This is a genomic window from Martelella sp. NC20 (assembly GCF_013459645.1).
GTDB lineage: Bacteria > Pseudomonadota > Alphaproteobacteria > Rhizobiales > Rhizobiaceae > Martelella.
In genome coordinates this window covers 1,037,672-1,094,909 of record NZ_CP054861.1, presented here as the reverse complement: position 1 = coordinate 1,094,909, position 57,238 = coordinate 1,037,672, and the positions used below count along the sequence as shown (strand labels likewise).

54 protein-coding genes (2 of these 54 cut by a window edge) are annotated in these 57,238 nt (G+C 63.2%); 38 read left to right on the top strand and 16 right to left on the bottom strand.

From position 1 onward, the window contains the following. The 4 genes from HQ843_RS05335 to nanR all read left to right on the top strand — a co-directional run. On the top strand, positions 1-129 hold the 3' portion of the coding sequence (locus HQ843_RS05335; RefSeq protein ID WP_180899495.1) for an ABC transporter permease. 930 nt of this gene lie to the left of the window's left edge; the window shows 129 of its 1,059 coding nt (coding positions 931-1,059); its start codon lies off the left edge, out of view; it ends in the stop codon at positions 127-129. A gap of 12 nt (positions 130-141) precedes the next feature. Then, positions 142-1,161: a Gfo/Idh/MocA family protein gene (locus HQ843_RS05330; protein ID WP_180899496.1), complete on the top strand. Its 1,020-nt coding sequence runs from the start codon at positions 142-144 to the stop codon at positions 1,159-1,161. Then, entirely contained in the window at positions 1,158-2,891 is a 1,734-nt protein-coding gene (locus tag HQ843_RS05325) for a hypothetical protein (RefSeq protein WP_180899497.1), read from the top strand. The genes HQ843_RS05330 and HQ843_RS05325 overlap by 4 nt, the downstream gene beginning before the upstream one ends. 131 nt (positions 2,892-3,022) lie before the next feature. Continuing rightward, a complete protein-coding gene (gene nanR, locus HQ843_RS05320) occupies positions 3,023-3,739 on the top strand; it encodes a transcriptional regulator NanR (protein WP_180899498.1) in 717 nt (238 codons plus the stop codon). A 30-nt stretch (positions 3,740-3,769) separates the two neighbouring features. On the opposite strand, the gene HQ843_RS05315 is transcribed toward nanR, so the two are convergent. Beyond that, positions 3,770-5,134, bottom strand: a complete 1,365-nt coding sequence (locus HQ843_RS05315; protein WP_180899499.1) for a four-carbon acid sugar kinase family protein — start codon at positions 5,132-5,134, stop codon at positions 3,770-3,772. A gap of 116 nt (positions 5,135-5,250) precedes the next feature. On the opposite strand from HQ843_RS05315, the gene HQ843_RS05310 reads away from it, so the two are divergent. From HQ843_RS05310 to derI, 4 genes are all read left to right on the top strand, one after another. Beyond that, complete coding sequence (locus tag HQ843_RS05310; protein ID WP_180899500.1) at positions 5,251-6,081, top strand: phosphogluconate dehydrogenase C-terminal domain-containing protein; 831 nt, start codon at positions 5,251-5,253, stop codon at positions 6,079-6,081. A 381-nt stretch (positions 6,082-6,462) separates the two neighbouring features. Beyond that, a complete protein-coding gene (locus HQ843_RS05305; RefSeq protein WP_180899501.1) occupies positions 6,463-7,230 on the top strand; it encodes a DeoR/GlpR family DNA-binding transcription regulator in 768 nt (255 codons plus the stop codon). A gap of 3 nt (positions 7,231-7,233) precedes the next feature. Next, positions 7,234-7,998 (top strand): triose-phosphate isomerase, encoded by a 765-nt coding sequence (locus tag HQ843_RS05300; RefSeq protein WP_180899502.1) that lies wholly within the window; start codon positions 7,234-7,236, stop codon positions 7,996-7,998. A 32-nt stretch (positions 7,999-8,030) separates the two neighbouring features. Continuing rightward, positions 8,031-8,495 (top strand): D-erythrulose-4-phosphate isomerase, encoded by a 465-nt coding sequence (derI, locus tag HQ843_RS05295; RefSeq protein WP_180899503.1) that lies wholly within the window; start codon positions 8,031-8,033, stop codon positions 8,493-8,495. A 78-nt stretch (positions 8,496-8,573) separates the two neighbouring features. Here the strand turns inward: derI and HQ843_RS05290 are convergent, their stop codons facing one another. From HQ843_RS05290 to HQ843_RS05255, 8 genes are all read right to left on the bottom strand, one after another. Further along, the gene (locus HQ843_RS05290; RefSeq protein ID WP_180899504.1) at positions 8,574-10,235 is read right to left on the bottom strand and encodes a glycerol-3-phosphate dehydrogenase/oxidase; all 1,662 of its coding nucleotides are present in this window, start codon (positions 10,233-10,235) and stop codon (positions 8,574-8,576) included. Further along, positions 10,232-11,008: a DeoR/GlpR family DNA-binding transcription regulator gene (locus HQ843_RS05285; RefSeq protein ID WP_180899505.1), complete on the bottom strand. Its 777-nt coding sequence runs from the start codon at positions 11,006-11,008 to the stop codon at positions 10,232-10,234. Before HQ843_RS05285 ends, HQ843_RS05290 begins: the two co-directional genes overlap by 4 nt. After that, positions 11,005-12,534, bottom strand: a complete 1,530-nt coding sequence (locus tag HQ843_RS05280; RefSeq protein WP_180899506.1) for an FGGY-family carbohydrate kinase — start codon at positions 12,532-12,534, stop codon at positions 11,005-11,007. The genes HQ843_RS05285 and HQ843_RS05280 overlap by 4 nt, the downstream gene beginning before the upstream one ends. Before the next feature lie 91 nt (positions 12,535-12,625). Then, positions 12,626-13,474, bottom strand: a complete 849-nt coding sequence (locus HQ843_RS05275) for a DeoR/GlpR family DNA-binding transcription regulator (RefSeq protein WP_180899507.1) — start codon at positions 13,472-13,474, stop codon at positions 12,626-12,628. Between the two features lie 220 nt (positions 13,475-13,694). After that, positions 13,695-14,624, bottom strand: a complete 930-nt coding sequence (locus HQ843_RS05270) for a D-ribose ABC transporter substrate-binding protein (RefSeq protein WP_180902310.1) — start codon at positions 14,622-14,624, stop codon at positions 13,695-13,697. Between the two features lie 99 nt (positions 14,625-14,723). After that, positions 14,724-15,842: an ABC transporter permease gene (locus tag HQ843_RS05265; protein ID WP_246710286.1), complete on the bottom strand. Its 1,119-nt coding sequence runs from the start codon at positions 15,840-15,842 to the stop codon at positions 14,724-14,726. A gap of 22 nt (positions 15,843-15,864) precedes the next feature. Beyond that, positions 15,865-17,418, bottom strand: a complete 1,554-nt coding sequence (locus HQ843_RS05260) for a sugar ABC transporter ATP-binding protein (protein ID WP_180899509.1) — start codon at positions 17,416-17,418, stop codon at positions 15,865-15,867. Continuing rightward, entirely contained in the window at positions 17,415-18,083 is a 669-nt protein-coding gene (locus tag HQ843_RS05255; protein ID WP_180899510.1) for a DUF2291 family protein, read from the bottom strand. Before HQ843_RS05255 ends, HQ843_RS05260 begins: the two co-directional genes overlap by 4 nt. Positions 18,084-18,555: 472 nt before the next feature. Between HQ843_RS05255 and HQ843_RS05250 the strand changes: the two genes are divergently transcribed. The 7 genes from HQ843_RS05250 to HQ843_RS05220 all read left to right on the top strand — a co-directional run bounded on the left by HQ843_RS05250 (position 18,556) and on the right by HQ843_RS05220 (position 26,153). Continuing rightward, positions 18,556-19,521 carry a sugar-binding transcriptional regulator gene (locus tag HQ843_RS05250; protein WP_180899511.1) on the top strand — a complete coding sequence of 322 codons (966 nt, stop codon included), beginning with the start codon at positions 18,556-18,558 and terminating at the stop codon, positions 19,519-19,521. Positions 19,522-19,535: 14 nt separating this feature from the next. Continuing rightward, positions 19,536-21,161 (top strand): FGGY-family carbohydrate kinase, encoded by a 1,626-nt coding sequence (locus HQ843_RS05245; RefSeq protein ID WP_180899512.1) that lies wholly within the window; start codon positions 19,536-19,538, stop codon positions 21,159-21,161. Next, positions 21,158-22,660, top strand: a complete 1,503-nt coding sequence (locus tag HQ843_RS05240; protein WP_180899513.1) for a glycerol-3-phosphate dehydrogenase — start codon at positions 21,158-21,160, stop codon at positions 22,658-22,660. The genes HQ843_RS05245 and HQ843_RS05240 overlap by 4 nt, the downstream gene beginning before the upstream one ends. Positions 22,661-22,683: 23 nt before the next feature. Continuing rightward, complete coding sequence (locus tag HQ843_RS05235; protein WP_180902311.1) at positions 22,684-23,616, top strand: TIM barrel protein; 933 nt, start codon at positions 22,684-22,686, stop codon at positions 23,614-23,616. A 348-nt stretch (positions 23,617-23,964) separates the two neighbouring features. Continuing rightward, positions 23,965-24,390 carry a cupin domain-containing protein gene (locus HQ843_RS05230; RefSeq protein ID WP_180899514.1) on the top strand — a complete coding sequence of 142 codons (426 nt, stop codon included), beginning with the start codon at positions 23,965-23,967 and terminating at the stop codon, positions 24,388-24,390. Positions 24,391-24,510: 120 nt separating this feature from the next. Then, entirely contained in the window at positions 24,511-25,353 is an 843-nt protein-coding gene (locus HQ843_RS05225) for a fumarylacetoacetate hydrolase family protein (RefSeq protein ID WP_180899515.1), read from the top strand. Continuing rightward, a complete protein-coding gene (locus tag HQ843_RS05220; protein WP_180899516.1) occupies positions 25,350-26,153 on the top strand; it encodes an SDR family NAD(P)-dependent oxidoreductase in 804 nt (267 codons plus the stop codon). The genes HQ843_RS05225 and HQ843_RS05220 overlap by 4 nt, the downstream gene beginning before the upstream one ends. Before the next feature lie 231 nt (positions 26,154-26,384). Here the strand turns inward: HQ843_RS05220 and HQ843_RS05215 are convergent, their stop codons facing one another. From HQ843_RS05215 to HQ843_RS05200, 4 genes are all read right to left on the bottom strand, one after another. Beyond that, the gene (locus tag HQ843_RS05215; protein WP_180899517.1) at positions 26,385-26,846 is read right to left on the bottom strand and encodes a MarR family winged helix-turn-helix transcriptional regulator; all 462 of its coding nucleotides are present in this window, start codon (positions 26,844-26,846) and stop codon (positions 26,385-26,387) included. Positions 26,847-26,918: 72 nt separating this feature from the next. Beyond that, positions 26,919-27,338, bottom strand: coding sequence for a RidA family protein (locus HQ843_RS05210; RefSeq protein ID WP_180899518.1), 420 nt, complete (start codon positions 27,336-27,338; stop codon positions 26,919-26,921). Positions 27,339-27,508: 170 nt separating this feature from the next. Continuing rightward, on the bottom strand, positions 27,509-28,252 hold the full coding sequence (locus HQ843_RS05205) for an SDR family NAD(P)-dependent oxidoreductase (RefSeq protein WP_180899519.1): 744 nt from the start codon (positions 28,250-28,252) through the stop codon (positions 27,509-27,511). Next, the gene (locus tag HQ843_RS05200) at positions 28,249-30,528 is read right to left on the bottom strand and encodes a bifunctional salicylyl-CoA 5-hydroxylase/oxidoreductase (RefSeq protein WP_180899520.1); all 2,280 of its coding nucleotides are present in this window, start codon (positions 30,526-30,528) and stop codon (positions 28,249-28,251) included. The genes HQ843_RS05205 and HQ843_RS05200 overlap by 4 nt, the downstream gene beginning before the upstream one ends. Before the next feature lie 460 nt (positions 30,529-30,988). Between HQ843_RS05200 and HQ843_RS05195 the strand changes: the two genes are divergently transcribed. The 10 genes from HQ843_RS05195 to pgi all read left to right on the top strand — a co-directional run bounded on the left by HQ843_RS05195 (position 30,989) and on the right by pgi (position 41,502). Beyond that, complete coding sequence (locus tag HQ843_RS05195; protein ID WP_180899521.1) at positions 30,989-31,402, top strand: acyl-CoA thioesterase; 414 nt, start codon at positions 30,989-30,991, stop codon at positions 31,400-31,402. Between the two features lie 48 nt (positions 31,403-31,450). After that, positions 31,451-33,073: an AMP-binding protein gene (locus HQ843_RS05190; protein WP_180899522.1), complete on the top strand. Its 1,623-nt coding sequence runs from the start codon at positions 31,451-31,453 to the stop codon at positions 33,071-33,073. A gap of 11 nt (positions 33,074-33,084) precedes the next feature. Continuing rightward, entirely contained in the window at positions 33,085-33,492 is a 408-nt protein-coding gene (locus tag HQ843_RS05185) for an acyl-CoA thioesterase (protein WP_180899523.1), read from the top strand. Next, complete coding sequence (locus HQ843_RS05180; RefSeq protein ID WP_180899524.1) at positions 33,489-34,367, top strand: alpha/beta hydrolase; 879 nt, start codon at positions 33,489-33,491, stop codon at positions 34,365-34,367. Before HQ843_RS05185 ends, HQ843_RS05180 begins: the two co-directional genes overlap by 4 nt. 518 nt (positions 34,368-34,885) lie before the next feature. After that, positions 34,886-36,037, top strand: a complete 1,152-nt coding sequence (locus HQ843_RS05175; RefSeq protein WP_180899525.1) for an ABC transporter substrate-binding protein — start codon at positions 34,886-34,888, stop codon at positions 36,035-36,037. Between the two features lie 76 nt (positions 36,038-36,113). Next, on the top strand, positions 36,114-37,028 hold the full coding sequence (locus tag HQ843_RS05170; protein ID WP_180899526.1) for a branched-chain amino acid ABC transporter permease: 915 nt from the start codon (positions 36,114-36,116) through the stop codon (positions 37,026-37,028). Continuing rightward, positions 37,025-38,020, top strand: a complete 996-nt coding sequence (locus tag HQ843_RS05165) for a branched-chain amino acid ABC transporter permease (protein WP_180899527.1) — start codon at positions 37,025-37,027, stop codon at positions 38,018-38,020. The genes HQ843_RS05170 and HQ843_RS05165 overlap by 4 nt, the downstream gene beginning before the upstream one ends. Further along, the gene (locus tag HQ843_RS05160; protein WP_180899528.1) at positions 38,013-38,762 is read left to right on the top strand and encodes an ABC transporter ATP-binding protein; all 750 of its coding nucleotides are present in this window, start codon (positions 38,013-38,015) and stop codon (positions 38,760-38,762) included. The genes HQ843_RS05165 and HQ843_RS05160 overlap by 8 nt, the downstream gene beginning before the upstream one ends. Continuing rightward, positions 38,759-39,448 (top strand): ABC transporter ATP-binding protein, encoded by a 690-nt coding sequence (locus HQ843_RS05155; RefSeq protein WP_180899529.1) that lies wholly within the window; start codon positions 38,759-38,761, stop codon positions 39,446-39,448. The genes HQ843_RS05160 and HQ843_RS05155 overlap by 4 nt, the downstream gene beginning before the upstream one ends. A 371-nt stretch (positions 39,449-39,819) precedes the next feature. After that, positions 39,820-41,502: a glucose-6-phosphate isomerase gene (gene pgi / locus HQ843_RS05150; RefSeq protein WP_371822200.1), complete on the top strand. Its 1,683-nt coding sequence runs from the start codon at positions 39,820-39,822 to the stop codon at positions 41,500-41,502. 281 nt (positions 41,503-41,783) lie between these two features. On the opposite strand, the gene HQ843_RS05145 is transcribed toward pgi, so the two are convergent. Further along, positions 41,784-42,188, bottom strand: coding sequence for a hypothetical protein (locus HQ843_RS05145; protein ID WP_180899531.1), 405 nt, complete (start codon positions 42,186-42,188; stop codon positions 41,784-41,786). A gap of 24 nt (positions 42,189-42,212) precedes the next feature. Between HQ843_RS05145 and HQ843_RS05140 the strand changes: the two genes are divergently transcribed. From HQ843_RS05140 to HQ843_RS05090, 11 genes are all read left to right on the top strand, one after another. Then, positions 42,213-42,536: a hypothetical protein gene (locus tag HQ843_RS05140; protein ID WP_180899532.1), complete on the top strand. Its 324-nt coding sequence runs from the start codon at positions 42,213-42,215 to the stop codon at positions 42,534-42,536. 161 nt (positions 42,537-42,697) lie between these two features. After that, positions 42,698-43,816, top strand: coding sequence for a ubiquinol oxidase subunit II (cyoA, locus tag HQ843_RS05135; protein WP_246710285.1), 1,119 nt, complete (start codon positions 42,698-42,700; stop codon positions 43,814-43,816). Next, on the top strand, positions 43,816-45,798 hold the full coding sequence (gene cyoB / locus HQ843_RS05130; RefSeq protein WP_180899533.1) for a cytochrome o ubiquinol oxidase subunit I: 1,983 nt from the start codon (positions 43,816-43,818) through the stop codon (positions 45,796-45,798). The genes cyoA and cyoB overlap by 1 nt, the downstream gene beginning before the upstream one ends. Next, entirely contained in the window at positions 45,795-46,397 is a 603-nt protein-coding gene (cyoC, locus tag HQ843_RS05125; protein ID WP_180899534.1) for a cytochrome o ubiquinol oxidase subunit III, read from the top strand. The genes cyoB and cyoC overlap by 4 nt, the downstream gene beginning before the upstream one ends. After that, a complete protein-coding gene (gene cyoD / locus HQ843_RS05120) occupies positions 46,394-46,840 on the top strand; it encodes a cytochrome o ubiquinol oxidase subunit IV (protein ID WP_180899535.1) in 447 nt (148 codons plus the stop codon). Before cyoC ends, cyoD begins: the two co-directional genes overlap by 4 nt. 215 nt (positions 46,841-47,055) lie before the next feature. Further along, entirely contained in the window at positions 47,056-47,787 is a 732-nt protein-coding gene (locus HQ843_RS05115; RefSeq protein ID WP_180899536.1) for an SURF1 family protein, read from the top strand. Positions 47,788-48,480: 693 nt separating this feature from the next. Continuing rightward, positions 48,481-48,702, top strand: a complete 222-nt coding sequence (nrdH, locus tag HQ843_RS05110) for a glutaredoxin-like protein NrdH (protein ID WP_180899537.1) — start codon at positions 48,481-48,483, stop codon at positions 48,700-48,702. A 125-nt stretch (positions 48,703-48,827) separates the two neighbouring features. Next, positions 48,828-49,229: a class Ib ribonucleoside-diphosphate reductase assembly flavoprotein NrdI gene (gene nrdI, locus HQ843_RS05105; protein WP_180899538.1), complete on the top strand. Its 402-nt coding sequence runs from the start codon at positions 48,828-48,830 to the stop codon at positions 49,227-49,229. A 2-nt stretch (positions 49,230-49,231) separates the two neighbouring features. Continuing rightward, positions 49,232-51,403 carry a class 1b ribonucleoside-diphosphate reductase subunit alpha gene (gene nrdE / locus HQ843_RS05100; RefSeq protein WP_246710284.1) on the top strand — a complete coding sequence of 724 codons (2,172 nt, stop codon included), beginning with the start codon at positions 49,232-49,234 and terminating at the stop codon, positions 51,401-51,403. A gap of 17 nt (positions 51,404-51,420) precedes the next feature. After that, a complete protein-coding gene (gene nrdF, locus HQ843_RS05095) occupies positions 51,421-52,398 on the top strand; it encodes a class 1b ribonucleoside-diphosphate reductase subunit beta (protein WP_180899539.1) in 978 nt (325 codons plus the stop codon). A 189-nt stretch (positions 52,399-52,587) separates the two neighbouring features. Beyond that, positions 52,588-53,334 carry an SDR family oxidoreductase gene (locus HQ843_RS05090; RefSeq protein ID WP_180899540.1) on the top strand — a complete coding sequence of 249 codons (747 nt, stop codon included), beginning with the start codon at positions 52,588-52,590 and terminating at the stop codon, positions 53,332-53,334. Positions 53,335-53,509: 175 nt separating this feature from the next. On the opposite strand, the gene HQ843_RS05085 is transcribed toward HQ843_RS05090, so the two are convergent. Continuing rightward, a complete protein-coding gene (locus tag HQ843_RS05085; RefSeq protein WP_246710283.1) occupies positions 53,510-54,619 on the bottom strand; it encodes a DUF2778 domain-containing protein in 1,110 nt (369 codons plus the stop codon). Between HQ843_RS05085 and HQ843_RS05080 the strand changes: the two genes are divergently transcribed. Together HQ843_RS05080 and HQ843_RS05075 are read left to right on the top strand one after the other, a co-directional pair. Next, entirely contained in the window at positions 54,606-54,866 is a 261-nt protein-coding gene (locus tag HQ843_RS05080; protein WP_180899541.1) for a hypothetical protein, read from the top strand. The genes HQ843_RS05085 and HQ843_RS05080 overlap by 14 nt on opposite strands. A gap of 339 nt (positions 54,867-55,205) precedes the next feature. Then, positions 55,206-57,032, top strand: coding sequence for an SLC13 family permease (locus tag HQ843_RS05075; protein WP_180899542.1), 1,827 nt, complete (start codon positions 55,206-55,208; stop codon positions 57,030-57,032). On the opposite strand, the gene HQ843_RS05070 is transcribed toward HQ843_RS05075, so the two are convergent. Continuing rightward, positions 57,020-57,238, bottom strand: the end of a protein-coding gene (locus HQ843_RS05070; protein WP_180899543.1) for a TetR/AcrR family transcriptional regulator. The gene runs 336 nt beyond the window's last position; only the last 219 of its 555 coding nucleotides appear in the window; its start codon lies beyond the right edge, outside the window — the gene reads right to left on this strand; the stop codon is at positions 57,020-57,022. The two genes, HQ843_RS05075 and HQ843_RS05070, sit on opposite strands and share 13 nt — an antisense overlap.

The window sequence follows — 57,238 nt, the reverse complement described above, 5'->3', positions numbered from 1 at the left end:
GGCGTCTCGGCGTTCTGGCAGACCGTGATCAAGGGCGTGGTCATCATCGCCGCCGTGGTCATCGATCAGGCCCAGCAGCGGGTTCAGGCACGGGTTGCGCTGCAGGCGCAGGCCGCTGTCGGCAAATAGGAAGAGGTTTTCATGAAGGGCGCTCTCATCGGCTGCGGCTTCTTCGCCCGCAATCAGCTCCACGCCTGGAACGATATCGACGGCGTCGGGATCGTGGCGCTCTGCGACCGCGATGCCGGGCGGCTCGCCGAGACCGGCGATCTTTTCGGCATCGACCGCCGCTACAGCGACGCAGCCGAGATGTTTGCCGATGGCGGTTTCGATTTCGTCGATATCGCCACCACCGCGCCGTCGCATCGCCTGCTGGTGGAGGCTGCGGCGAAAGCCGGCGTCCACATCATCTGCCAGAAGCCGTTTGCCGAAAACATCGGCGATGCCCGCGCCATGGTCGCGGCCGCCGATGCCGCCGGCACGGTGCTGATGGTGCACGAGAATTTCCGCTGGCAATCGGCGGTGCGCGCGGCGATCGAGGCATTGCGCGCCGGCGCGATCGGCACGCCGTTCTTCGGCCGCGTCAGTTTCCGCTCCGGTTACGACGTCTATGCCGGCCAGCCCTATCTTGCCGAGGGCAAGCGCTTCATCATCGAGGATCTGGGCATTCACATTCTCGATATCGCCCGTGCGCTGTTCGGCGAAGTCTCCACGATCACCGCCAGCACCAGACGCGTCAATCCGAAGATCAACGGCGAGGATGTCGCGACCATGCTTCTGGTCCATACCGACGGCGTCACCAGCGTGGTCGACTGCTCCTATGCCACGAAACGTGAGCCTGAGACGTTTCCCGAGACGCTGCTGGAAATCGACGGCACGGAAGGCACGTTGCGGCTCGATGCCGGCTACCGGCTGACAATCCAGACCGGCGGCAGCAACGAGACCCGCGATGTCGCGCCCCCGGTGCTTTCCTGGGCGGAGCGGCCCTGGCACAATATCCAGGAAAGCGTCGCCATCATCCAGCGCCATTTCGTCGATTGCCTGCGCGAGGGCCGCATTCCTGAAACCGCCGGCGCCGACAATCTCAACACCTTCGCGCTGGTCGAGGCGGCCTATCTTTCCGCAGCCGAAGGGCGCACCGTCAAGCTGGAGGAACTGTGACCGATCCCGTTTCCCTTTACGGCACCAGTCAGAAGCCGGCGGTCTCCGAGCGGCTGGTTTACGGCGATGTGGCGGTGACGCTGCAGGAGGGCGCGCTGCGGCATCTCACCTTCCGGGGAACGGAAATCATGCGCTCGGTCGCCTTTCTGGCGCGCGATCGCGACTGGGGCACGATCGCGCCCGGGATCGGCGCGATCTTCCGTGAACGGGACGAGGCGCTCCGGATCGCGATCCCGATGACGTTCCGGTCGGGCGATGCGCGGCTCGATGTCACCGTCCGCGTCTCCCTTGCCGCCGGCCGTCTGATTGTGCAGGCCGAGGGCCGTGCCGCCGGGACTTTCGAAACCAACCGTGCGGGCTTTACGGTGCTGCACCCGATCGAAGGCGTCGCCGGGGCGCCGGCCCGGGCTACCCATGCCGACGGCAGCGTCGAGGAGGGCCGGTTTCCGGCGCTGATCGAACCCTGGCAGCCGTTCATGGATATCGCGGCGCTGGAACACCGCGCCAACGGCTTTGCGGTGCGCACTGCCTTTTGTGGCGATGTCTTCGAGATGGAGGACCAGCGGCAATGGGGCGATGCCTCGTTCAAGACCTATAACCGGCCGCTGGCGCTGCCATGGCCCTATCGGATTGCTGATGGCGAAACCCTGTCGCAATCCGTCGAGATCACCTGGAAGGCCGATGCCGCAACCGTGCTGCCTGCCGCCGCCAACCCTTCGCAGCCGGCCCGGTTTCCCGAGACGGCACTGGTGCTGACGGCCGGGGATGCGTTGCGGCTTGCCGCAAACCGCGAAGATTTCGATATCGTCGGCCCGCAACGGCTGCTCTGCCATATCGATGCCGCGGCAGAACCGGCCGGCCCGCAGATCGCGGCCTTTGCAGCGCTTCAGGCGGTGCTGCCGCATCCGGCCTACGATCTCGAGCTGATCTGCCGGTTCGACGGCGACGACAGCCCGGCCGACGAACTGGCGGCCCACGCGGCCGCGATGAAAACTGCGGGTCTGGTTCCCGCCTCGGTTTTCGTCTGTCCCTCGGTTGACCGCCAGTCGACCCCGCCCGGTTCGCAATGGCCGCCCTGCCCGCCGCTGGAGGAAATCCATGGCGCTGCGGCCCGGGCCTTTCCCGATATTTCGCGCGGCGGCGGCATGGCGAGCTTCTTTCCGGAGCTGAACCGCAAGCGCCCGCCGCTCGACCACCTCGATTTCGTCACCCACGGCCTTTGCCCGATCGTGCATGCGGCAGACGATATCTCGGTGCTGGAGACGCTGGAGGCGATCCCGCATATCGCCCGCTCGGCCAAGGCGATCGTCAAGGACCGCGCCTACCGCATTGGACCTGCGACGATCGCGATGCGGCAAAATCCCTATGGCGCGCGCACCATTCCCAATCCCGGCGGCGGCCGGGTCTGCATGGCCGATTTCGACCCGCGCCATTTCGCGGCCTTCGGCGCGGCCTATGCGCTGGGGCTTGCAACAGCGCTGGCGCCGTTCGATGTGGCGGTCTGGACGCCGTCCGCGCTTTACGGCCCGCGCGGGCTTTTCTGCGACGACGGCACGCCCTCGCCGCTGGCATGGGTTCTGGAAGCGCTTGCCGGATGTGCCGGAAAAGCGGTGTTCGGCGCAAGAATCGAGGGCGGTCTGGCCCGGCTGGCATTGGAAGACGGCCACGAATTCACAGCCAACCTCACGGACGGGACGGTTGACGGATTGCAGCCTTTCGACTGGCGTTGAGGTAATTTCTTCCGCAGCGCCGGCAGAGCTGGGTATAAGGGCAGATGAGCCCCTGACGGGACTCAACTAATTGCGGCGAAGCCACTATCTCTTTAAAGGACGGCATGGACAACACCGGAGAGCATCGCGCGATGAACAGGGCACAGGCAGGCGACAAAATCGTTCGCCGCAAGCTATCCGACCAGGTGCTGGAACGGATGCATGACATGATCCGCAGCGGCGAGCTGAAGCCCGGCGATTACATGCCCTCCGAGCGCAGCCTGATGGAGCGCTTCGGCGTGGGTCGGCCGGCGGTGCGCGAGGCGCTGCAATCGCTCCATAACAGCGGCCTGATCACCATCAATCACGGCGAGCGCTCGCGGGTGAAGGAAATCAACCCGGCGACGATCCTGACCCAGTCCGACGAGCTTGCCCGGCTGGTGCTGAGTGCGGCGCCCGCCAATCTCGACCATCTCAAATACGCCCGCCAGATGTTCGAGCTCGGCATGGTGCGGGTGGCGGCCGAAAAGGCGAGCGAGGCCGATATCGCCGAACTTCGCGATCTCGTGGCGCTGCAGCGCAGCCAGCTCGGCGATGCGACCGCCTTTATCGGCACGGACATGAAGTTCCACCGCAAGATCGCCTCGCTCACCGATAACCCGATCATCGTTTCGGTCTCCGACGCCATGCTCGGCTGGCTGTTCGAATATCACGTCAGCCTGCTGCACCGCTCCGGCGGCGAGGAACTGACGCTGGCCGAACACGACAAGATCGTCGATCACATCGCCGCCCATGACGCGGCCGGAGCGATCGAGGAAATGCGCCATCATCTCGAGCGCACCCGCGACGTGTTTCAGATGAAGAGCTGACCGGCGCGGACGCTCCCGGAAGCGTCGGCCCTATCGCGGCCCGCCGCCATCGCGGATCCAGCCGAAAAAGTCCTCAGAGCCCATCTGCCCGCCCTTCAGCGCGATCTGGAGCCCGTCATGCCGGCCCTGGCTGTGGCCGAGGCAGAGCGCTGCGCCGGGGATCGTCGGCGCCAGCGCCGTGAGCGCCTCGATGCCGAGCGCGCGCATGCCGTGGCCGGAGGTATCGCCGCCGGAGATGACGGCGCGGCGGAGGCCGGATTGCTGCAATACGCCGTCGAGAACCCGGCCAAGCGCCTGCCCGATCCGGGCATTGGCGGTTTCGAAATCGAGCGATGACGCGGAAAGCGCCGCCCTGAAGGCCGCAACGCGCGGGTCGTCGGGGCCTGCGGCAGATGTCACCAGAACGCTGGCCCCGGTCGAAAGCGCGTCCAGCGCCGCACCGGTCGCGCGGGCGATCTCGGCTTCGAGCGCCGGCGCATCGCCGATCACGCTTGCCGCATCGAAGCCGATGATTTCAAAGCCGTTGGCCGCCGACCATGCGATCTGGCGGGCCGTGCTCGGCGAGACCGAGCCGGATATCGCGGCGATCTGCGCCACGGGCCCCGCGCTTTTCGGGACCGGGGCCGGCGCGATCTCGCCGGTCTCCTGCCAGTGTCGCACCAGCGCATATTCGAGGCCCTGCGAGCCGACGGCGAGCCTCAGGCGGTCGCGGTTTTCCCAGATCAGCCGGCCGACGGCCAGTTCGCTGACGGGCTCCATGTCGTCGAGCGAGATGATCTTCGCACCGGCGGCAATCGCCTGATCGAGCGCGTCGGACGCTGAACCGGACCACAGCGCCTCGAGATCGATCAGCGCGGAGGCAAGGTCGGTCTGGCGGGCGAGATGACGCAACAGATCGGCCTCGTCCATCGGCGTCACCGGGTGCCGGGCCATGACGGGATGGCGATCGAGGCGGAAGACGCCTTCGAAAACCCCGGCATAGAGATGGCCGAAGGACTGGTAGCGGCGCATCTGCGGGGCCGCCGTCACTAGCGGAACCGCCTGCGAGCCGCGGATTTCGAGCGCGATCTCGATGGCGCGGCCGATATTGCCCGCGCTTGGCGAGGAGTCGAAGGTCGAGCAGATCTTGTAGTGCAGGATCTCCGCCCCGGTCGCATCGAGCCAGGCAAGCGGCGCCGGCAGGTTGGCCGCCATCCACGCCGGTCCATGGCTGCGGGCGGTGGAGGCGACGCCGAGCGCATCGGCATTGGCGAAGCGTCCGGCAAGTGCCGCGCCCGGCACATCGGAAAACAGCACCGCGTTCAGCCCGGCGAATGCCAGCACCTCCATAACGGCGGCCGAGCCGGTGAAATCATCCCCAAACCATGCCAGCCTGGGTCTCGCGCTGCCTGTCATGCCGTGATGCGCTCCTGCTTACAAAAATTGGTTCAATCGTCGATTGACATTATCACCTACATATTATCTGATCATACCAGATAAACAAGCATGACCCAATGGGAGGTAGACTGAAAATGACGAAAGTCGCATTGTTCGGCGCTGGCGGTAAAATGGGCGTCCGCCTGTCACTCAATCTGGCGAAGACCGACTTCGAGGTTCGCCACATTGAGGTCAGCGACGTGGGCAAGGCACGGCTGAAATCGGAAGCGGGCGTTGACGCCGTGGACGCGGCGACCGGGCTTTCCGGCGCGGATGTCGTCATTCTCGCCGTGCCGGATACCGTGATCGGCAAGGTTGCCGCCGGCTTCGTCAAGGATCTGGCGCCGGGCACGATGGTCGTCATCCTCGATGCGGCGGCCCCCTTTGCCGGCCACCTGCCGGAACGCGACGACATCACCTATTTCGTCTCGCATCCCTGCCACCCGCCGATCTTCAACAATGAGGCGACCGAAGCCGGTCGCAACGACCATTTCGGCGGCGTTGCCGCCGAGCAGGGCGTGGTCAATGCGCTGATGCAGGGCCCCGAGGAGCATTACGCGCTGGGCGACGCCATCGCCAGGGCGATCTACGCCCCGGTGGCCCGCACCTATCGCGTGACCGTCGAGCAGATGGCGCTGCTGGAACCCGGCCTTTCGGAAACCGTCTGCGCCTCGCTGCTGGTGGTCATGCGCGAGGCCATGGACGAGGTGGTCGCCCGCGGCGTCAGCTATGATTGCGCCCGCGACTTCCTGCTCGGCCACATGAACATTCTCGGCGCCGTCATCTTCGACGAGGTCAAGGGCGGCCAGTTCTCCGATGCCTGCAACAAGGCCATCGAATTCGGCAAGCCGGCCCTGATGCGCGACGACTGGAAGAAGGTGTTCGAACCCGACGAGATCGCGGCCAGCATCCAGCGCATCACCTGATTGCCCCTGCGGCGCCAATGATGTGAGGCGGGCGCTGCAATGCAGCGCTCGCCAGCTTTTCTGACGACCACAGACCGATTGCGTCGTGCCTCTTCCGCTCCCGTCATTCCGGCCTTGAGCCGGAATCCAGGGCGAGACGACGGGCGCATCACAAGTAAACACGTGTCACGACCGCTGTGCCATACAGCCCTGGATGCCGGCTCAAGGCCGGAATGACGGATGCTGTGGGGAGGGCTTTGTCGGGGTTCGATGAGCGTCGTGATGTGGCGCTCGCTGTCGGGTCACAAAATCACATTCAAAGATAACATAAAATCTTCATAATGATTGATTATGGGTGATCTCGGTGTTAATCACCGATCATGCAATGCGAAAGGTCGCCCGTTGAAACTCGATGATCGCCGCCGGGATATCGTTGATCTGCTCGTCGAGGAAGGCACGGTCTCGCTTGACGATCTGGCGGTGCGCTTTGCCGTCTCGAAGATGACGATCCATCGCGATCTGGACGATCTCGAGGCCGAGGGCCTGCTGCGCAAGGTTCGCGGCGGGGCCACGATCGAGGCGAGCGGCCAGTTCGAGAGCGACTATCGTTACCGCGCCCGGATAGCGCCGGCGCTGAAACGCGCGATCGCCCGACGCGCCGCCGACTTCATCGAGCCGGGCATGAGCGTGATGGTCGATGACGGCTCGACGTCGGAAGCGGTCATTCCCTTCCTGATCGAAAAGCGGCCCCTGACCGTGATCACCAACAATCTGGCGGTCATCAACGGACTGTCCGGCCAGGGCGGCATCAGCCTGATCGCGCTCGGTGGCGATTTTTCGAAGAAGTTCAACGGCTTCTTCGGCGTCATCACGACCGCCACGCTTTCCGATCTGCGCGCCGATATCGCGCTGATCACCAGTTCCTCGATCCACGGGCGGATCGCCTGCCATCAGGATCAGGAAGTGCTGCAGGTCAAGCGCGCGATGATGGCGGTCGCCCAGAAATCCTATCTGATGGCCGACCATAACAAGTTCGGCCGCACCGCCCTGCACAGGCTGGCGGACCTCAATGCCTTTGCCGGCGTGGTGACCAGCCGGGCGCTGCCGGAAGAACAGGTCTCGGAGCTGACGAGCCAGGGCATAGAATTGTTTTTTGCGGAGGAAGAGTGAGCGATGGCACGGTTTGAACGGTTCTTTGTCGGAACCAGCTGGAAGATGAACAAGACGCTGTCCGAGGCCGTCGCCTATGCGGACGCGCTGGCCGCAGCAGGACGCGACGACCGGATCCAGCGCTTTGTGATCCCGTCCTTCACCGCGATCCGCGAGGTCAAGGCGCGTCTGGCGGATGCCGATGTGCTGGTCGGCGCCCAGAACATGCACTGGGACGACCACGGCGCGTGGACCGGGGAAATCTCGCCGGTGATGCTTGCCGATTGCGGCATGGATATCGTCGAACTCGGCCATTCGGAACGGCGCGCGCATTTCGGCGAGACCGACGAAACCGTGGGGCTGAAGACCGAGGCCGCGGTGCGCCACGGCATGATCCCGCTGATCTGCATCGGCGAGACCGAGGCGGAAAAGGATGCCGGCCGCGCCGATGATGTGCTGCACAGCCAGGTCGAGGCCGCGCTTTCACGCCTTGGCGATACGCAGAAACGGGCGCAGATCATCTTTGCCTACGAGCCGGTCTGGGCGATCGGCGAGCGCGGCCGCCCGGCCTCGCCCGACTATGCCGAGGCGCGCCAGGCGAAGATCGTCGCGACAACCAAACTTGTGACCGGGCGTGAACTGCCCTGCCTTTACGGCGGCAGCGTCAATCCCGGAAACTGCGCCGAAATGCTGGCCTGCGACCATGTCGACGGGCTGTTCATCGGCCGCTCCGCCTGGCATGTCGAGGGCTATCTCGACATCCTGGACCGGGTTTCAAAAGTCATCTGAACCACTTTTTTTCAAGATCAGAGGAAAACATCATGAAGATCGCAGTCGCAGGAGACAGCGCCGGAGCACCGCTCGCCAAGGTCATCGCCGAGCATCTGGCCGGCAGCGAGGGGTTCACGGTCTCCGAACTCAGCACCCCGCCCAATGATGGCACGGAATATTATGCCAATCTGTCGGAGCGGGTCACCACCGGCATCCTGGATGGCACCTATGACCGGGCGATCCTGTGCTGCGGCACGGGCATCGGCGTCGCGATGTCGGCCAACAAGGTCCCGGGCATCCGCGCCGCCCAGACTCACGATACCTATTCGGCCGAACGCGCAGCGCTTTCCAACAATGCCCAGGTCATCACCATGGGGGCGCGCGTGATCGGAACCGAACTCGCCAAGGCGATCGCCGATGCCTATCTGGCATGCGAATACGACCCCAACGGCCGCTCCGCTGGCAATGTCCAGGCAATCGACGATCTGGATGCGAAATATACCGCGAAGGGCTGATCGGGCGGGCATGGCGGGAGCCTTGCAGCTCCAATCTCCCCTCAAAGGGGGGAGATTGGTGGCTGCAAAGTCGTCAAATCAAAACCGAACCCGGTTCACCGACCTCAGATGTTCCTCCACCGCCGCGACTTCGCGCGCGCGGGTCTCATCGCTCCAGCCGAGCGCGCCACCGGCCAGATCGGCAATGCGCTCGATATCGCCTGTCTGCAGCCGTCCGGTGATGGCGAGCGTGGTGCGTCGCATCACGATATCGGCGAGGTGGACGACGAATTCGTTGCGCGCGATCCAGTCGATCTCGGCCGCCGAATAGCCGCTTGCCTGCGGCAGGCGTTCGTCGCTTGCAAAGCCCGCCTCATGCGCGGCGATGGCGCGTGCCGTGGTGCCGTAGCGCGACAGCAATTCATCGATCCGATTTTTTGAAAGCCCGGTTTCGCGCGCCACATCCCTAATCCAGTTCTGCCGTGCCGCCTTATCGACGGGGAAATCCCTGCCGCCGCCGATCGCGCTTTTTTCCGTCGAAACACGCCGGTTCCGACCGAGGCGCTTGAGGATGGCGTCGGCCACTTCTTCGGCAAAACCCCGGAACGTCGTCCATTTTCCGCCAATGAGGGGAATGATCGCGAAGTGCCGGGCATCGTCGGCTTCCAGAACCGGGGCGGAATGATCGCGGCTGATCAGCCCCGGAATATCGGCATTGGAGGCCGGGAGCGGGCGGATGCCGCTATAGGCGTAGACGATCTGCTCCTCGCCGATTTCGAGGCCCGGAAGCAGCGCCTTGAGGCTGGCGATGAAATAGCCGATCTCGTCATCCTCGCACCGCACCGCGTCCGGATTGTCGGCGGGAATATCGGTGGAGCCGGCAAGGGCGAGGCCGAGATATTCGTAGACCAGACAGATGCGCCCGTCATCGGCCTCGAAATAGATCATCCGCCCGGCAAGCCGCCGCACCAGTTCGTCGTTGCGCAGCAGCACATGGGAGCCCTTGGTGCCGCCGATCAGCTTTGTTTGCATGCCCAGCATGGCGTTGACGTGATCGATCCAGGGACCGGCGGCATTGACCACCAGGCCGGGTTTGACGGCGAAGGTCTCGCCGGCCTCGGTCTCGAACACGATCCGCTCCGCATCGGCCTCCCGGATGGTGGTCGCGTTGTACGCCGCCGAGCCGGGATTGGCGGCAAGCCCGTCCTTTATCAGTTCCATCACCAGCCGTTCGGGCTGGGTGATGCGGGCATCGTAATAGGTGCCGGCGGCGACGATCGCCTCGGTCAGCCCCGGCATGTCGCGCAGCGCCCGCTTTCGGCCGACGAGCTTGTGGCGCGGCATCACCCGGTTGCGGGCGCCGTAGAAATCATAGAGCGCGAGCCCGATCTTGACCAAAATCGCGCCCCGGCTGCGCGGCGCGCTGGTGGAGCCGAACAGCGTTCGGATCGCCGCCCAGATCCCCTTGGTCCAGGAGAAGATCGGGATCATGGTCGGCAGCGGCTCGACGCAGTGAGGCGCGTTCAGCAGCAGCAGGTTGCGCTCCAGCGTCGACTGGGCGACGAGGCCGAACTCGCCGGTCTCGAGATATTTCAGCCCGCCATGGATCAGCCGCGAGGGCGCGGCGCTGGTGCCGGAGCCGAAATCGGACTTCTCGGTGATCAGGCAGTTGACGCCCTGAAGCGAGAGGTCTCGGAAAAGGCCGGCGCCGTTGACGCCCGCGCCGATGATGACCACGTCGAAAGCGGTGTCTTCGCTCATCGGGATGGACCTTTCACGATCTGGAGGTTGACCCCTGCCGCGCGAAGCCGCTCGGCTTCAGCCGGATCGAGGCCGTCGGTCACGATCACGGTGTCGAAGGCGGTGAGATCGTCGAACACATGAAGGGCGACCTTGCCGAACTTGGTGTGGTCGGCAAGCAGGATGGATTTGCCGGCGGAGGCGACCATGGTCTGCTTGACGCGCGCGACCTGCTGGTCCTGGATGAAGGCGGTCGTGCCCTCGATCGCCGATGCCGAGCAGATCAAGAGATCGGCCCGCAAGGCCTCGATCGCGCGCAGGCAGATATGATCGATATAGGCGTTGTAGGTGCGGTGATACTGGCCGCCGAGGCAGATGAAATCGACCACGTCGGCATCGACCAGCTCGTTGGCGACCGCCACGCTGTTGGAGATCACGGTCAGCGGGTCGATATCGTTGAGGAACGGCGCGATCGCGCCGGCGGTGGTGGAATCGTCCAGAAAGATCACCTGGCCGGGTTCGATATGGTGAAGCGCCGCCTTGGCCAACGCCTGCTTTTCGGCGGTCGCCACGGTTGCGCGGTAGCGGTGGAGGCTTTCATAGATCCCGGAGGGCTGGGCGCTGACCGCGCCGTGAAGCTTGCGCAGAACGCCCTTGGCCGCGAGTTGGTCGATATGGCGGTGGATGGTCATGCGCGACACGCCGAAATGCTCGACCAGCCTGTCGATGCGCACCTGGCCATGGGCGATGACGTAATCCGCGATTTCCTCGCGCCGGTTGTCGGCCTTGATCATTGTCCGCGCTCCCTGTCGCCGAGTGCTTCCAGCGCTTGCCAGTGCGGCTTCAGCGCTTCCGATATCCGCCGGTAGACGGCGAAGCGGCGATCATAGGCCGCTGCCCTTTTGGCATCCGGCCGGAATGTCCGGCTGATGGCGTCGAGATCGCGCGGGTCGTCGGTCGGGCCTGCATAAAGGCCGACGGCGGCACCTGCGCAAAGGGCGGCCCCCCATGCGGCGGCCTCCTCGGTGGCGGTCACGGTGACGGGGCGATCGAGGATATCGGCGAACATCTGCGCAAACGATGAATTGCGCGACACGCCGCCGGTCAGCCGCACCTGGTTATAGGAAAAGCCGTCGCCGAGCGCATCGACATGTTCGCGATGGTTGAAGGCGATGCCCTCGAGAACCGCCTTCAGCATGTCGCCGCGCTCATGCCAGCCATGAAGCCCGACGAAGGAGCCGCTGCTCGCGCCGCCATGGGGCGATCCGAACAGATAGGGATGAAACAGCAGGCTGGAGGGACGCGCGATCGCCGCGTCGATCTCGGAGGCTACGGCCTGATGGATCGGCGGCCCGCCGTCATTCGCCTTGTCGTGATCGCCCTGGCAGAGCGTGTCGAGGAACCAGTCGTAATTCGCCGCCGACGCCGGCGAAATCGACATCGCGTTCCACTGGCCGGGTTCGATGGCGTTGCGGCAGAACCAGCGCGGATCGGTGAGCGGTTTGTCGGTGACGATCTCGTTGATCGAATAGGTCCCGGCAACGACGCCCATGACGCCGCTTTTGTGCGCGCCAATGCCCAAAGCGGACGCCGTCACATCGTGCAGGCCGGCGGCCACCGGCGTTCCGGCGGCAAGGCCGGTTGCCCGCGCGGCCTCATCGCTGACATGGCCGATGACGGCGGCGGAATGGGCGCTCGGCGCAAGCCTGTCGAAAATCCGCTCAAGGCCGTAGAGTTCGGCCGCGGCAAGCGAATAGTCCTGGGTTTGGACATCGGTGAAGGCGGTGCTGGCCTCGGTGCGGTCGGTGCCGACATGGCCGGTCAGGCAGAATGTCAGCCAGTCCTTGCAGCCGAGAACCGCGCCGATCCGGTGATAGCGTTCCGGCTGATGGCGGCTGATCCAGGCAAGCAGCGCCGACGGGGCGGAGAGATGCGGCGTCTGTCCGGTGAGCGAAAGCGCCCTGTCGGCGACGCCGTCTCTCTCCCAGTCCGCGATGATGTCGCCGGCGCGACTGTCGAGCGAGAGAATGCCGGGGCCGAGCGGCTTGCCGTCTTGATCGAGCAAATAGAGCCCGTCGCCATGGGCGGTGGCGGCGACGGCGGCGATATCGGAGGCCGGGCGGCCGCTGAGCGAAACGGCCTCGGCAATCGCCTCGGCGGTGGCGCGCCACAGCCCGTCCATGTCGCGCTCCACAAAGCGCGCCTCGGGCATTGATTGCGGGACGCGTCTTCGGGCGACGGCAAGCACCGTGCCGTCCATGTCGAACAGCACGGCCTTGGTGACCGTCAGTCCGTTATCGATTCCAAGAAGGCTCGGCATGCAGCGCTCCGATGGCCGTACCGGCCAAAGTTAACGATATAATCTGATAAGTTAATATCAAATAGCGTTACATGAAGTCAATTATATCATTTCATCTGTTTGCCGGCTTGCGGGGCGCGATGACGACGTTGATGCCCTTGGCATGCATCCGCTTGATATGGGCGGGCGGCGTGTCGGCATCGACGATGACGATGTCGAAATCGGAAAGGGCGGCAAGGCTGTGGAGCGCGCGGCGCTCGAACTTGGTGTGGTCGGCCAGCAATATCCGCCGTGACGCGGCGTCCAGCATGGCGCGCTTGGCATCGATCATCTCGGAGGACTGGTGAAACACCATGTCGTCGGTGATCGCCGCCATCGACAGGAACACGGTATCGGCGCGCAGATTGGCGATTTCGTTGGTGGTCATGCGCCCGAGAAACGCGTTGCACCAGTTGCGGAACTCGCCGCCAAGCGCCAGCAGCGTGATGTCGCGCACGCCGCGCAGCTCGTTCATCATCGTCAGCGAATTGGTGATCACCGTCAGCGGCGCATGGGCCTGCAGATGCGGCACCATGTGCAGAACGGTGGTGGAATCATCCAGGAAGATCGCCTGGCCCGGCTCGATGAAGCCCGCGGCCGCCGCCGCGATCGCGGCTTTCTCGGGGGACTGGCGGCTGGAGCGATAGACGTCGCTTGCTTCGATCAGGCTTGTCGGCGCTGCCGACACCGTGCCGCGGTTCTTGCGCAGCAGGCCGCGGCTCACCAGGTCGTCGAGGTCGCGATGGGCCGTCATCAGGCTGATGCCGAAACGCTCGGTCAGGTCCTCGATCCGCATCGGCCCTTCCAGCATCACGGTTTCGGTGATCAGCTGGCGGCGGGCGAGTTGGCGGGCCTGCCTGGAATCGGAGGGCATCTCCTCCGACATCAGATGGTCCATGGCATCGTTGTTCTGGCGCGTCATTCTCGTTCCTGTAGGCGGCATCATTCCTGCGGCTGAAGGAAATCCTTATAGGCAGCGGCGGCGCGAGAGTGAATGCAAATATGCCGGCCGGCCGCTGTCGGACGATTGCCAATGTCCCCAGCCCCTCAGCGTCATGCTCGGGTCAAGCCCGAGGGTCACTCCCGGAGGGGTTGTTCAACAATCGAAGGGGCGCCCTTGAGCGCCCCTTCCATCATCGTCCTTACTGTGCCAGCACGAACGGGCCGGTATAGTCGCCGACATTGTCCTTGGTGATCAGCAGGCAATCGAACAGCTGCTTTTCGGCATCGACGCCGGTGCTGCCGGTCTTGATGAACGAATCCGCCTGCTTGACGGCTTCCTTGGAGAAGATCGCGACCGGCTGGAGCACGGTGTATTCCAGTTCGCCGGCCTTGATCGCGTCGACGGCATCCGGAGAGCCGTCAAAGCCGCCGACCTTCACGTCTTTCAAACGACCGGCTTCCTTGAGTGCTGCAACCGCGCCAAGCGCCATCTCGTCATTGCCGCTGATGACGCCGATGATGTCGGGATGGGCCTGAAGCAGGCTCTGCATCTTGTTATAGCCCTGGGTACGGTCCCAGTTGGCCACGTCCTGGCCGACCTTGACCAGATCCGGATACTGGCTCAGCACGGTTTCATAACCGTTGGAGCGGGTCTGGGCGTTGTTGTCGGACGGCGCGCCGAACAGTTCGACGTAATTGCCGGTGTCGCCGACATCTTCCACCCACTGCATGGCGCCAAGGGCCGCGCCCTGGGCGTTGTTGGAGACCAGCTGCGATTTGGCGAGGCCTTCCTGGTTGATTTCGGCATTGACCAGGAACACCGGAATGCCGGCATTGACGGCCTTGCGCACCGCGCCGACCGAGCCGTCGGCATTGGCCGGATCGAGAATGATCGCGACGGCCTTGTTGGTGATGGCGGTGTCGATCAGGTTGCTTTCGGTGTTGGTGTCACCCTTGTGGGCGGCAACATTTGCCGAATAGCCGAGGCTTTCGGCTTCCGCCTTCGCCACTTCGCCTTCCGTGTACCAATAGGGGTTGGACGGGTCGTTGACGATGATCGAGATCAGACCGTCGGCCATTGCCGCGCCCGCGCCGAACGGAACGGCGATGATGGCGGCTGCCATGGTCATCAGAAAATGTCTCTTGTTGATCATGATATTCTCTCTCCCTTGGTTGAATGGATTCATGCTTCTCATTTGCCGGTCGCCCGGCGGGGTTTCCGCGCTGTATCAAGCCGTTGTGGTCTTGGCCCCCGCGGCGGAAGGGGTATTGTTGCCGGCGTCCGGCTCGGACGGCTTCGCCTTTGCACGGCGGCCGTACTGGATGCTGTTCAGCAGCACCGCGAGAATGATGACGGCGCCGGTGAACACGGTCTGCCAGTAGGACGATACGCCGATGATCACGAGACCGTCGGACAGGAAGCCGATGACGAAGGCGCCGAGCAGCGTGCCGCGGACATTGCCGCGCCCGCCGGTGAGCGCCGCGCCGCCGATCACGACGGCGGCGATCGCGGTCAGCTCGTAGGTGGTGCCGGCGGTCGGGCCGGCCGAGGTCAGCTGCGAGGACAGAACAAGGCCGGCGATCGCGGCGCAGATGCCGGAAAGCACATAGACCATCACCGTCACGCGCTTGACCGGCACACCCGAAAGCTCCGCCGCGCGGGCATTGCCGCCGGTCGAATAGACCCAGCGACCGAAGGCGGTGCGGGTGAGCAGGATACTGCAGATGATGGCGACGACGGCCAGCACCAGCACCCCGATCGGCACGTTGAACAGCCGGTTGAAGCCGAGCCAGTCGAAACCGGTATTGCCGAGTTCCGGCTTGCCGCCGAGATTGTTGTAGGTCAGCCCGTTGGTCATCAGCAGGGCCGCGCCGCGCGCGACATAGAGCAGGCCAAGCGTCGCCACGAAGGCCGGCACCTTGAAGAAGGCAATCAGCACGCCGTTGATGACGCCGATCAGCGCGCCGACGGCGCAGGTGAGGATCACCACCACCCAGACCGGCGGAAACAGCACGACGCCGAACATGTCGAGCTGGACGCCCTGCATCAGGAAGCCGGCAACGCAGCCCGCAAGCCCGAGCGTCGAGCCGACCGAAAGATCGATGCCGCCGGTCAGGATCACCAGCAGCATGCCGATCGCCAGCAGGCCGAAAATGGCCACATGCGACGACATGATCAGGAAGTTGTTGGTGGAAAGATACACCGGCGACAGCAGCGAGAACACGACGATGATCGCGATCAGCGCGAAGAAGGCGCGGCCTTCCAGCAAAAGGCGTCCGAGGCTGAAGCCGTTGCGCCGGCCGGAGCGGGAGGATTTTTGAACTTGACGTGTGTCGGTCATTGACATGCTCCGAAATTGCTTGCTGAAATCACGCGGCCACGGCTTCGCCGGATGCGGCCATGATTTCCTCTTTGGATACCGACGGATCGAACTCGGCGACGATCTGCCCGCGCGCCATGACGATGATGCGATGGGCGACGCTGAAGCACTCGCCGACTTCCGAGGTGGAATACAGCACCGCAAGCCCGCGCTCGGCGCGCTCGCCGAGAAGCCGGAAGACCTCCGCCTTGGCGCCGATATCGATGCCGCGGGACGGTTCGTCGAGCAGCATCACGCCGGGATGGGTTGCGAGCATCTTGCCGATCACGACCTTCTGCTGGTTGCCGCCCGAAAGCGACCCGATCGGCGCGCCGCCGCCATCGGTCTTGATATGGACATCGTCGATCGCGCCCTCGATGATGTTGCGCTCAGCCTTGCCGGAGGTGAAGATCCGGCGGGTGAAGGACGGGATCGAGGCGAGCGAGAGATTGCGGCCGACCGTCATGGTCTGCACCAGCCCGTCGCGCTGCCGGTCTTCCGGTACCAGCACCAGCCCGGCCTCGATCCGCTCGGCAATGCTGAGACCCGACACGTCCTCGCCGTGGAGAAGGATTTCGCCGCCGACGCTGCGGCTGCGGCCTGCGACGCATTCCAGCATTTCGGTGCGTCCGGCGCCCATCAGCCCGTAGATGCAGACGATCTCGCCGGCGCGCAGGTCGAGCGACAGATGATCGACGGCAAGCCGACCGGTGCCCGAGGCATCCTCGACGCAGAGGCCGCGCAGCGACAGCAGCGCCGCGCCGAACTCGTAACCGGTCGGTGGCGAGCCGAGGTCGAAATTGTCGCCGACCATGTTGCGCACGATCCATTCGAGATCGATGTCCTTGCGCTCGCCGAACGCGGTCATGGCGCCGTCGCGCAGAACCACGGCATGGTCGGTGATCTGCAGCGCTTCTTCCAGGTGGTGCGAAATGTAGACGATCGAGACGCCCCGGCTTTTCAGGTCCGCGATCACCTTGAACAGCACCTCGACCTCCGAGGCGCTGAGCGCCGAGGTCGGCTCGTCCATGATCAGGATGCGGGAATTGACCGAGAGCGCCCGGGCGATCTCGACGATCTGCTGCTGGCCGAGACGCAAATCCTCGACCGGCGTCAGCGGGTCGATGTCTTCCTCCAGCTCCTCCATCAGTCTGCGGGTCTGCCGCTCTTCCTCGGCGAAATCCACGCCGGTCGCGGACCGGATCTCGCGGCCCATGAAGATATTGTCGCGCACGCTCATATTGGGCGCGAGGCTCAATTCCTGGTGAATGATCGAAATGCCATTTGAGGCCGCATCGGCTGCCGAGGTGAAGCTCACCGGCGCACCGTCAAGAATGATCTCGCCGGAGGTGGGGCGCACGATGCCGGACAGAACCTTCATCAGCGTCGATTTTCCGGCGCCGTTTTCACCGAAAAGCGTGGTGACGCTGCCGTAGTGGACGTCGAAATTGACGCCCTTCAGGGCATGGATATTGCCGTAGGACTTGGCGATGTTGCGGGCGGCGAGGACGATTTCGGCCTTGCTGCGCTGACCAGGAGAGGTGGTGTCGGAGGTCGTGGTCATTTTACGCTCATCTCCACCGGGGTGACCAGCCAGTTCTTCGGATTGATCAGCTTGAAGACGCCGGTGACGGTGATCGTCTTGCCGGAAAGGGAAGCGGTGTCGATATCGGCGAGCACCGCCTTCTTCATCTCGTTGTTGAGCGCGGAACCGGCATCCTGATATTCGATCTGGTTCTTGAACTGGCCGAAGGCGATCGTGCCGGTGGCATCGCGCAGGTCGGTGCCGTTGATGGCCGGGCCGGTCTGGACCCGGATGGTGATGTCGTCGGGCACGCCGTCCACGGTGACGGGGTAGATGCCGCCCTTGGCCTCGCCCGCAACGCCGGTGAAGCTGACGGGCATGACCGCGCCGATCCCGGCCTTGACGCCGTATTTTTCGATCGCGGCGCCCTTGTCAGCGGCAATATCGCTTGCAAGCGTTGCCGCATCCACGGCCCGGTCCTCGACGCTTTTCTGAACCTCGGGGAAATTCTCGGCGCCGAAGGTCTCCGCCGAAAACCCGTCTTCCGTCACGTGCTCGGCCGTGCCGATAAGGACCACCTTGGTGTCGAGGGCCATCGCGGCAATGACCACCACGATCGCGAGCGAACCGATGATCATCGGCAGTTTCGAGCCGCGCGGCCGGGCGGAATGGCCAGAAGATTGAGATGTCGTTTGTGCACTCATGAAGCGATGACCTTCAGAACCTGGACTTTGGAAATGGACGCGCGCGGAAGGACCTGCAGCCGGAGAGCGGCGCCGGAGGGCGGGCGCGGTACAGCGATGGCAATGTTTGTATCACGACGATCCTCCCTGGTGGCCTCCCTCCGCAACGTCCTCCCGCTGCATCGGCATTGGCCGGCGATCCCGGCGGCCACAGATAACAATTCATGTTATCGCTGTGTTATCTATTCGGCAAACTATGTTATAATTAAACTTGGCTGTCAATCACTCTGATCGTGACCAGCTTGTCGGGTGGCGAACCGAAGCCGGATAAAGCCCATGTAGCCTATGATATTCCGGCGGCTATTTGTCAATGTTCCAATGCCGGCGCGACAGGGCAGGACGACGGGCACAAAGGGCTTGCTTCATTGACAGATCGCCGTACTGATGAAATAAATTGCCATAAACATAAAAAATTACAGAAAAGGGAGAAAGCATGGCGCGAGCGGGTCGACGGCGCGATTTTGACGAGAGTCTGGCGCTGCGCGCCGCGTGGCTTCATTACGGCGGCGGGCTGACGCAGGCCGAGGTCGCAACGCGTCTGGACATTTCCACCGTCAAGGCCCATCGGCTGATCGCCTGGGCCAATCAGAGCGGGGCGGTGAAGGTGTCGATCGACGGCGATGTCGCCGAATGCGTCGCGCTTGAAACGCGGCTCTCGGAAGAATTCGGCCTGGCGCATTGCGAGGTCGTGCCCGATCTCGGCGAGCGCGGCATGCCGCTCAGGGCGCTCGGCATTGCCGGCGCGCGCTTCATCCGCCAGGAAATCGAATCCGAGCGCTCGGAAGTGATCGGCGTCGGTCATGGCAGAACGTTGTCGAGCGCGGTTGCCGCGCTGCCGCGGATCTCGGCCAATGGCGTACGTTTCGTTTCGCTGATGGGCGGGCTTACCCGCAACTACGCCGCCAATCCGCATGACGTCATCCACCGGCTTGCTGAAAAGACCGGCGCGTCGGCCTATGTGATGCCGATCCCGTTCTTCGCCAACACCGCCGCCGACCGCGAGGTGTTTCTCGCCCAGCGCGGCGTGTCGCAGGTGATCGATCTGGCCGCCCGTTCCGATCTGATGCTGGTCGGCATCGGCACCGCCAATCCGGGCGCTCAACTGGTCGCGTCGCACATGATCGATGTCGCCGAGATCGGCGAGGTTGAGGAACGCGGCGGCGCGGGCGAGGTGCTCGGCCACTTTTTCGACCGCGACGGTCAGCTTGTGGAGACATCGCTTTCGGCCCGCACCGTGTCGCTCGATATCAGGGCGCTGGGCAAACGCCGGATCGTCGCGATCGCCGGCGGCGAGGAAAAACTCAATGCGATCGCCGCCGTGCTGCGCAGCGGTACGATCAGCGGTCTGATCACCGACGAGGCGACGGCCGCAGCGCTATCGGACGGCAGGTTCGGGTAAGGGAGGCATCGGATATGGCCAATCAGGGACATGCCGATCGCGGCGGCGACATTCTCATCGGCATCGATGCCGGCACCTCGGTGATCAAGGCGGTCGCCTTCGATCTTGCCGGCAGGCAGCTTGCGGAGGCGGCGGTCAAGAACCGCTACCGCACCGGAAACGACGGGTCCGCGACCCAGTCGATGGAAGAAACCTGGCTGGATTGCGCGCAAGCGCTCAGGCAACTTGGCGAAAAGGTCGAGCGGCTTGCCACCCGCACCGCCGCGATTGCCGTCACCGGGCAGGGCGACGGCACCTGGCTTGCCGGCAGCGACAACAGGCCGGTCGGCGACGCCTGGCTGTGGCTCGACGCCCGTGCCGCGTCGACCGTCGATCGCCTGAACAGCGGTCCCGGTGAGCGCGCGCGGTTCGAGGCGACCGGCACCGGCCTCAATACCTGTCAGCAGGGCGCCCAGATGGCGCATATGGCGCGCACAAGGCCGGAGCTTCTGGCCAATGCCGTGGTAGCGCTGCATTGCAAGGACTGGCTCTATCTCAATCTCACCGGCGAGCGGGCGACCGATCCCTCCGAGGCGAGCTTCACCTTCGGCAATTTCCGCAACCGCGCCTATGACGATGCCGTCATCGAGGCGCTTGGCCTTCGCGATTTCCGGCATCTTCTGCCCGAAATCGTCGATGGCACGAAGACCACGCACCCGCTGAGCCCGGAAGCGGCCAAGGAGACCGGGCTTCTGGCCGGAACGCCGGTCAGCCTCGGCTTTGTCGACATGGTCATGACCGCGCTTGGCGCCGGCGTCTATACCGGCGATAGCGGCACCGCCTGCTCCACCGTCGGTTCCACCGGGGTGCATATGCGCGCGGTGCACGCCTCGGGCGTTAAGCTCAACGACGACAATACCGGCTATGTGATCGCCCTGCCGGTTCCCGACATGGTCACCCAGGTCCAGACCAATATGGCGGCGACGCTGAACATCGACTGGGTGCTCGATGTCGGCCGCGATCTGCTGGCAGACATGGGCGTCGACGTCTCCCATCGCGACATGGTGTCGAAGATCGACGAATGGCTGGCGCATGCGCAAGCGGGCTCGCTGCTCTATCACCCCTATATTTCCGAGGCCGGCGAGCGCGGGCCGTTCATCAACGCCGATGCCCGGGCGGGCTTTATCGGCCTTTCCGCCGCGCACCGGTTCCCCGATCTCGTCGGCGCCGTGGTCGAAGGCCTCGCGATGGCGGCGCGCGATTGCTACGCCGAAATGGGCGAGATGCCGGGCGAACTGCGCCTGACCGGCGGGGCCGCCCGTTCGCGGGGCCTGCGCGGCGTATTGTCGGCTGCGATCGGTGCGCCGGTCCGGGTCTCCGGGCGCGAGGAAGCGGGTGCCGCGGGCGCTGCGATGATGGCCGCGGTCGCGATCGGCGTCTATCCCGACATGGAGCGCTGCATCGGCGAATGGGTGACGCCACTTCTGGGCGAGGCCGAGCGCCCCGACCCGGCGGCGACGGCGCTTTATGCGCGGCGCTATCCGACCTATGCCGCCGCCCGCCGCGCGCTGGAACCGATCTGGAATGCGATGGCGCGGGATCGGCGCGCCGAACGCGAGGGCGCGGCAGATGCCGCCGCCGATGAAAGGAATGCGAAATGAGCGAAGCCGGGATGATCGATCTGTTTGTGATTGGCGGCGGGATCAACGGCGCAGGCATCGCCCGCGATGCTGCGGGCCGCGGCCTTTCGGTGGTGCTGTGCGAAAAGGACGACCTTGCCGAGGGCACCTCGTCGCGCTCCGGCAAGCTGGTCCATGGCGGCCTGCGCTATCTCGAATATTACGAGTTCCGGCTGGTGCGCGAAGCGCTGATCGAGCGGGAAGTGCTGATGAACAACGCGCCCCACATCATCTGGCCGCTGCGCTTCGTGCTGCCGCATTCGCCGGATGACCGGCCGGCCTGGCTGGTCCGGCTCGGCCTGTTCCTCTACGACCATCTCGGCGGCCGCAAGAAGCTGCCCGGCACACGGGTGCTCGATCTGAAGCGCGATCCTGTCGGCGCGCCGCTCATCGACAAATATACCCGTGGTTTTGAGTATTCGGATTGCTGGGTGGATGATGCCCGGCTGGTGGTGCTGAACGCGGTCGATGCCGCCCGCAAGGGCGCAACCGTGCTGACCCGCACGCCCTGTCTTTCCGCACGGCGCGAGGATGGCGGCTGGACCATCGAGACGAAGGATATGATGACCGGTGAGGCCAGAACCTTCCGGGCGAAAATTCTCGTCAATGCGGCGGGTCCCTGGGTGAATGACGTGGTGCGCCGCGTTGCCGGCTCCAATTCCAGCCGCAATGTCCGCCTCGTCAAGGGTAGCCATATCATCACCGAGAAATTCTGGGAGGGGCCGCACAGCTATCTGGTCCAGAATCACGACAAGCGGGTGATCTTCATCAATGCCTATGAGGGCAACAAGGCGCTGATCGGCACCACCGACATCGCCTATGAAGGCAGGGCCGAGGAGGTCAGCGCCGACGAAAGCGAGGTCCAGTACCTGCTCGATGTCGTCAATCGCTATTTCAAGCAGAAACTGCGTCGCGATGATGTCGAGGAAACCTTCTCTGGCGTTCGCCCGCTGTTCGATGACGGCAAGGGCAATCCTTCGGCCGTGACCCGCGACTATGTGTTCGATCTCGACGAGACCGGCGGCGCGCCGATGCTCAATGTGTTCGGCGGCAAGATCACCACGTTCCGCGAGCTTGCCGAGCGCGGCATGCACAAGCTTACGAAATTCTTCCCCGACATGGGCGGCGACTGGACCGACAGCGCGCCGCTGCCCGGCGGCGATATCGAAAACGCCGATTACGAGGCGTTCCGCGACAGGATGAAGACCGATTATCCGTGGATGCCGGCGGCACTGCGCCGCCATTATGGCCGGCTTTATGGCACGGCGATTGCAAAGATCGTCGGATCGGCTGACGGCCTTGCGGCGCTTGGCCGCCATTTCGGCGGCAATCTCTACGAGGCCGAGGCCCGCTATCTTGCCGAAAACGAATGGGCCCGCACCGCCGAGGACGTGCTGTGGCGGCGCACCAAGCACCGCCTGCATCTGAGCGACGCCGAGCAGGCCGCTTTCATCGCCTGGTTCGACGCCGAACTGAAGTGATTTTCAACGAAAGGCCGGAAGAGATGCCGCTGACGCTTTCCCTGAATACCAATCCGCTCGTCAACCGCTTCGCCGATCCGGTCGACCTGATCGAGACCACCGCGCGCGACCTGAGGCTGCGCGACCTTCAGCTCACCCATGAATTCATCAACCCGTCCTGGCCGGCGCCGGTTATCCGCCGGCTGACCCGCGTCATGGCCGGCGCGCTCGAGCGCACCGGGGTCCGGGTCACCTCGGGCATGACCGGCCCCTATGGCAGGCTCAACCATTTCGGTCATCCCGACCGCGATGTGCGGCGCTATTATGTCGACTGGTTCAAGACCTTCGCCGATATCATCGGCGATCTCGGCGGCACGTCGGTCGGCACCCAGTTCGCGATCCTCACCTATGCCGATTACGACGATCTGAAGCGCCGCGAGGAACTGATCGCGATCGCCATCGATTGCTGGGCCGAGGTGGCCGAGCATGCGAAGGCGGCGGGCCTTTCCTATCTGTTCTGGGAACCGATGTCGGTCGGCCGCGAATTCGGCCACACGATTGCCGACTGCATGGCGCTGCAGGACCGCCTGACCGCCGCCAATATGGCCGTGCCGATGTGGATGATGGCCGATATCGACCATGGCGACGTCACCTCCGACAATCCGGATGATTACGATCCCTATGCCTGGGCGCGGTCGGTGCCGAAGGTCTCGCCGATCATCCATATCAAGCAGAGCCTGATGGACAAGGGCGGCCATCGCCCGTTCACCGCCGCGTTCAACGCCAAAGGCCGGATCCAGCCGGAACCGCTGCTTGAGGCCTTTGCCGAGGGCGGGGCGCGCGACAACGAAATCTGCCTCGAGCTGAGCTTCAAGGAGCGCGAGCCCAATGACCGCGAGGTGATCCCGCAGATCACCGAGAGCATCGCCTTCTGGGCGCCCCATATCGATACCGGGGCCGGCGATCTGAAAATCTGAAATTTCGGCAAACCCCCGACATTCCCACGCTCTCGCGGATGGAAAGCCGGCTCCTGCCTTTGCTGCGGTTGCGCCAGTTTGTCGCAGCCGAAGGCTCGCCGGTTTGACGGCAAGGTCCATTGATATTCTATGCCAATTCCGGTGGCGATGTGATGAATGTCAACCCGGCCGCAAACCTGTAGCAGCCCAATCAATAATTTAAATTTAAAATATATGCGCGGCATTCTTGTAATTTCCAACCGCCGATTATATCGTTTCTCCATAAAGCCTTTGAAGCGCGGGTAGCGATTGCTCATGCCCGCACGAAGGCCGCCGTTCGGTAGGGAAATTTTAAATTTGGAGGAAACCATGAGCGCCAAAGTCGTACCCGTCGTCACCCGCAGCGCCGAGCTTGGCGAGGAGACCCTGCAATCGGGCGAATGCGTCCGCAAGTCCGGCGTCAGCCCGCAGCACACGCCCGCCACCAGGATCTGGTTCGGCCGGGTCAGCAACGAGCCGGGCCACCGTTCCCCGCCGCATCATCACCAGGAAGCCGAGACCGGCGGCTACGTGCTTTCCGGCCACGGCCGGATCTATTTCGGCGAGGACTACAAGGAATATACCGACATGTATCCGGGCGACTTCGTGTTCGTGCCGCCGTTCATGCCGCATGTCGAGGTCAATATGAGCACCACGGAAGAACTGGTCTGGCTGACCTGCCGCACCCCCGACAATCTGGTGACCAATTTGCCGGATGTCCCCGACGAGCAGCTTGAAGGCTATCGTCGCGCCTGAACAGAGCATTTCCGGTGAAAACGGGATCACCAGAAATGCTCTATCTATTTGTTTTGACGCATTTTCGCGGACGTCAGGTGATTCCACCTGACTGCGAAATGCTCTGGATTGGAGCAGACCATGAAACTGGTACGATACGGTGAAAACGGCGCCGAAAAGCCCGGCCTTGTGGATGCCAACGGCGCGATCCGCGATCTTTCGGGCGTGATCGCGGATATCTCGTCGGAAACGCTGTCGCCGGAGATGCTTTCGCGGCTTTCCGGCCTCGATCCCGAAACGTTGCCGCTGGTGGAGGGCAGCCCCCGCTATGGCGCGCCGGTCGGCAGGATCGGCAAGTTCATCTGCGTCGGCCTCAATTATGCCGACCATGCCGCCGAGACCGGCAAGGCCGCGCCGCCCGAGCCGGTGCTGTTCGCCAAGGCGACGACGGCCGTCTGCGGACCGAACGACGATGTCGAGATCCCGCGCGGTTCCGACCGCACCGACTGGGAGGTCGAGCTCGGCGTGGTCATCGGCAAGCGGGCGAAATATGTCGCCGAGGACGACGCGCTTTCCCACGTGGCCGGCTATGTGCTCGTCAACGACGTGTCCGAGCGCCGGTTTCAGTCGGAACGCGCCGGCCAGTGGATCAAGGGCAAGAGCCACGACACCTTCGGACCGACGGGCCCGTGGCTGGTGACGCCGGACGAATTCGAGGATATCCAGAACCTCGATCTCTGGCTCGATGTCGACGGCGAGCGCCGGCAGACCGGCAATACCCGCACCATGATCTTTCCGGTGAAGCACCTCGTCAGCTACATCTCGCAGTTCATGACGCTGGAGCCCGGCGACATCATCTCCACCGGCACCCCGCCCGGCGTCGGCCTCGGCATGAAACCGCCGACCTTCCTGAAGCAAGGCCAGATCGTCACGCTCGGCGCTGCCGGGCTTGGCGAGCAGCGCCAGAAGATGGTGCAGGCATGAGCATGGCAGCGACAAGGGCCGCCCTTACCGATCTCTCCGGCAAGACCGCGATCGTCACCGGCGCGGGGCGCGGGCAGGGCGCTGTCGAAGCGGCGCTTCTCACAGAGGCCGGCGCGCGGGTGATGCTGTGCGACGTGCTTGCCGAAGAAGGCGAGGCGCAGGCCGAAGCGCTGCGCGCGGCAGGTCATGACGCGCGCTTCATGAAGCTCGACGTGACGTCGGAGGCCGACTGGCAGGCGGTGATCGATGCCGTGCGGGACTGGACCGGCGGCCTCGACATTCTCGTCAACAATGCCGGCATCATCAACCGCAAGACGATCGCCGACATGTCGGTCGCCGAATGGCGCAAGGTGCTGGACGTCAACGCCACCGGCGCGTTTGCCGGGCTCAAGGCGGCGCTGCCGCTGATGGTGGAAACCGGCGGCGGCTCGGTGATCAACATTTCCTCCAACAGCGGTTTTTCCGGGCATTACGACCCGGCCTATACCGCCAGCAAATGGGCGCTGCGCGGCCTCACCCGCACGGCGGCAATGGAATATGCCGAAAAGGGCGTCCGCGTGAACGCGATCTGCCCCGGCCTGATCGTCACCGACCTCAACCGCAATTCGCCGCACCTGAAGCCGATGATCGAGATGACGCCGATGCAGCGTAGCGGCGAGGCCGAGGACGTTGCCCAGCTCGTGCTGTTCCTCGCCTCCGACGCCTCCGCCTTCATCACCGGCGAGGATTTCGTGATCGACGGCGGCTTCACCGGCGGCGCTGCCTACCGGCGCGTGGCGCGGGAGACCGGGATTTACTGAGAGCCCGCTTCCCCTCATCCGGCCTTCGGCCACCTTCTCCCCAGCGGGGAGAAGGGGAAGACGGCGCGGCTCTGCCTTCCGGCTTGCTCCGAAAACGCGGCACGGTTCCCCTCGCCCCGAAGGGGAGAGGGTGGCGCGAATGCGCCGGGTGAGGGGAGCGGGCTCTCGGCGAATGAGGAACGAGCGGAGCGGCCCGTTCACTTATGCGGCCCGTTCACTTATGCGGCCCGTTCACTGATGCGGTTTGTGCCGGATATCCATCATGATCGAGATCGCGCGGGCGACGTCCGGTTCGGCGATTTCGGCGAAGATTTCGTCGATCCAGCCGCGATGGACCGCGGTCATCTCGTCCATCAGCGCCTTGCCCTTGTCGGTGATGCGCACCAGAAAGGCGCGGCGGTCGGTTTCCTGGTTCTCGCGCTCGACGAGACCATCGGCGACCAGTTTCTCGATCACGCCGGTGACATTGCCGTTGGAGACCACGAGCTGCTTGGAAAGCGCGCTCATGCGCATGCCCTCGGGGGCTGCGTGCAGCGCTGCCATCACGTCGAAACGCGGCAGCGTCATGGCGTAATTCTCGCGCAGGCGTTCGCGCAGATTGCCCTCGACATGGCGCACCGCTTTCAGCATGTGCAGCCAGAGGCGCACGCGCTGGGTGGCAAGGGCCGGGTCTTTGACTTCATGGGCGGTCATGACGGATTCTCTCTTCTTCCGTAACCGCTCTAGCCGCATTTGCTTCAAACCTCAACCAGATTGCGGCACGTCTCAGTCGGCCGGGATCACCGCGGTCGCCTCGATCTCGATCCTGGCCTCGTCTTCCATCAGGGCGACGACCTGAACCACGGCCATTGCCGGAAAATGGCGGCCGATCACCCGGCGATAGGCCATGCCGAGCGCCTTGCGGTTGTCGAGATATTCGCGCTTGTCGGTGATGTACCAGGTCAGCCGAACCAGGTGTTCCGGCCGGGCGTCGGCTTCGGCGAGCACGGCGACGATATTGCGCAGCGTCTGCTCGAACTGGCCGACGAGATCGGCATGTTCGAATTGCTGCCGGGCGTTCCAGCCGATCAGGCCGCCGGTGAAGACCATCCGGCCCTGGGCGAGCATGCCGTTGGCATAACCGCGCGCTGGGACCCAGCCTTCGGGTTCGAGAAACTGATGCGGCGATTGCGAGAACGATGTCATGCCTGAACTTTCAAATACGAACGTGATGGGTGGTTTTTCCGCCGTGTCTGGAGCGCGTTTCGATCCGATTGAATCGGATCGGCGCTCCAGATTATTGTTTTGGCCGCATGATCCTGTCGATCCTCGCTCCGCTCCGGTCGGATCATGCGCCAGACGGGCAGAGAGCCTGTTCATACCTCGCCCCCCGAAATCGAGATCGCCTGCCCGGTGACCATGGCGGCCTGGTCGGAGGAAAGCCAGAGCACGGTGCCGGCCACGTCCTCCGGCGGCACCAGCCGCTTCATCGGATTGGTGGCTTCAAGGGCCGCCCGCGCCTCCCCGGCGCTGCGGCCGGTGGTCTCGACGATGCGGGCGATCGACCGCTCGGTCATCTCGGTGTCGAGAAAGCCGGGGCAGATGGCGTTCACGGTGATCCCCTTGCGGGCATATTCGAGTGCCGCCGATCTGACCAGCCCGACCACGCCATGCTTTGCCGCCGCATAGGGCGCGACATAGGCATAGCCCTTCAGCCCCGCGGTGGAGGCGATCGCGATCAGCCGGCCGTTGCGCCCCGCCATCGCCTTCGCTCCCTCGCGCAGCGTCAGGAATGTGCCGGTCAGGTTGACGGCTATCATCGCGTTGAAGCTTTCGAGCGTGGTCGCGGCAAAGGGCGCGCTTTCCGACGCGCCGGCATTGGCGATCACGATGTCAAGCGGCCCGGCGGCGGCAAACAGCGCGACGACCTGCGCTTCGTCGGTGATGTCGCAGGTCATGGCCGAGATCGCCGCGCGGCTTTCGGCCACGGTCTCAAGCGGTTCGCGCCTGCGCCCGCAGATGACCACCTCCGCGCCGGCATCGGCAAGCGCCCGGGCAATCACCGCGCCAACGCCCGAACCGCCGCCGGTGACGAGCGCCCTTTTGCCGGCAAGGCTCATGACATGGCCCTCGCGCGTTCGGCAAGCGTATTGGCCTGCCGGCGGCCGCCCTCATAGGGCGCGGGCCATGCCTGTTCGGTATCGCCGAGTGCGACGGCGGCATGGAGCGTCCAGTAGGGGTCGGCCAGATGCGGGCGGGCAAGCAGCACCAGATCGGCGCGGCCGGCCATCAGGATCGAATTGACGTGATCGGCCTCGTAGATATTGCCGGCGACCAGCGTCGGCAAATGGAGGTCGTTACGCACCCGGTCGGAAAACGGCACCTGGAACATGCGGCCATAGACCGGCTGTTCATCCCTGGTGGTCTGGCCGGAGGAGACGTTGATGGCATCGGCGCCGGCTTCCTTGAAGGCTTCGGCGATCTTCAGCGCCTCGTCCGGCTCGACACCTGCCTCGCCGACCCAGTCATGGGCGGAGATGCGCACCGTCATCGGCTTTTCGGCCGGCCAGGCCGCGCGCATGGCGGCAAATACTTGGAGCGGAAAGCGCATCCGGTTTTCCAGACTGCCGCCATAGTCGTCCGCGCGCCGGTTGGTGACAGGCGAAATGAAGGAGGCAAGCAGATAGCCGTGGGCGGCATGCATTTCCACCATGTCGAAACCAGCAAGATCGGCGGCGCGCACGGAGGCAACGAACTGGTCGCGCACCATGTCCATATCGGCCCGGTCCATCGCCTTCGGCGTCTGGCTTTCGGGCGTATAGGGAATGGGCGAGGCGGAGATCAGCGGCCAGTTGCCGTCCACAAGCGGCTTGTCCATGCCCTCCCAGGCGACCCGGGTGGAGCCCTTGCGGCCGGCATGGCCGATCTGAGCGCAGATCCTGGCGTCGGTCTCGGTGTGGACGAAGTCGGTCAGCCGCTTCCAGGCCGGCACCTGTTCGGAGGTCAGGCAAGGACAGCCCGAGGTGATCCGGCCTTCCGGCGAAACGCAGAGCATTTCGGTGAAAACGAGACCCGCGCCGCCCTTGGCGCGCTCGGCGTAATGCACGAAATGCCAGTCGGTCGGCATGCCGTCCTTGGCCTTGTACTGCGCCATCGGCGACACCACGACGCGGTTCTTCAGTTCCATGTCGCGCAGTCTGAACGGTGCGAACATCGGCCGCCTTGTCGACTGGCTGCCGGCCTTTTTCTGGAACCAGGCTTCCGCGGTCGCCAGCCATTCGGGGTCGCGCAGCCTGAGATTTTCGTGGCCGATGCGCTGCGAACGGGTCAGCAGAGAATAGTTGAACTGCATCATGTCGAGCTCGAGATAGCGCTCGACCTCCTCGAACCATTCGGTCGAGTTGCGCGCAGCCGACGTGACCCGCAGCACCTGCAGCTTGCGCTCCGTCTCGTAATCGTCAAGCGCCTTGTCCAGCGGCTTGCCGGAATTGAGTTCGTCGGCCAGCGCCGCCGCACTTTCCATGCCAAGCTTGCTGCCGGAACCGATCGAAAAATGCGCGGTTGCCGAAGCGTCGCCGAGCAGCACCACATTGTCGAAGTGCCAGTTTTCGCAGGTGACCCGCGGGAATTGAATCCAGGCCGAGCCGCGAATGTGGTTGGCATTGGTCATCAGTGCGTGGCCGCCGAGGTGACGGGCGAAAATCTTCTCGCAGGCGGCAATGCTTTCCTGCTGGCTCATCTCGCCAAAACCATAGGCCTCGAAGACCTCCGGCCCGCATTCGACGATGAAGGTCGCCGTATCGTCGTCGAACTGGTAGGCATGCGCCCAGATCCAGCCCTTCCCGGTGTTCTCGAAGATGAAGGTGAAGGCGTCGTCGAATTTCTGCTTTGTGCCGAGCCAGACGAAATGATTGCGGCGCATGTCGATCATCGGCTGGAAACGATCTTCGTAAAGCGTGCGGGTGCGCGAGTTCAGTCCGTCGGCGGCGATGACGAGATCGTTCTCGGCGCGAAGCTGCTCGATGCGATCATCGTCGATATTGGCTTCGAATTCCAGATTGACGCCGAGTTCGCGGGCGCGCTCCTGCAGCAGGATCAACAGCTTCATCCGCCCGATACCGCAAAAGCCGTGACCGCCGGAGGTCATGCTCTCGTCGCCGCGCACCACCTTGACATCATCCCAATAGGCGAAATTGTCGCGGATCGACTGCACCACGACCGGGTCGTTGCCGCTGAAATTCTCCAGCGTCTCGTCGGAAAACACCACGCCCCAGCCGAAGGTGTCGTCATGGCGATTGCGCTCATAGACGGTGATGTCGTGGCCGCTGTCGCGCAGCTTCATCGAAATCGCGAAATAGAGACCCGAGGGGCCGCCTCCCAGAACTGCGATTTTCATGGCTCGATTCCCCTGACGCTGTGCGTGGTTGCTTGTGTAAAATTAATTTGAATTTAAAATAAATTGGGAATGAGGTCGGTGTCAAGCGCAGGTTGGTAGGTGGTTGCGATGAAACGCCTGCTTGTCACCAAAGGCAGAATTCCCAATCGCCTCTCATCCCGCACCGGCGTCATCCTCGGGCTTGACCCGAGGATCTAAGCACATCGCACTGCGAGAGGAGCGGGCGGCAACAACTCGTCATTGTGCGCTCTCGGAATAAAATCCGCAAACGTCGCTCGCGGCACACGGGATTGGATCCTCGGGTCAAGCCCGAGGATGACGCATTGACTGTGGAGGGGCCACGAGGTCAACGGACGCTGCAATATTTCAATATTGAACTAATAACGCGGCTCCATTATGATTCGCCATTAAACGCAGAACCACTGCGAACAACAGCCACAACAACAAGGAAAACCCGCCATTGCCGTTTGAAACCTCCCAAGCCCTGCGCTTCGGCGACTGCGACCTGACGGGGATCGCCTATCACCCGGCCTATTTCTCCATGCTGGTGGAGGTCAACCGCGCCATGTTCGCCTCCTTCGGGGTCTCCTGGGAAGAGATGATGCTGGAGCGCAATCTCGGCATGCCGGTGCTGAAGATGGATATCGGGTTCGAAAAGCCCGCGCGTTTCGGCGATGTGCTGGATTTTTCCATGCATGTGCGGCGCATCGGCAATTCCTCGCTCGATCTCGAGACCTTCGCGCGGGTTCGCGGCGATGTGATCTGGTCGGTGCGCCAGCGGATCGTGCTGACCTCCACCGAGGATCACAGATCGCGGCCATGGCCGGACGATGTCCGCGCCGGGCTTCAAACCTATATGGACCCGCCAGCCTGACAAAAACCAGGGATGGCGGCGTTCAGAAACAAAAAACGGGAACAGAACATGCCTCATCAGCTTCGGCCTTCCGGCCATACCGACAGTTTCGCCCGCGACAACCTGCCGCCTTTCGAGGCATGGCCGGATCTGCTGCTGGAGGGTTTCGACTATCCCGACCGGTTGAATGCCGGCGTCGAACTCACGGATGCGATGGTCGCCAAAGGGTTCGGCGACCGCATCGCGCTGATCGGCAATGGCCGGCGGCGCACCTACAAGGAAATGGCCGACTGGACCAACCGGCTCGCCCATGCGCTGGTCGATGATCTCGGCGTCAAGCCGGGCAACCGGGTGCTGATCCGCTCGGCCAACAACCCCGCCATGGTCGCCTGCTGGCTGGCCGCCACCAAGGCCGGCGCGGTGGTGGTCAACACCATGCCGATGCTGCGCGCGGGCGAGCTTGCCAAATATGTCGACAAGGCCGAGATCGAATTCGCGCTGTGCGATACGCGGCTGATGGAGGAACTTGTCGCCTGCGCCAAGGAAAGCCGGTTCCTGAAGAAAGTGATCGGCTTTGATGGCACCGCCAATCATGATGCCGAACTCGACCGGCTGGCGCTGGAAAAGCCGGTGAATTTCGACGCCGTCGATACCGCCGCGGACGATGTCGCGCTGCTGGGCTTCACCTCGGGTTCGACCGGCGATCCGAAGGCGACCATGCATTTCCACCGGGATCTGCTGATCATCGCCGATGGCTACGCCAAGGAAGTGCTGAGCGTGACGCCGGACGATGTGTTCATCGGCTCGCCGCCGCTCGCCTTCACATTCGGGCTGGGCGGGCTCGCGGTATTTCCGCTGCGCTTCGGGGCGGCGGCCACGCTGCTCGAAGTCGCCTCGCCGGCCAACATGATCGAGATCATTCAGAAGTACCGCGCCAGCGTCTGCTTCACCGCGCCGACGGCCTATCGCGTGATGTTGCAGGCGATGGAGCAGGGCGCCGATCTTTCAAGCCTGAGGGCTGCCGTCTCCGCTGGCGAAACCCTGCCGGCGCCGGTCTACGAGGCGTGGATGGAAAAGACCGGGAAGCCGATGCTCGACGGCATCGGCTCGACCGAGATGCTGCATATCTTCATCACCAACCGCTTCGACGATCACCGCCCGGCCTGCACCGGCAAGCCCGTCGGCGGTTACGAGGCGAAGGTGCTGGCCGAAGACGGCAGCGAAGCGCCGCGCGGCACGATGGGGCGGCTTGCCGTGCGCGGGCCCGCCGGCTGCCGTTATCTTGGAGGCCAGCGCCAGAACGAATATGTCGAAGGCGGCTGGAACATCACCGGCGACACCTTCGTGCAGGATGAGGACGGCTATTTCCACTTCGCCGCCCGCAATGACGACATGATCGTCTCGGCCGGCTACAACATTGCCGGACCGGAGGTCGAGGCGGCGCTGTTGCGCCATGAGGCGGTTCTGGAATGCGGCGTGATCGGCGCGCCGGACGAGGCCCGCGGCCAGATCGTCGAGGCCCATATCGTGCTCGCCGACGGCCATCAGTCCAGCGATTTGCTGGTGAAAGAACTTCAGGACTATGTCAAGGCGACGATCGCGCCTTATAAGTATCCGCGCAGCATCAAATTCGTGGAGGCGCTGCCCAAGACCTCCACAGGCAAGATCCAGCGGTTCCGGCTGCAGTCCTGAAAGGCCGTTTCATGACCTTCGAAATGAAGCAGAAAGTCCTGTTCAAACATTGCGATCCGGCGGGGATCGTGTTCTTCCCCCGCTATTTCGAGATGATGAACGATTGTGTCGAGACATTCTTTTCCGACGTGCTGGAATGGCCGTTCGAGGAGTTCATCGGCCGCGAGGGCGTGCCGACGGCGGCGATTGAAACCCGTTTCACGGCCCCGAGCCTGCATGGCGATCATCTGGTGATCGCTCTGGATATCGTGAAACTCGGCCAGACCTCGTTTACCTACCGGATGATCGCATGGTGCGGCGACGAGAAACGGTTCGAAACCAGCGCGCGGCTGGTATTCGTCAACGACAAGGGCCGCCCGCAGCCCTGGCCGGATGCGATCAGGGCGAAGCTGGAAGCGGCTCTGGAGCCCGCGGCATGAACGGCGATCGCGACGCTTTCCGCCGCTACGACGCAGCCGCGCTCAACGCGCAATATATCGCCCGCGATGCCGTGCCCGCCTTCGGGGCGTACGCGAAGCGCTGGCAGGAGACGAGCGCGAAGGCTGTGGACGACCTGCCCTGTAAGCTCGATATCGCCTTTGGTGAAAGTGCTGCCGAGACGCTCGATATTTTCCCCGCGCTTGATGGCGGGCCGGCGCCGGTGCTGGTGTTTTATCATGGCGGCTACTGGCGTTCGGCGGACAAGGCCTGGTTCCGGTTTCTCGCGCGCCCCTTCGTCGAGCGCGGCGTTACCGTGGTGCTGCCGAATTACGGGCTTTGCCCCGCCGTCACCATGGATGAGATCGCCGGCCAGTGCCGCCGCTCGTTCGAATGGATCTGGCTGAACGCCGCATCCTTCGGCGGCGACGAGGCGCGGCTGTTCGTTTCCGGGCATTCGGCCGGCGGCCAGATCGCGGCCATGCTGCTTGCCGATGACTGGTCCGGGCTCGGCTCCCGTTCCGGCTTTCCGATCAAGGGCGTGACGGCGGTGAGCGGGCTGTTCGATCTGGAGCCGATCCGGCTGACCAGCCTCAATGACGACCTGCGCATGGATAAAGCCGCCGCCCGCCGCAACAGCCCTGTCGATCGGCCGCTTCCGGCATCATCACCGCCGATCATTGCCGCCGTCGGCGCGCTCGAAAGCGACGAGTTCCGCCGCCAGAACCGGCTCTACGGCGCCCATGCGGAGGCTTCGGCAGTGGACTGCACCGTGCTGGAGGTCGCCGGCCATCACCATTATTCGATCCTCGACGCCATGGCCAATCCGCGCCATCCGTTCGGGCGGATGGTGCTGAACCAGATCGGGGCGGCGTAAGTCAAGGTGGAAATAAGTTTAGTTTTAAAATATTTTCTGGCTCTCCGTCTGGTCCCTTCCCTCTCATCCCCTCGGCGTCATCCTCGGGCTTGACCCGAGGATCCAATCCCGTCTGACGCGAGAAGAGGCTGCGGGTTTGGCGACGGCGTTGCCCCCCGTTCCTGGTACGCCGCCTACTCCGCTCGTATGGATAGGTGCTTAGATCCTCGGGTCAAGCCCGCGGATGACGCCGAGAGTGGGGAGGGGTGACGGTTTACCGGAGAAGCGGCGGCGCGAGCCGATGCGCCAATACAAAACGCGCCGGACGAGAACCGATCCAATGGCGCCGCAAGCGTCTCCCAACACTTAAAATGCACCAGTAATTTATTTTAGGTTTGAGCCAATAATTGAATTATGTCAGGTTACATTCCAACGGCTTATCATGGCGACATGCTTCGACTAGACTGCCCGCGTGGGCACGAGCCTGAGGCCGAAGACGAATTCCGAAGGAATCGCAAACAACCAAAGTGGGGACTTCTATGAAACTCAGCACTCTCTTGAAAAGCGGCGTCATGGCGCTCGCGATCGGCGTTGCCGGCATGGCGCAGGCCGAGCCGGTCAAGGTCGGCGTCATCACCACGCTGTCGGGCGGCGGCGCGTCGCTCGGCGTCGACAGCCGCGACGGCTTCATGCTGGCGCTGAAACAGGCGGGCGATGCCGCATCCGATGTCGAGGTCGTGATCGAGGACGACCAGCAGAAGCCGGACGTCGCCGTCCAGATCGCGGACAAGATGATCCAGTCCGACAAGGTCGACGTTCTGACCGGCATCGTCTGGTCCAATCTCGCCATGGCCGTGGTGCCGTCCGCGGTCGCGCAGGGCAAGTTCTATCTGTCGACCAACGCTGCCCCCTCGCAGCTTGCAGGCGCCGGATGCAACCCGAAATATTTCGCGGTCAGCTACCAGAACGACAATCTTCACGAGGCCGCCGGCGCCTATGCCAGCCAGCAAGGCATCGAGAAGATCTTCATCATGGCCCCCAACTATCCGGCGGGCAAGGATTCGCTCACCGGCTTCAAGCGCTTCTATGACGGCGAGGTTGTGAAGGAAGTCTACACCCAGCTCGGCGCCACCGATTACGCCGGCGAAATTGCCCAGATCCGCGACAGCGACGCCGATGCGGTGTTCTTCTTCCTGCCGGGCGGCATGGGCATTTCGTTCATGAAGCAATATGCCGAATCCGGCGTCGGCAAGCCGCTGATCGGCCCGGCCTTCAGCTTCAGCCAGGATATTCTGCCGGCGATGGGCGAGGCCGCGATCGGCGTCAGGAACACCTCCGACTGGTCGCCGGACATGGACAATGCCGCCAACAAGGCCTTTGTCGAAGGTTTCGAGGCCGAATATGGCCGCCTGCCCTCGCTTTACGCCGCGCAGAGCTATGACACCGCCAACCTGCTGCTCTCCGCCATCGCCGCGGCCGATGTCTCCGACGCCGATGCCTTCCGCGCCGCCCTTGCGGCTGCCGATTTCGACAGCGTGCGCGGCAATTTCAAGTTCGGCCCGAACCAGCACCCGATCCAGGATTTCGTGATCCGCGAAGTGATCGATGACAATGGCGTGCTGACCAACAAGCTGGTCGGTACCGTGATGACCGATCACGCCGACGCCTACGCCGCCGAGTGCAAGATGTAGCGTCCTGCCGGGACCCGATGCCGGGCCGGAGCTGAAGCGCCGGCCCGTTTCTTCATTTTTCGCGAAGGAGGAGCGGGTGTCGCTCTTTGTCGAGCAGGCCCTGAACGGCCTGCAATACGGCATGATGCTGTTTTTGATGGCGGCCGGCCTGACGCTGGTGTTCGGCGTGATGGGTCTCATCAACCTCGCGCACGGCTCGCTGTTCATGGTCGGCGCCTTTGCCTGCGCCTTCGTGGCGGCGGCGACCGGGCATTACTGGCTCGGTCTCGCGGCAAGCCTGCTGGTTTCCGCCGGCGTCGGCGCGCTGATCGAGGTCGGGGTGATCCGCAAGCTCTATGCCCGCGACCATCTCGATCAGGTGCTGGCGACCTTCGCGCTGATCCTGGTGTTTTCCGAGGGCACGCGCTTTGTGTTCGGTTCGTTTCCGCTCTATCTCAACCTGCCGGAACTCCTGTCGGGCGCGGTCACGCTGCCGGGCGGGCTGCAATATCCGGTGTTCCGGCTGGTGATCATCCTGTTCGGGGCGGCGGTCGCGGTCGGTCTCTGGCTGCTGATCGGGCGAACGCGGCTCGGCATCCGCATCCGCGCCGGCGAGGCCGACCGCGAGATGATCGCAGCGCTCGGCGTCGATATCGCCAGGCTCTACACCATCGTGTTCGCGCTGGGTGCCGCGCTTGCGGGCCTTGCCGGCGCGCTGGTGGGTTCCATCCAGTCGGTGCAGGTCGGCATGGGTGAGCCGGTGCTGATCCTGGCCTTCGTGGTCGTCGTCATCGGCGGCATCGGCTCGATCAAGGGCGCGCTGATCGCAGCCCTTCTGGTCGGCATGACCGACACGCTCGGCAAGGCGCTGCTGCCGGGCCTGTTCGCGGCTCTCGGCGGCGGTTCGGGCGCCAATGCGATGGCCGCCACCGTCGCCTCGATGCTGATCTATATCCTGATGGCCGTGGTTCTGGTGATCCGCCCGCAGGGCCTGTTCGGGGCAAGAGCATGACCCGCGAAACCATCATCAACCTTGCCATCTTTGCCGCTCTGGTCGCGTTTGCCGTCGGCGCGCATCTGATGGGCAACGGCTTTGCCGTCACGCTCGCCACCAAGGCCGCGATCTTCGCGCTTGCCGGCGTCGGCCTCAATCTCGCGCTTGGCTATGGCGGGCTGGTGTCGCTCGGCCATGCCGCCTTCTTCGGCGTTGGCGGCTATGTCACCGGGATTCTGGCAAGTCATGCGATGTCCGGCGCGCCGGTTCTGACCCTACCGTTCACGCTCGCCGGCAGCAACGACATGCTCGGCATCTGGCCGATGGCGATGGTGGCGGGCGGCCTGCTGGCGCTTGCGATCGGCGCGCTGTCGCTGCGCACCACGGGCGTCTATTTCATCATGGTGACCCTCGCCTTCGCGCAGATGGTCTATTATTTCGCGGTGAGCTGGCCGCGCTATGGCGGCGAGGACGGCTTGAGCTTCTATGTCCGCAACAATTTCCCGGGCATGAACACCTTCGATCCGATCCAGTATTTTGCGATCTGCGCGGCGTTGCTGGCGATCGCGCTGGTGTTTACCGCCGTCGTCACCCAGTCGCGCTATGGCCTCGCGCTTCAGGCAGCAAGGCAGAACCGCCAGCGCACCATGGCGGTCGGCATCCGGCCCTATGGCGTGCTGCTGGTCGCGTTCGTGCTGTCGGGCATGATCGTGGCACTCGCCGGCTCGCTCTATGCCGATCTCAACCGCTTCGTCAGCCCGGCCATGCTGTCCTGGCACATGTCCGGAGAGATCATGGTGTTCGTCATCCTCGGCGGCGTCGGCAGGCTGTGCGGGCCGGTGGCGGGGGCGGCGATCTATATCCTGCTCGAACATCTGCTCGGCGATGTCAGCGAATACTGGCAGGCGCTGCTCGGCCTGCTGCTGCTGCTGATCGTGATCTATTCGCCCGGCGGGCTGATCGGCCTGATCACCGGCCGGCTGTCCGAGAGGAAGCTTCGCAATGCATGAGCCAATCCTCGAAATCACCGGTCTTCGCAAATCCTACGGCGCGCTGACCGTCACCGACGACGTCAGCCTGACGCTGTTGCCGGGCGAGATCCACGCCCTGATCGGTCCGAACGGGGCCGGCAAGTCGACGCTGATCAAGCAGATCGTCGGCGAGATCCGGCCCGATCACGGCACGATGCGGTTCGAGGGCCAGGTGATCGACGCGCTCGATGCCGCCGCCCGCGCCCGGCTTGGTCTGGCGCGCAGCTTTCAGGTGTCTTCCGTCATTGCGGATTTCACGGTGCTGCAGAATGTCATGCTCGCTGTCGCCGGCGCGTCGGGCCGCGTGTTCCGTTTCCATATTCCGGCACTTTACGACCGCAAGCTGACCGAGCCGGCGCTGTTTCATATCGCCGAAGCCGGGCTCAAGGACCGCTCCGACGTCACCGCCTCGTCGCTTTCACACGGCGAGCGCCGCAAGCTTGAAATCGCGATGGCGCTGGCGATGCGTCCGCGCGCCTTCCTGCTCGATGAACCGATGGCGGGAATGGGGCTTGAGGGCGGCCAGCAACTGACCGCGATGCTTGCCGAACTGAAGGCCGAAGCGCCGATCCTGCTGGTCGAGCACGATATGGACGCGGTGTTCGCGCTCGCCGACCGCATCTCGGTGCTGGTCTACGGCAAGATCATCGCGTCGGGCAGCGTCGCCGAAATCCGGGCCAATCCGGATGTGCGCCGGTCCTATCTCGGAGAAGAGGCATGAGCCGGCTGCTGGAACTCGAAAACGTCACGGCCGCCTATGGCGCGGTCAAGGCGCTGTTCGGCGTCTCGCTCGCCATGGACGAGGGCCAGGTGGTGGCGCTGATGGGGCGCAACGGCATGGGCAAGACCACCACGATCCGTTGCATCAGCCGGCTGCTGCTTCATTCGGGCGGCAGGCTCAGCTTTGCCGGGCGCGATCTCAAGGGCGTGTCCGCGCCGAAGGTCGCCCAGCTCGGCGTCGGCCTGGTGCCCGAGGGGCGGCGCTGTTTCGCGCCGCTCACGGTTGCCGAAAACCTGGTGGTCGCCGCCCGTCCCGGCCCGTGGGATATCGAGCGGATCCAGGCGCTGTTTCCACGGCTGAAGGAACGGATGCGCCAGGTCTCGGCCACGCTTTCGGGCGGCGAGCAGCAGATGCTGGCGATCGGCCGCGCGCTGATGACCAATCCGCGCCTGCTGATCCTCGACGAGGCGACAGAGGGTCTCGCCCCGGTGGTGCGTCAGGAAATCTGGGCCGGAGTGCGGGCGCTGAAGGCAGAGGGGCTTTCGATCCTGCTGGTCGACAAATCGCTGAAGGAAATCGCCTCCGTCGCCGACAGCGCCGTGATCATCGAACGCGGCGAAACCGTCTGGCAGGGCGGCATCGACGCGCTGACGCCGGAACTGACGGATCGGTATCTCGGGGTCTGACGGGGCCAATCGCGTCTGGTTTCGCCGCATAGCCCCCAAATCTTCTCGCCCCGGAGGGGAGAGATGCCCCAAAAAGGGGCAGTGAGGGGGGAACCATCCCCTCGGACGCCTTCACGAACCGAAACGCTGCTTCACCCTCACTACCCCTTTCGGGGCATCTCTCCCGCAGGCGGGAGAGAATATTGGGAGCAGGCCGCAAGGCGAAAATGCAATTCAGCTGGGTCTGAGAAGGTCTGTGCACTTGGGCACGCAAACCGCCTTGCCTTCCGTTTCATAAAAAACAAATCGCTTCCACGCTTGATTTTCCGCGCCCGCCCGCCTTCAATGCCGCAAAATCTCGCCGGCCGTCCCGAAGGGGCTTCACGGATCGCATTCAATCGCTAAGTAAGACATTTCGCCCCACCCCATATTTCAGGGAGCAGACTGACATGAACACCCTCATCGCCAAGCTCAAGGAAACGGCCGAGCGCAGCAATGCCACCGATCTGCGCGCGGCCTTTGCCGCCGATCCGGAGCGGTTTTCGAAATTCAGCGTCTCCTTCGAAGACCTGCTGATGGATTTCTCCAAGACCGCCGTCAATGACGAAATCCTCGATCTGCTGGTGAAGCTTGCCGGTGAGGCGGGCGTGGCGGAAAAGCGCGCGGCGATGTTTGCCGGCGAGAAGATCAACATCACCGAGGACCGCGCCGTGCTGCATACGGCGCTGCGCAACCGCGCCAATACGCCGGTGATGGTCGATGGCGCGGATGTGATGCCGGATGTCAACGAGGTGCTGGCGGCCATGGGCGATTTCGCCGAGGGCATCCGCTCCGGCGCCATTCACGGCGCCACCGGCAAGCCGTTCACCGATGTCGTCAATATCGGCATTGGCGGGTCCGATCTCGGCCCGGCGATGACCACGCTGGCGCTCGCTCCCTTCCATGACGGCCCCAGGCTGCATTACGTCTCCAATATCGACGGCGCCCATATCGCCGATACGCTGAAGCCGCTCGATCCGGCGACGACGCTGGTGATCGTCGCCTCGAAGACCTTCACCACCGTCGAGACCATGACCAATGCCGCGACCGCGCGCAAATTCATCGCGGCAGCGCTGGGCGAGGCGGCGGTCGCGCATCATTTCTGCGCGGTATCGACGGCGCTCGACAAGGTCGCCGCGTTCGGCATCGACCAGTCGCGGGTGTTCGGCTTCTGGGACTGGGTCGGCGGACGTTACTCGATCTGGTCGGCGATCGGGCTGCCGCTGATGATCGCGATCGGCGAAAAGAGCTTCGGCCGGTTTCTCGACGGGGCGCATGCGGTCGACAATCATTTCCGCGCGGCGCCGGTCAGGGAGAACCTGCCCTTCCTGCTCGGGCTCGTCGGCTTCTACCAACGGGTGATCCTCGATTATCCCTCGCGCGCGGTGATCCCCTACGACCAGCGGATGTCGCGCTTTGCCGCCTATCTCCAGCAGCTCGACATGGAAAGCAACGGCAAGTCGGTGACCATCGAATCCGAAGCCGTGACGACGCCGACCGGACCGATCGTCTGGGGCGAGCCCGGCACCAACGGCCAGCACGCCTTCTTCCAGCTTCTGCATCAGGGCACCAATATCATCCCGATCGAATTCATGATCGCCGCCAATGGTTTCGAGACCGATCTGCGCCACCAGCACCAGTTGCTGATGGCCAATTGCCTGGCGCAGTCGGAAGCGCTGATGAAGGGCCGTTCGCTGGACGAGGCGAGAGCCCAGCTTCTCGACAAGGGAACGGATGTCGAAAAAGCCGAGAAGATCGCGCCGCACCGGGTGTTCTCCGGCAACCGGCCGTCAATCACCTTCGTCTATGATGCGCTGACGCCCTATGCGCTCGGCCGCCTGATTGCGCTTTACGAACACCGGGTGTTCGTGGAGGGCGCGCTGTTCGGGATCAATTCCTTCGACCAGTGGGGCGTCGAACTCGGCAAGGAACTCGCCACCGGCCTGCTGCCGGTCGTTTCCGGCAGGGAGAGCGCCGAAGGGCATGATTCATCGACGCAAGGACTGGTTGCCGCTCTGCTGGACGCGGCGAAGTAGAAGCAGCTGTTATTACCGGGCTGAAAGGCCGCGCCCTCATCCGGCCTTCGGCCACCTTCTCCCCACGGGGAGAAGGGTAAGACGGCGCGGTTCTGCGGTACCCGCTTGCTCTGAAAACGCTGCAAGGTTCCCCCTCGCCCCGCAGGGGAGAGGGTGGCGCGTATGCGCCGGGTGAGGGCAAGCTGAGTAGCCATTATCTTCGGCGTGGAAAAATTTCCGCACAACAAAAAGCCCCGGCATCGCTTGCCGGGGCTTTTATTTCATCCCCTGTCCCGTACCGGTCAGGCGTGGGTCGGGCGCGGTTTGTGGCGTTCGTTTCTGTGGGCGACCAGCATGAAATAGATGAACACGAACGGGATCGCCGACCAGTAGGCGATTGACTTGTCGTGGCCCATATTGCGGGCGCGGAATGCGGTGAACCGGCCGAAGGCAAGGCCCGGCACCACGGCGTAGATCGAAAGGCCCAGGAAATAGGCGGTCGGCAGCGCGATCCCCGAGCTTGTCACGGTCTCCATCGGGAAGGCGAATTCCAGCAGGAACGAAATCACGATATTGATGATGAAGATGAAACAGGCGCGCAGAATATAGTCGAGCCGGTTATATTCGCGCGCTTCATTGGTCCAGTAGACGCCGAGCAGAACGCCCACGGCGCTGGTCACATAGGGAAAGAAAAACAGGCCCGTCATATTCGTTTCCTCCTCGAAACGGTCATGCGCAAATTGTCACATGTGGCGTATTGTCGCATAAAAGCTTCGGGCACCGCAACCACCAAAAGCGGTTGCAGCAGGATCAACGGTCGGGCGCGGCCATCGGTTCCGGTCGCGGACCGTCGGGTAAGCCGGCATGAAATTTTGAATTGGACGGATCATGCCCGTCGTGACAATCTGCCGGGCGAACAGGGCAGCATGCCGGCGACGTGGCATTTTTCACGCATTGCGGGCGAAAAGGTCGGGGTACAGGTGACGCGTCAGCGCCCTTGTGCCAAAATGCCACAGCACGAAAACGGTTTATTTTTGACGGAATTGGGTTACTAGCTGCCTCAAGTGCTCTTGAGCCGGAAGGCCGGGGGCGGGGCGATCTCAACGGGAATGTCTGTGCCGCACCGGTGTCGCGGGGACAATGGGCCGGAAGGCTGCAGGCAAGTCATTGACAACAAGGCCCGCGTTTTTCCGCGAAACCGGGCGTTTGGCAGAGAATGAAAACGATTGTGAACCTTTCCAAGCTCATAAAACCGGCATTGCTGCTGCCGCTTGTGCTCGCTCTTTCGGGCTGTCAGCTGATCCTTCTCGACCCCGCCGGATGGGTCGCCAATGAGGAACGCGACCTTCTGATCGCCTCCACCGTGCTGATGATGGTCATCATCGTTCCGGTGCTGATCCTGGCGGTCTACATTCCCTGGCGCTACCGCGATTCGCGCAAGGCCACGGATGATTACGATCCCGAATTCGAGCATTCCAACCTGTTCGAGGCCTTCATCTGGGGCGTTCCGGTGATGATCGTGATCGCGCTCGGGGCGCTGACCTGGGTCTATACCCACCGGCTCGACCCCTACAAGCCGCTCGATCACATCGCCGGCGAACCGCTTGAAATCGAGGCGGTGTCGCTCGACTGGAAATGGCTGTTCATCTATCCGGAAGAAAACATCGCCGTCGTCAACCAGCTCGTGCTGCCGACCGGCAGGGCGGTCAACCTCCGGCTGACCTCGTCATCGGTGATGAACACATTCTCGGTCCCCGCGCTCGCCGGCATGATCTACACCATGGCCGGCATGGAGACGAAGCTTCATCTGGTGGCGGATGACGCCGGCAAATATTACGGCCGTTCGGCCAATTATTCCGGTCCCGGCTATGCCCATATGGATTTCGAGACCTTCGCCGTCTCCGAAAGCGAGTTCGACAACTGGGTCAATACGGTCAAGACCTCCGGTTCCGAGCTCTCGGTCGATGCCTACCAGACGCTGCAGAAGCCGACGGTTGCCGACAGCGTGTCCTATTACAACGGCGTCGCCGACAACCTGTTCGACAAGATCGTCGGCCTGTGCGTCGAGCCGGGCAAGGTCTGCATCGGCGACATGATGATGCAGGACATGATGGGCGGCGGCGGCAAGAAGGGGATCGAAACCAAGGATTCCTATGTCTACGACGAATTCGCGCCGGGCCAGGGCTTTGATCAGCATGCTTTCGAGGAGACGCTCCACGCCAATCCGGACGAGCCGACCCACGGCCCGGTCAACGTCAAGAATCCCGACCAGACGGTCACAAACATGGCCGGCGGCGACAATGCGCCGAACGCATCCGAATCCGTGAGGCAGTAATGAGATCTGAATTCTGGAACTTCATTTTCGGCAAGCTCACCTGGGCCGACATTCCCTACGATGTCATGATCCTGGATGTGACCTTCGCCGCCGTCGTCATCGCGGGCCTGACCGTCCTCGGCCTCATCACCTACCACCGCAAATGGGCGTATCTCTGGAGCGAGTGGTTCACCTCGGTTGACCACAAGAAGATCGGCGTGATGTATATCGTGCTGGCGCTGGTGATGCTGTTCCGCGGCTTCACCGACGCCTTCATGATGCGCACCCAGCAGGCGATCGCCGCCGGCGGCGCGCAGGGCTATCTGCCGCCGCATCACTTCGACCAGATCTTCACCGCCCACGGCACGGTGATGATCTTCTTCTTCGCCATGGCCTTCCTGGTCGGCGTGATGAACATCGCGATGCCGCTGCAGATCGGCGCGCGCGACGTCGCCTTTCCGTGGCTGAACAATTTCTCGTTCTGGATGACGGTTTCGGGCGCCATCCTGCTCAACGTGTCGCTGTTCATCGGTCTTCTCGGCCGCACCGGCTGGCTTGCCATGCCGCCGCTTTCGGGGATCGCATACTCGCCCGATGTCGGGGTCGACTATTACATATGGTCGCTGCAGATCGCGGGGATAGGAACGACGCTGTCGGGCGTCAACATGATCGCCACGATCCTGAAGATGCGCGCGCCGGGCATGACCATGATGCGCATGCCGGTATTCGCCTGGACCACGCTTGCCGCCAACGTCCTGATCGTCGCCGCCTTCCCGGTGCTGACGGCCACGCTCGCCATGCTGGCGCTCGATCGCTATCTCGGCATGCACTTCTTCACCAACGACATGGGCGGCAACCCCATGCTGTATGTGAACCTGATCTGGATCTGGGGCCACCCGGAAGTCTATATCCTGATCCTGCCCTGTTTCGGCATCTTCTCCGAAGTGGTCGCCACCTTCTCGGGCAAGCCGCTGTTCGGCTACCGCACCATGGTCTATGCGACCGCCTGTATCGTGGTGCTGTCGTTCATCGTCTGGCTGCACCACTTCTTCACCATGGGCTCCGGGGCCAGCGTGAACACCTTCTTCGGCATCGCCACGATGATCATCTCGATCCCGACGGGCGCCAAGATCTTCAACTGGCTGTTCACCATGTATCGCGGCCGCATCCGGTTCGAGACGCCGATGTACTGGACGGTGGGCTTCCTGATCACCTTCACCATCGGCGGCATGACCGGCGTCATGCTCGCCGTTCCGCCGGCCGACTTCCAGCTCCACAATACGCTGTTCCTGATTGCCCACTTCCACAACGTCATCATCGGCGGCGTGGTGTTCGGGTTGATGGCGGGCTACCAGTACTGGTGGCCGAAAGTGTTCGGCTTCAAGCTCGACGACAAATGGGGCCGCCGCTCGTTCTGGTTCTGGTGCATCGGTTTCTACGTCGCCTTCATGCCGCTTTACGTGCTCGGACTGATGGGCGTCACCCGCCGCCTGCAAAGCTACACCGATGTCGGATGGCAGATCTATTTCATCATCGCCTGCATCGGCATGCTGCTGATCGGCTGCGGCATTGCCAGTACCGTGATCCAGCTCGTCGTCACCATCAAGAACCGCGACAAGCTGAAATGCGGTCCCGACCCGTGGAATGGCCGGACGCTGGAATGGGCGACCACGTCTCCGGTAGCGCCCTACAACTTCCCGACCGATTTCGTTGTTACCGGCCGTGATGCCTGGTGGCGGATGAAGAAGGAAGGCTTCGAGTGGCCGACCGACTACAAGCCGATCCACATGCCCAAGAACACCTGGGCCGGGATCGTGCCCGCCGGGCTTTGCCTGGCGCTCGGTTTCGGGCTGGTGTGGCATATGTGGTGGCTGGTGGTGCTCTGCTTTGTCGGCGCAATCGGCTCGATTATCTTCCACACCTTCAATTTCGACCGCGATTACTACGTTCCGGCCGAGCAGGTCGCCCGCGACCAGGAAAAGGCCAAGGAGGCACTGGCATGACGATCGCTGATCAGACGGCGCATCACGACGACAACGCCCATCACGATAGTCCGACCCAGCTTGGCTTCTGGATCTACCTGATGAGCGACTGCCTGATCTTCGGCACGCTGTTTGCGACCTATGCCGTGCTCGGCCGTTCCTATGCAGGCGGGCCGGCGCCGAACGACCTGTTCCACCTCTGGTTCGCGCTGGTCGAAACCGCTTTCCTGCTGTTTTCGTCGGTCACCTTCGGCATCGGCATGCTGCGCATGGACAAGGGCGACAAGGCCGGGCTGATGAAATGGCTTGGCGTCGCCGGGTTTTTCGCCATCTGCTTTCTGGCGATGGAAATCTATGAATTCCACGACCTGATCTCCGAGGGCGCGACGCCGGATCGTTCGGCCTTCCTGTCGGCCTATTTCACGCTTGTCGGCACCCACGGCCTGCACGTGACCTTCGGCACGATCTGGCTGATCGTGCTGATGTTCCAGATCTCGAAACACGGGCTGAACGAGGCGGTGCGCCGTCGGACCTCCACGCTTTCGATGTTCTGGCATTTCCTCGACCTGATCTGGATCGGCGTGTTCTCGCTGGTCTACCTTACCGGAGCGATCCTATGAGCAGCGCTGAACACACTTCCCACGGCCATGGCAGCTTCAAGGCGCTGATGACCGGTTTCGTGCTGGCCGCGGTGCTGACCATCATTCCCTTCGGTCTGGTGATGGCCGATGCGATCACCAGCAAGGCCTTTCTGCTGACGGTGGTGATGATCTGCGCGGCGGCGCAGATTCTGGTGCATCTGCGCTATTTCCTGCTGCTCAGCCCCAATCAGGAGCATGGCTGGACCATGGCCTCGTCGCTGCTGGCGCTGATCCTGCTGCTGATCGTGCTGGCGGGCTCGCTGTGGGTGATGCACAACATGAACAAGTACATGATGCCGCTGCCGGAAAGCGGGTTCACCTATCTCGATGATGGCACGATCGTCTGCGCCACGCCCGAGATCGCCCAGCAATTGCGCGACGCCGGCGTCACCGGCAATATCATCGTGCAGGGCCAGCAGTAACTTGTCCGCCGCCCCGCAGCCTGGCTGCGGGGCGGTTCCGCTTTTGTCTGGCTGACCGCCGTGTCGCCACGTTCGGGCGTCATCCTGGCTTGAGGACCCTTGCAGGGCGACGGGCCTCTGCCGCGGTGCTTCTGTGCGCCGAAGGTAAAACCCCGCCGGCCTGTGTCCTTTACAAAGCATTGTAAGACTTCCCGGTCCGAAAGGTCCCTGCCGCAATGGCCGCCATTTTCCGCAAGAAGTTCCTGGTCCTCACCGCCATCGCCGCGCTGCTGTTCGCCGTGTTCGCGGCGCTCGGCATCTGGCAGGTCTACCGGCTGCAGTGGAAGCTTGATCTGATTGCCGCCGTCGACGCCCGCGTCGCGGCGCCCGTGGCGCCCGCGCCGGGCCACGGGGCGGCGGTGACGCGCGAAAACGACGCCTATCGCCATGTCAGCGTCACCGGCAGCTATATCGAGATGGCGCAGACGCTGATCTACTATCCGACCCAGCTTGGCGCCGGCTATTTCGTGATGACGCCGCTTCTGCGGAATGACGGCAGCTATGTGCTGATCAATCGCGGTTTCGTGCCGGAGGGCAAGGAGGGCGATCCCGCCGATTACCGCCCGCCTGCCGGTGAGGTCACCGTCGAGGGCCTGCTCAGAATGCCGGAAAGCAAGGGCTGGCTGTTTTCGCGCGCCAGCGACCCGGTCAACGGCAAATGGTATCGCCGCGATGTGGCCTCGATCATGGCGACCAGAGGCCTGGTGCCGTTCGCGCCCTATTTCATCGATGCGGCGGCCAGCGGCCCGCCGGGCCAGCTGCCCATCGGCGGCCTGACGGTCGTCAAGTTCCGCAATTCCCATCTGAGCTACGCGCTGACATGGTTTGCGATGGCGCTTGGTACGCTCGCGCTTTACGTCTTCGTGCTGCGTTATGAACGGCGTCCGCCTTCGGCCGACGAGGAATAGCGGCTGGTTTCTCAAGGGGTTGCCATATGGCGATGCCTTTGCCGGCGTCATTTTCCGATGACCCCCTGCTTTTCTGACGCCTGTGGAAAGCGCGAAAGAAATCGCGCGTGCATGCGGGTTCAACTATCGGTTGGTAGCCCTTGCCCGTGGCGAGCGGTCATCTTGACGGCTATCGGCATTTTCCAGAGACCGATTCGCCGGGCCGGCTGTTTCTGCCACAGAAATGCGCGCCCGTTCCGGCTGCTGTTTCCTTCTGTCACATTGCGTTAACCCTGAATGTGGAAAAGAAACCCAGGGAACACTATATATGGTTAGTCTGGGCATTCCAGTTCGCACATATTGTGTTATGGTGATTCTATCGAATCAAGCTGATGCGTCAGCGGCGTCCGGTTTCAGGTTTTTTGAGTCCCCCTAGGCATGTGTCGAAGTGGTGTTCCCCGTGGACAATGCGACTTTTGCCGGGCTCCGAAGGGTAAAAAATACCAGTCCGGTCAATGCGTTCGACGGGACTGTTGAGAAATTGAGACGTTGACGGTTTGCAACCGCCGGCGTTTCGTCCAGCCGGACAATGGTCCGGCAAGAGGCTGCGCTTTGTTGAATGCCAACATTGTCCGCCTCGCCAGATGCGCGGAAAAGCGTCGAGGGTTCGCTCGGCGGCGCTTTTTTGAGAAAAATGATTATGCGAGGATAACGATGAAGATCACTGTCTATTCCAAACCGGCTTGCGTGCAGTGCAATGCGACGACCCGCGCGCTGGAGCGCAAGGGCCTCGATTATGAAATCGTCGATGTGTCGGTAGACAACGACGCCTATGATCAGGTCGTTGGCATGGGCTATCGTCAGGTGCCCGTCGTCGTCGCCGGTGAGCAGCACTGGTCGGGCTTCCGCCCGGACATGATCGGCGCGCTGGCCTGATCCTGATGCGCCGGTCTCAGGGACCGGCCGAACAAGGCGCATCGCCGCACCAGGATGCGGCGCTCGCTGGAGTGATCAGACGGCGCGTCACACGGGCGCGCCGTATTGGTGATGAGGAAAAGAGGATGACGGGGATGCTCGTCTATTATTCCAGCGCTACGGGCAATACCCACCGTTTCGTGTCGAAGACCGGCCTTCCGGCCAGGCGTCTCGGCCCCCAGGGCGATACGAAAAAGGTGGCGGAACCCTATGTGCTGGTGGTCCCGACCTATGCCGGCGGCGACGGCAGCGGGGCGGTGCCGAAACCGGTCATCCAGTTCCTCAACGATCCGGAAAACAGGGCGCTGATTCGCGGTGTCATCGCCTCCGGAAACACCAATTTCGGAAATACATACGGCATTGCCGGCGATATCATCTCGGCCAAATGCAAGGTACCATACCTCTATCGTTTCGAACTTCTCGGCACGCAGGAGGATGTCAGCAACGTCAGACAGGGACTGGAAGAGTTTTGGAAACGGCAGAATTGACAATGGCCACACGCGCCGAAGAAGAAACCGTGCTCGACAAGGCCGCCGCCAAGACCAAGGCGGCGACGGTCGACTACCATGCGCTCAACGCCATGCTCAACCTCTATGACGAGAAAGGGCACATCCAGTTCGAAGCGGACCGGATGGCGGCCAAGCAGTATTTCCTGCAGCATGTGAACCAGAACACCGTGTTCTTCCATAATCTGCGCGAAAAGCTCGATTACCTCGTCGACGAGGGCTATTACGAGCAGGACGTGCTCGACCAGTACGCCTTCAATTTCGTGCGCGACCTCTGGGACCGCGCCTTTGACAAGAAGTTCCGCTTCCAGACCTTCCTCGGCGCTTTCAAATATTACACCGCCTACACGCTGAAGACCTTCGACGGCAAACGCTATCTCGAGCGCTATGAGGACCGCGTCTGCATGGTGGCGCTGGCGCTGGCCAAGGGCGACGAGGCACTCGCCACCGCGCTGGTCGACGAGATCATCGCCGGTCGGTTCCAGCCCGCGACCCCGACCTTCCTGAACGCCGGCAAGAAGAGCCGCGGCGAATTGGTCTCCTGCTTCCTGCTGCGCATCGAAGACAACATGGAATCGATTGGCCGCTCGATCAATTCGGCGCTGCAACTTTCCAAGCGCGGCGGCGGCGTGGCGCTGTCGCTCACCAATATCCGCGAGCACGGCGCGCCGATCAAGAAGATCGAGAACCAGTCCTCCGGCGTCATCCCGGTGATGAAGCTGCTCGAGGACTCATTCTCCTACGCCAACCAGCTCGGCGCGCGCCAGGGCGCGGGCGCGGTCTATCTCAACGCCCACCACCCCGACATCATGCGCTTCCTCGACACCAAGCGCGAGAATGCCGACGAGAAGATCCGCATCAAGACGCTGTCGCTCGGCGTGGTGATCCCGGACATCACCTTCGAACTCGCCAAGAACAACGAGGACATGTACCTGTTCTCGCCCTATGACGTCGAGCGCGTCTACGGCAAGGCGATGACCGAGGTTTCGATCTCCGAACATTACCGCGAGATGGTCGACAATCCGGAAATCCGCAAGAAGAAGATCAATGCCCGCGCCTTCTTCCAGACGCTGGCCGAGCTGCAGTTCGAAAGCGGCTATCCCTATATCCTGTTCGAGGACACCGCCAACCGCGCCAACCCGGTCGCCGGACGGATCTCGATGAGCAATCTCTGCTCGGAAATCCTGCAGGTCTCGGAAGCCAGCGAATTCGACGAGGATTTGTCCTACAAGCACATGGGCAAGGACATTTCCTGCAATCTCGGTTCGATGAACATCGCCATGGCGATGGATTCCGACGATTTCGGCCGCACCGTCGATACCGCGATCCGGGCGCTGACGGCGGTTTCCGACATGAGCCACATCTCCTCGGTCCCCTCCGTCGAGAAGGGCAATGACGAAAGCCACGCCATCGGCCTCGGCCAGATGAACCTGCACGGCTATCTCGCCCGCGAGCGCGTCTATTACGGCTCGGAGGAAGGCGTCGATTTCACCAACATGTATTTCTACGCCGTGACCTATCACGCGCTGAAGGCCTCGAACCGGATCGCCGTCGAACGCGGCGTTTCCTTCGCGGACTTCGAGAATTCCAAATACGCAAGTGGCGAATATTTCGACAAATATACCGAGAAGGAATGGCAGCCTGCGACCGAGCGCGTGCGCGACCTGTTCGAAAAGGCCGGCATCACGCTGCCGACACAGGAAGACTGGCTTGCGCTGAAGGACGCGGTGATGAAGGGCGGTCTCTACAACCGCAACCTCCAGGCCGTGCCGCCGACGGGATCGATCTCCTACATCAACAACGCCACCGCCTCGATCCACCCGATCGTCTCCAAGATCGAGATCCGTAAGGAAGGCAAGATCGGCCGCGTCTATTATCCGGCGCCGTTCATGAACAACGACAATCTGGAATATTACCAGGACGCCTATGAGATCGGGCCGGACAAGATCATCGACACCTATGCGGCCGCGACCCAGCATGTCGATCAGGGCCTGTCGCTGACGCTGTTCTTCCGCGACACCGCCACCACCCGCGATGTCAACCGGGCGCAGATCTACGCCTGGAAGAAGGGCATCAAGACCATTTACTACATCCGTCTTCGGCAGATGGCGCTTTCGGGCACCGAGGTCGAAGGCTGCGTATCGTGCAGCCTGTGATGAGGGGAAAAAAGTCCATGAACATGCAGAAGAAGCCCGTCGTCACCGTGCCGCGCGCCGTCAACTGGAACCGGATCGTCGACGAAAAGGACCTTGAGGTCTGGAACCGTCTCACCGGCAATTTCTGGCTGCCCGAGAAAGTGCCGCTGTCGAACGACATTCCGTCATGGTCGACGCTGAAGGAAAGCGAGCAGCAGCTCACCATCCGCGTCTTCACCGGCCTGACGCTGCTCGACACCATCCAGAACACGGTCGGCGCGATCACGCTGATGCCGGATGCCGTCACCCAGCACGAAGAGGCGGTGCTGACGAATATTGCCTTCATGGAAGCCGTTCACGCCCGCTCCTATTCCTCGATCTTCTCCACGCTGTGCTCGATGCCGGAAGTCGATGATGCCTATCGCTGGTCGGAGGAAAACGCCTTCCTTCAGGAGAAATCGAAGCTCATCCTGCAGGAATACCGCGCCACCGATCCGCTTCGAAAGAAGGTCGCGAGCGTCTTCCTTGAGAGCTTCCTGTTCTATTCGGGCTTCTATCTGCCGATGTACTGGTCGAGCCGCGCCAAGCTCACCAACACCGCCGACCTGATCCGCCTGATCATCCGCGACGAGGCCGTGCACGGCTATTACATTGGCTACAAGTTCCAGCAGGGCCTGAAGAAGGTTTCCGACGCCGAGCGCGAGGCGATCAAGGACTTTACCTTCGGCCTGCTGTTCGAGCTTTATGAAATCGAAGCCAAATACACCGAGTCGCTTTACGATTCGGTCGGGCTGACCGAGGACGTGAAGGCCTTCCTGCATTACAACGCCAACAAGGCCCTGATGAATCTCGGCTTCGAGGCGCTGTTCCCGCCGGAGGCCTGCAAGGTCAACCCGGCGATCCTGTCGGCGCTGTCGCCCAACGCCGACGAGAATCACGACTTCTTCTCCGGCTCCGGCTCCTCCTACGTCATCGGCAAGGCGATCGCCACCGAGGACGACGACTGGGATTTCTGAGTTCCTGTTTCAAAGCAGATGAAAAAAGCCGGCCCGTGTTTCCATGAAACACGGGCCTTTGCATGTGTTGCCTTCTCTTTATGAATTGCCCTGTGTCAAACAGTGGCCATGATTTGTCTGCCATAATCATTGTAAGCCCTGACGGACATAACCGGAACGGGGCGATGGCAGAAAATGGGAGATAACGCCATGAACAATCCGAAAACAGCAGACCTCCGGGTGATCGTCACCGGCGGCGCCAGCGGTATCGGCGCGGCAACCGCGCGTCTTCTGGTCGAAGGCGGCGCGAAGGTGATGATCGCCGACCTTTCCGATGCGGCCGGCGAGAAGCTTGCCGGCGAACTCGGCGACAATGCCATCTATCAGCATCTCGATGTCACCAGCCCCGAGGAATGGCAGGATGCGGTGAAGCGCGCCACCGATTCCTTCGGCGGCGTCAATGCGCTGTTCAACAATGCCGGCATTGCGATGTTCTCCAGCGTGATCGACGCCACGCCTGAAGATTTCCGCAAGATCATGGATATCAACGCCAATGGCGTATTCTACGGCATGCATTTCACGGCGCCCGCGATCATCGCCGCCGGCGGCGGCGCGATCGTCAATACCTCCTCGACCGCAGGCCTGCAGGGCTATGCCTCGCTCGTCGGTTACGTCGCGTCGAAATGGGCCGTTCGCGGCATGACCAAGGCTGCGGCGCTGGATCTGGCGCGCGACAATGTCCGGGTCTGCTCGATCCATCCCGGCCCGATCGCGACCGCGATGACCGCCAGTCTGGATGATGCCATGGTAAAGGCCCAGCCCCTGCCGCGATTCGGGGAGCCCGAGGAAGTCGCCCGCCTCGTCCGCTTCCTGCTCACCGAGGCGACCTTCTCCACCGGCACGGAATTCATAATCGACGGCGGCGCAACCGTTGGCGCGGTCGAGGCGGTGAAATAGCAAGGACGAACCGCTACATGAATGAAGCCCCCCGTCTCCGGGGCGTGGGATCATCGGCCGGTTCTTCTGAACCGCCCGGTGATCTGGCTTCTTGGTTCGGCACATCGGGTTGTCGAAAAACCGGATTTCACTTTTTCACCCGACGGTCCGATGCGCTCGCTCTCCCGCCTGTCGTTCACACGCCGCGGTTCGCCAGTAGGGTGCTGGTCCCTTCCTCCAGGCTCGGAACGGTGACGATATAGTCGACCTTGCCGGATTTGTAGGCCTTCAGGAACTTGTAATAGTCCTTGAACACCAGGCAGCCATGGGAATCGCCGGGTGTGCGCAGCATGTAGGTGTGGGCGAGAATGCCGGTGCGGCCGAGCGGGTTGGTGCCGTCGACCGAGGTCATGCGCAGCGCGGGGACGCCGTGGAACAGCGATTCGCGCATGGTCAGCTTGTAGGTTGCCGCCGGCACCGCGCCGGCCATCTTCACATGGGTGCCGTTCGGGTTGTCGCGATATTTGCCCTTGCCGGAATGGGCCTCCATGACCTCGCCGTCCGGCATGTAGACCTTTGCGGCGGCGATATCGTAGACGGCGACCTTCTTGGTGCGGCCGGGAACATCGCCCATGATGTCGTCGAGATCGTCATGGCCGAAATCGGCATAGGCGAGCTGCATGCCGGCGGGCCGTTTGGCCGGCAGCGGCACTTCGCCCGGCGAAAGCCGCGAGGAATCGGCGCCCTGAAGCACCAGCTTGAAGGCATCGTCAGCCGTCGTGCCGCCGTCGCCCGGGGCAAGCGCGGCAAGCGCCGTGGATGGGTCCGCAGGCGTCGGCACGGCCGTCGGTGTTATCTTGGGCTGAAGCTCCGGTGGAATGCCGGCAAGCGCGATTTCGGAGGAGGCATTGTCGGCGATCTGGCGGCCGACCAGATCGCGCTGGAGATCATCAAGCGCAATGCGCCCCGCCTGTTTCACGCGCCCCGCCAGCAGCGCCTGCCGGATATCATCCGCGGCGAGCGCGGGTTTGGCGCGGGCCTGACCGTTGCGGGCAGCGATCAGCCTCGCCTCCTTCGCGCTCTGGGCGCGCTGGGGGGCTTTGAAGGCCGGATTGACCATGAGGTTGATGCCTCGCGAGGAGGCGAACTCAGGCCTGGAGACCGTTGCCGAAAGAATCGGCGACGAGGCGATGGTGATGATCGCGCCGCCGGCGATCGCAATCATGGCGACTGCGAGCGAAAGGCGTATAAAACCGCTCTTGCGATCTCGCCCGGGGCGGGATTTCGAATTCTTGATCGACGTCACGAAACACACTTCCTACGCAAAACTCAAAGACGGTGTGACAGGTGCCAGTCGGAAAAATACTGTGCGCAGGGTAAATTTTTCATTACGCCCGGGGCGGATCATGCGCGGTTTCCGGCATTCATTGCGGCCGGAGAAGGCGGCAAGGCTGTTGGATATAGAGTTTTGGCGAACGGGAAAAAAATTCTGTGACGGCATCTGGCTGGGTCCTCTGGCGCTGGCATTGGCCTTCTTCGTTCCGGATATTTGACCTTGACGTGTACGTCGCTTCCTTGGGTGAGCGCCTAAAATCCAAAATGGGAGAAAATGCGGCCTCACCGGATAAAACCTGAAAATGCGGACAGGACGAGGCTACCGCGTGTCTCTTTCATGAACGCGACGATCCGGGTCCATGATTGCCGGGCTTTCCGCCTTTTCTCCCGCCGCGTCCGTCACCGGGACGTATGGTCAGGACTTGCGGACGCCTCGGGAATACTGTCAAAGTCTCATTTTCGACGCCCCCGGGATCGTCCTTTAAGTTTGCCGGAGCGAGAGGATCGTTCCGGCTGCAGGGGGCGTGTGTCCGGATCTCTTTTTTTATGAGGCTCTTTTGATCGAACATTTTCATCTCGTGGCGACGATGGCGATTATCGTCGGAACGATCGGCCTTTACTCCCTTGACCGATTCCCGATCGAAGCGGTGTCGCTCGCCGCGTTCGGCCTGCTGCTGGTGCTGTTCGGCGCGTTCCCGTTTACGATGGAAGGCGGAAAGACGTTGCCGATCGAGGACATGCTCGCCGGGTTTTCCTCGCCGGCGCTGGTCACGGTGCTGGCCCTGCTGATCGTCGGCCAGGGCCTGTTTGCGACCGATGCGCTCGAGGGCGTGACCAACCGGATCGGACGGCTCTATGGTTCCAATCCGCGGCTGCTGATCATCGTTATCCTGGCAACCTGCGGCATCACCTCGGCGTTCCTGAACAACACGCCGGTCGTCGTCATCTTCATTCCGGTGCTGGCCTCGCTTGCCGCGCGGTTCCGCCTGCCGTCCTACCAGATATTCATGCCGCTCTCCTTCATCACCATTCTGGGCGGCATGACGACGATGATCGGCTCATCGACCAATCTGATCGCGGCGGGTGTCGCGGCCCGGGAGGGCGTCAATATCGGGTTTTTCGATATTACCGGCATGGGCGTCATTCTCGCCTCCGCCGGCGCTTTATATGTGCTGTTCGTGATGCCGCGGATTTTTACCCGGGAGAGTTCGGTAAAGCGGTTCGAACAGGAGAGCGCCGGCACCCAGTTTCTGGGCGAGGTGGTTCTGCTCGAGGCAAGCCGCTTTGTCGGGGAGCGCGCCCGCTCGGGTTTCTTTCCCGCGCTTGCGCCGATGTCGCTGCACGCCCTCGTTCGCGACGACAAGGTCCTGCTGCCGCCCTATGACGACGATCTGACGCTGCGGCCCCGCGACCGGCTGCAGATGACCGGGACCCGCAAGGGCTTCATGGATCTGCTGGCCAAGGGCGAGATCAGCCTGTCGACGCCGCCGGACGGAACCCTGCCGGCCGTGGAGCGGCGGGTCGGCGCGCATTATCACCTGGCCGAGGCGGTGATCACCCCCGGTTCGCTGTTCGAGGGGCGCACGGTGCGTTTCAGCGGCATCCAGCAGCGCTTCAACATCACCATATTCGGGGTCCGGCGGAAAAGCCGGATGACGCGGGCGCCGCTGTCGCAACTGCGCTTCGAGGCGGGCGACACGCTCCTGATCGGCGGCCGGGAGAACGATTTCGTCTCGATGCGCGGCAATCACGATATCCTGCTGCTCGAGCACTCGGCCCAGAGCGTGCCGCCGCGCGACAAGGCGCTGGTCGCAAGCGGCATATTCGCGGCGATCGTCATCCTGTCGGCCACGGGCCTGTCGCCGATGGTGGTCAACGCCGTTGCCGGCGCGCTGCTGATGATCCTGTTCGGCTGCCTGACGCTGCAGCAGGCAGCCCGCGCCTTCGACCGTCAGATATACCTGCTTGTCGGGGCGTCGATCGCAATGGCGACCGCGCTTCAGGCAACCGGCGGCGCGCAACTGATCGCGGAAGGCATCGTCGCGCTCGGCGGGGGCTCCTCGGCTTCGGTGATGATCGTGCTGCTGTTCGTCGGCGTCTCGATCCTCACCAATGTGCTGTCCAACAACGCGGCGGTCGCGCTGTTCATCCCGATCGGCCTCAGCATGGCCCATCAGATCGGCGCGCCGCCGGAAGCCTTCGCCGCAGCCGTGATCTACGCCGCCAATTGCTCGTTCGCCACCCCGATCGGCTACCAGACCAATCTCATGGTCATGGGGCCGGGCCATTACAGTTTCGGCGATTTCATCCGCGCCGGCGTGCCGCTGATCGTGCTGCTCACCGTGGTGTTCGCGCTGGCGGCGCCCTGGTATTACGGGCTTTGATCGAGGCCGGCGGTCCGGCACCAGCTTTCGAGCGCCTTACCGATGGCCGCCTGCGGTGCGCCGTTGCGGTCGAAACCCCACCAGATGATGGCGCCTTGCCAGAGGCTTGCCATCTGCCTGCCCAGCGCCGGGTCACGCCCGAGTCTGCGCGTGAGCGCGGCTGAAAGCCGGTCGCCCCAGGCGCTGCCGCGCGCCCTGAGCGCCGG

Excerpts from the sequence above, each read along its gene's own strand:
- HQ843_RS05330 (WP_180899496.1), top strand. The coding sequence starts at position 142 with ATGAAGGGCGCTCTCATCGGCTGCGGCTTCTTCGCCCGCAATCAGCTC.
- nanR (WP_180899498.1), top strand. The coding sequence starts at position 3,023 with ATGAACAGGGCACAGGCAGGCGACAAAATCGTTCGCCGCAAGCTATCC.
- HQ843_RS05315 (WP_180899499.1), bottom strand. The coding sequence starts at position 5,134 with ATGACAGGCAGCGCGAGACCCAGGCTGGCATGGTTTGGGGATGATTTC.
- HQ843_RS05310 (WP_180899500.1), top strand. The coding sequence starts at position 5,251 with ATGACGAAAGTCGCATTGTTCGGCGCTGGCGGTAAAATGGGCGTCCGC.
- HQ843_RS05300 (WP_180899502.1), top strand. The coding sequence starts at position 7,234 with ATGGCACGGTTTGAACGGTTCTTTGTCGGAACCAGCTGGAAGATGAAC.
- derI (WP_180899503.1), top strand. The coding sequence starts at position 8,031 with ATGAAGATCGCAGTCGCAGGAGACAGCGCCGGAGCACCGCTCGCCAAG.
- HQ843_RS05290 (WP_180899504.1), bottom strand. The coding sequence starts at position 10,235 with ATGAGCGAAGACACCGCTTTCGACGTGGTCATCATCGGCGCGGGCGTC.
- HQ843_RS05285 (WP_180899505.1), bottom strand. The coding sequence starts at position 11,008 with ATGATCAAGGCCGACAACCGGCGCGAGGAAATCGCGGATTACGTCATC.
- HQ843_RS05280 (WP_180899506.1), bottom strand. The coding sequence starts at position 12,534 with ATGCCGAGCCTTCTTGGAATCGATAACGGACTGACGGTCACCAAGGCC.
- HQ843_RS05275 (WP_180899507.1), bottom strand. The coding sequence starts at position 13,474 with ATGACGCGCCAGAACAACGATGCCATGGACCATCTGATGTCGGAGGAG.
- HQ843_RS05270 (WP_180902310.1), bottom strand. The coding sequence starts at position 14,624 with ATGACCATGGCAGCCGCCATCATCGCCGTTCCGTTCGGCGCGGGCGCG.
- HQ843_RS05265 (WP_246710286.1), bottom strand. The coding sequence starts at position 15,842 with ATGTCAATGACCGACACACGTCAAGTTCAAAAATCCTCCCGCTCCGGC.
- HQ843_RS05260 (WP_180899509.1), bottom strand. The coding sequence starts at position 17,418 with ATGACCACGACCTCCGACACCACCTCTCCTGGTCAGCGCAGCAAGGCC.
- HQ843_RS05255 (WP_180899510.1), bottom strand. The coding sequence starts at position 18,083 with ATGAGTGCACAAACGACATCTCAATCTTCTGGCCATTCCGCCCGGCCG.
- HQ843_RS05250 (WP_180899511.1), top strand. The coding sequence starts at position 18,556 with ATGGCGCGAGCGGGTCGACGGCGCGATTTTGACGAGAGTCTGGCGCTG.
- HQ843_RS05245 (WP_180899512.1), top strand. The coding sequence starts at position 19,536 with ATGGCCAATCAGGGACATGCCGATCGCGGCGGCGACATTCTCATCGGC.
- HQ843_RS05240 (WP_180899513.1), top strand. The coding sequence starts at position 21,158 with ATGAGCGAAGCCGGGATGATCGATCTGTTTGTGATTGGCGGCGGGATC.
- HQ843_RS05235 (WP_180902311.1), top strand. The coding sequence starts at position 22,684 with ATGCCGCTGACGCTTTCCCTGAATACCAATCCGCTCGTCAACCGCTTC.
- HQ843_RS05230 (WP_180899514.1), top strand. The coding sequence starts at position 23,965 with ATGAGCGCCAAAGTCGTACCCGTCGTCACCCGCAGCGCCGAGCTTGGC.
- HQ843_RS05225 (WP_180899515.1), top strand. The coding sequence starts at position 24,511 with ATGAAACTGGTACGATACGGTGAAAACGGCGCCGAAAAGCCCGGCCTT.
- HQ843_RS05220 (WP_180899516.1), top strand. The coding sequence starts at position 25,350 with ATGAGCATGGCAGCGACAAGGGCCGCCCTTACCGATCTCTCCGGCAAG.
- HQ843_RS05215 (WP_180899517.1), bottom strand. The coding sequence starts at position 26,846 with ATGACCGCCCATGAAGTCAAAGACCCGGCCCTTGCCACCCAGCGCGTG.
- HQ843_RS05210 (WP_180899518.1), bottom strand. The coding sequence starts at position 27,338 with ATGACATCGTTCTCGCAATCGCCGCATCAGTTTCTCGAACCCGAAGGC.
- HQ843_RS05205 (WP_180899519.1), bottom strand. The coding sequence starts at position 28,252 with ATGAGCCTTGCCGGCAAAAGGGCGCTCGTCACCGGCGGCGGTTCGGGC.
- HQ843_RS05200 (WP_180899520.1), bottom strand. The coding sequence starts at position 30,528 with ATGAAAATCGCAGTTCTGGGAGGCGGCCCCTCGGGTCTCTATTTCGCG.
- HQ843_RS05190 (WP_180899522.1), top strand. The coding sequence starts at position 31,451 with ATGCCTCATCAGCTTCGGCCTTCCGGCCATACCGACAGTTTCGCCCGC.
- HQ843_RS05185 (WP_180899523.1), top strand. The coding sequence starts at position 33,085 with ATGACCTTCGAAATGAAGCAGAAAGTCCTGTTCAAACATTGCGATCCG.
- HQ843_RS05180 (WP_180899524.1), top strand. The coding sequence starts at position 33,489 with ATGAACGGCGATCGCGACGCTTTCCGCCGCTACGACGCAGCCGCGCTC.
- HQ843_RS05175 (WP_180899525.1), top strand. The coding sequence starts at position 34,886 with ATGAAACTCAGCACTCTCTTGAAAAGCGGCGTCATGGCGCTCGCGATC.
- HQ843_RS05165 (WP_180899527.1), top strand. The coding sequence starts at position 37,025 with ATGACCCGCGAAACCATCATCAACCTTGCCATCTTTGCCGCTCTGGTC.
- HQ843_RS05160 (WP_180899528.1), top strand. The coding sequence starts at position 38,013 with ATGCATGAGCCAATCCTCGAAATCACCGGTCTTCGCAAATCCTACGGC.
- HQ843_RS05155 (WP_180899529.1), top strand. The coding sequence starts at position 38,759 with ATGAGCCGGCTGCTGGAACTCGAAAACGTCACGGCCGCCTATGGCGCG.
- HQ843_RS05145 (WP_180899531.1), bottom strand. The coding sequence starts at position 42,188 with ATGACGGGCCTGTTTTTCTTTCCCTATGTGACCAGCGCCGTGGGCGTT.
- HQ843_RS05140 (WP_180899532.1), top strand. The coding sequence starts at position 42,213 with ATGCGCAAATTGTCACATGTGGCGTATTGTCGCATAAAAGCTTCGGGC.
- cyoA (WP_246710285.1), top strand. The coding sequence starts at position 42,698 with ATGAAAACGATTGTGAACCTTTCCAAGCTCATAAAACCGGCATTGCTG.
- cyoB (WP_180899533.1), top strand. The coding sequence starts at position 43,816 with ATGAGATCTGAATTCTGGAACTTCATTTTCGGCAAGCTCACCTGGGCC.
- cyoC (WP_180899534.1), top strand. The coding sequence starts at position 45,795 with ATGACGATCGCTGATCAGACGGCGCATCACGACGACAACGCCCATCAC.
- cyoD (WP_180899535.1), top strand. The coding sequence starts at position 46,394 with ATGAGCAGCGCTGAACACACTTCCCACGGCCATGGCAGCTTCAAGGCG.
- HQ843_RS05115 (WP_180899536.1), top strand. The coding sequence starts at position 47,056 with ATGGCCGCCATTTTCCGCAAGAAGTTCCTGGTCCTCACCGCCATCGCC.
- nrdH (WP_180899537.1), top strand. The coding sequence starts at position 48,481 with ATGAAGATCACTGTCTATTCCAAACCGGCTTGCGTGCAGTGCAATGCG.
- nrdI (WP_180899538.1), top strand. The coding sequence starts at position 48,828 with ATGACGGGGATGCTCGTCTATTATTCCAGCGCTACGGGCAATACCCAC.
- nrdE (WP_246710284.1), top strand. The coding sequence starts at position 49,232 with ATGGCCACACGCGCCGAAGAAGAAACCGTGCTCGACAAGGCCGCCGCC.
- nrdF (WP_180899539.1), top strand. The coding sequence starts at position 51,421 with ATGAACATGCAGAAGAAGCCCGTCGTCACCGTGCCGCGCGCCGTCAAC.
- HQ843_RS05090 (WP_180899540.1), top strand. The coding sequence starts at position 52,588 with ATGAACAATCCGAAAACAGCAGACCTCCGGGTGATCGTCACCGGCGGC.